This is a genomic window from Streptomyces sp. NPDC001380, assembly GCF_042895785.1.
GTDB lineage: Bacteria > Actinomycetota > Actinomycetes > Streptomycetales > Streptomycetaceae > Peterkaempfera.
Genome location: NZ_JBIAWP010000022.1, coordinates 1 through 56,085, shown reverse-complemented (window position 1 = coordinate 56,085; position 56,085 = coordinate 1). Strand labels below are relative to the sequence as shown.

General features: G+C 76.4%; 49 protein-coding genes. 27 read left to right on the top strand and 22 right to left on the bottom strand.

Annotated features, from left to right (window positions below; translation table 11 throughout):
- Window positions 1-276: 276 nt before the first annotated feature.
- The 6 genes from ACFY07_RS23445 to ACFY07_RS23420 all read left to right on the top strand — a co-directional run bounded on the left by ACFY07_RS23445 (window position 277) and on the right by ACFY07_RS23420 (window position 6,919).
- Window positions 277-1,515 (top strand): 3-deoxy-7-phosphoheptulonate synthase, encoded by a 1,239-nt coding sequence (locus ACFY07_RS23445; protein ID WP_390871327.1) that lies wholly within the window; start codon window positions 277-279, stop codon window positions 1,513-1,515.
- A 95-nt stretch (window positions 1,516-1,610) separates the two neighbouring features.
- A complete protein-coding gene (locus ACFY07_RS23440) occupies window positions 1,611-2,393 on the top strand; it encodes a 2,3-dihydro-2,3-dihydroxybenzoate dehydrogenase (RefSeq protein ID WP_390871325.1) in 783 nt (260 codons plus the stop codon).
- A 143-nt stretch (window positions 2,394-2,536) separates the two neighbouring features.
- Window positions 2,537-3,214, top strand: coding sequence for an isochorismatase family protein (locus ACFY07_RS23435; protein ID WP_390871323.1), 678 nt, complete (start codon window positions 2,537-2,539; stop codon window positions 3,212-3,214).
- Window positions 3,211-5,337 carry an anthranilate synthase family protein gene (locus ACFY07_RS23430; RefSeq protein ID WP_390871321.1) on the top strand — a complete coding sequence of 709 codons (2,127 nt, stop codon included), beginning with the start codon at window positions 3,211-3,213 and terminating at the stop codon, window positions 5,335-5,337. The genes ACFY07_RS23435 and ACFY07_RS23430 overlap by 4 nt, the downstream gene beginning before the upstream one ends.
- 26 nt (window positions 5,338-5,363) lie before the next feature.
- Entirely contained in the window at window positions 5,364-6,065 is a 702-nt protein-coding gene (locus ACFY07_RS23425) for an HAD family hydrolase (protein WP_390871320.1), read from the top strand.
- A gap of 80 nt (window positions 6,066-6,145) precedes the next feature.
- Complete coding sequence (locus tag ACFY07_RS23420) at window positions 6,146-6,919, top strand: SDR family NAD(P)-dependent oxidoreductase (protein ID WP_390871318.1); 774 nt, start codon at window positions 6,146-6,148, stop codon at window positions 6,917-6,919.
- Between the two features lie 188 nt (window positions 6,920-7,107).
- On the opposite strand, the gene ACFY07_RS23415 is transcribed toward ACFY07_RS23420, so the two are convergent.
- Window positions 7,108-8,112, bottom strand: coding sequence for a ScbA/BarX family gamma-butyrolactone biosynthesis protein (locus ACFY07_RS23415; protein WP_390871316.1), 1,005 nt, complete (start codon window positions 8,110-8,112; stop codon window positions 7,108-7,110).
- Between the two features lie 166 nt (window positions 8,113-8,278).
- Here ACFY07_RS23415 and ACFY07_RS23410 point away from each other — a divergent pair, with 166 nt between their 5' ends.
- Window positions 8,279-8,914, top strand: coding sequence for a ScbR family autoregulator-binding transcription factor (locus tag ACFY07_RS23410; RefSeq protein ID WP_390871314.1), 636 nt, complete (start codon window positions 8,279-8,281; stop codon window positions 8,912-8,914).
- Here ACFY07_RS23410 and ACFY07_RS23405 read toward each other — a convergent pair.
- Window positions 8,911-9,648: a ScbR family autoregulator-binding transcription factor gene (locus ACFY07_RS23405; RefSeq protein WP_390871312.1), complete on the bottom strand. Its 738-nt coding sequence runs from the start codon at window positions 9,646-9,648 to the stop codon at window positions 8,911-8,913. The two genes, ACFY07_RS23410 and ACFY07_RS23405, sit on opposite strands and share 4 nt — an antisense overlap.
- A gap of 309 nt (window positions 9,649-9,957) precedes the next feature.
- Here ACFY07_RS23405 and ACFY07_RS23400 point away from each other — a divergent pair, with 309 nt between their 5' ends.
- On the top strand, window positions 9,958-11,169 hold the full coding sequence (locus tag ACFY07_RS23400; RefSeq protein WP_390871310.1) for an IS701 family transposase: 1,212 nt from the start codon (window positions 9,958-9,960) through the stop codon (window positions 11,167-11,169).
- On the opposite strand, the gene ACFY07_RS23395 is transcribed toward ACFY07_RS23400, so the two are convergent.
- Window positions 11,149-12,060: a shikimate dehydrogenase family protein gene (locus ACFY07_RS23395; protein WP_390871308.1), complete on the bottom strand. Its 912-nt coding sequence runs from the start codon at window positions 12,058-12,060 to the stop codon at window positions 11,149-11,151. The genes ACFY07_RS23400 and ACFY07_RS23395 overlap by 21 nt on opposite strands.
- Window positions 12,061-12,551: 491 nt before the next feature.
- Between ACFY07_RS23395 and ACFY07_RS23390 the strand changes: the two genes are divergently transcribed.
- The 3 genes from ACFY07_RS23390 (at window position 12,552) to ACFY07_RS23380 (ending at window position 16,313) form a co-directional block, all read left to right on the top strand.
- Window positions 12,552-13,781 carry an FAD-dependent monooxygenase gene (locus tag ACFY07_RS23390; protein WP_390871306.1) on the top strand — a complete coding sequence of 410 codons (1,230 nt, stop codon included), beginning with the start codon at window positions 12,552-12,554 and terminating at the stop codon, window positions 13,779-13,781.
- Window positions 13,782-13,938: 157 nt separating this feature from the next.
- A complete protein-coding gene (locus ACFY07_RS23385) occupies window positions 13,939-15,429 on the top strand; it encodes an ABC transporter substrate-binding protein (RefSeq protein ID WP_390871304.1) in 1,491 nt (496 codons plus the stop codon).
- A gap of 266 nt (window positions 15,430-15,695) precedes the next feature.
- A complete protein-coding gene (locus ACFY07_RS23380) occupies window positions 15,696-16,313 on the top strand; it encodes a DUF5994 family protein (protein ID WP_390871302.1) in 618 nt (205 codons plus the stop codon).
- A 317-nt stretch (window positions 16,314-16,630) separates the two neighbouring features.
- Here the strand turns inward: ACFY07_RS23380 and ACFY07_RS23375 are convergent, their stop codons facing one another.
- A complete protein-coding gene (locus ACFY07_RS23375; protein ID WP_390871301.1) occupies window positions 16,631-17,017 on the bottom strand; it encodes a DUF5997 family protein in 387 nt (128 codons plus the stop codon).
- Between the two features lie 57 nt (window positions 17,018-17,074).
- On the opposite strand from ACFY07_RS23375, the gene ACFY07_RS23370 reads away from it, so the two are divergent.
- Window positions 17,075-17,899 (top strand): LysR family substrate-binding domain-containing protein, encoded by an 825-nt coding sequence (locus ACFY07_RS23370; RefSeq protein WP_390871299.1) that lies wholly within the window; start codon window positions 17,075-17,077, stop codon window positions 17,897-17,899.
- A 166-nt stretch (window positions 17,900-18,065) separates the two neighbouring features.
- On the opposite strand, the gene ACFY07_RS23365 is transcribed toward ACFY07_RS23370, so the two are convergent.
- Window positions 18,066-19,679, bottom strand: a complete 1,614-nt coding sequence (locus ACFY07_RS23365) for a peptide chain release factor 3 (protein ID WP_390871297.1) — start codon at window positions 19,677-19,679, stop codon at window positions 18,066-18,068.
- Between the two features lie 266 nt (window positions 19,680-19,945).
- Window positions 19,946-20,875, bottom strand: a complete 930-nt coding sequence (locus tag ACFY07_RS23360) for a LysR family transcriptional regulator (protein WP_390871296.1) — start codon at window positions 20,873-20,875, stop codon at window positions 19,946-19,948.
- 104 nt (window positions 20,876-20,979) lie between these two features.
- Between ACFY07_RS23360 and ACFY07_RS23355 the strand changes: the two genes are divergently transcribed.
- Window positions 20,980-21,342 (top strand): nuclear transport factor 2 family protein, encoded by a 363-nt coding sequence (locus tag ACFY07_RS23355; protein ID WP_230654272.1) that lies wholly within the window; start codon window positions 20,980-20,982, stop codon window positions 21,340-21,342.
- A gap of 133 nt (window positions 21,343-21,475) precedes the next feature.
- Here the strand turns inward: ACFY07_RS23355 and ACFY07_RS23350 are convergent, their stop codons facing one another.
- Window positions 21,476-23,695 (bottom strand): NADP-dependent isocitrate dehydrogenase, encoded by a 2,220-nt coding sequence (locus ACFY07_RS23350; RefSeq protein ID WP_390871293.1) that lies wholly within the window; start codon window positions 23,693-23,695, stop codon window positions 21,476-21,478.
- Window positions 23,696-23,888: 193 nt separating this feature from the next.
- Window positions 23,889-24,539: a TetR/AcrR family transcriptional regulator gene (locus tag ACFY07_RS23345; protein WP_390871292.1), complete on the bottom strand. Its 651-nt coding sequence runs from the start codon at window positions 24,537-24,539 to the stop codon at window positions 23,889-23,891.
- A gap of 165 nt (window positions 24,540-24,704) precedes the next feature.
- Here ACFY07_RS23345 and ACFY07_RS23340 point away from each other — a divergent pair, with 165 nt between their 5' ends.
- Complete coding sequence (locus ACFY07_RS23340; protein WP_390871290.1) at window positions 24,705-25,409, top strand: NADPH-dependent F420 reductase; 705 nt, start codon at window positions 24,705-24,707, stop codon at window positions 25,407-25,409.
- 163 nt (window positions 25,410-25,572) lie between these two features.
- Window positions 25,573-25,710 carry a hypothetical protein gene (locus tag ACFY07_RS23335; RefSeq protein WP_390871288.1) on the top strand — a complete coding sequence of 46 codons (138 nt, stop codon included), beginning with the start codon at window positions 25,573-25,575 and terminating at the stop codon, window positions 25,708-25,710.
- An 86-nt stretch (window positions 25,711-25,796) separates the two neighbouring features.
- Here the strand turns inward: ACFY07_RS23335 and ACFY07_RS23330 are convergent, their stop codons facing one another.
- Both ACFY07_RS23330 and ACFY07_RS23325 read right to left on the bottom strand, forming a co-directional pair.
- Complete coding sequence (locus tag ACFY07_RS23330; protein ID WP_390871287.1) at window positions 25,797-26,747, bottom strand: HAD family hydrolase; 951 nt, start codon at window positions 26,745-26,747, stop codon at window positions 25,797-25,799.
- A gap of 843 nt (window positions 26,748-27,590) precedes the next feature.
- The gene (locus ACFY07_RS23325; protein ID WP_390871286.1) at window positions 27,591-28,019 is read right to left on the bottom strand and encodes a hypothetical protein; all 429 of its coding nucleotides are present in this window, start codon (window positions 28,017-28,019) and stop codon (window positions 27,591-27,593) included.
- A 176-nt stretch (window positions 28,020-28,195) separates the two neighbouring features.
- Here ACFY07_RS23325 and ACFY07_RS23320 point away from each other — a divergent pair, with 176 nt between their 5' ends.
- Both ACFY07_RS23320 and ACFY07_RS23315 read left to right on the top strand, forming a co-directional pair.
- Window positions 28,196-29,194, top strand: a complete 999-nt coding sequence (locus tag ACFY07_RS23320; RefSeq protein WP_390871284.1) for an ADP-ribosylglycohydrolase family protein — start codon at window positions 28,196-28,198, stop codon at window positions 29,192-29,194.
- 285 nt (window positions 29,195-29,479) lie between these two features.
- Window positions 29,480-30,691, top strand: a complete 1,212-nt coding sequence (locus ACFY07_RS23315; protein WP_390871283.1) for a methyltransferase — start codon at window positions 29,480-29,482, stop codon at window positions 30,689-30,691.
- 103 nt (window positions 30,692-30,794) lie between these two features.
- On the opposite strand, the gene ACFY07_RS23310 is transcribed toward ACFY07_RS23315, so the two are convergent.
- Window positions 30,795-31,031, bottom strand: coding sequence for a hypothetical protein (locus ACFY07_RS23310; protein ID WP_390871281.1), 237 nt, complete (start codon window positions 31,029-31,031; stop codon window positions 30,795-30,797).
- Between the two features lie 457 nt (window positions 31,032-31,488).
- On the opposite strand from ACFY07_RS23310, the gene ACFY07_RS23305 reads away from it, so the two are divergent.
- The 3 genes from ACFY07_RS23305 to ACFY07_RS23295 all read left to right on the top strand — a co-directional run bounded on the left by ACFY07_RS23305 (window position 31,489) and on the right by ACFY07_RS23295 (window position 34,069).
- Window positions 31,489-32,802, top strand: a complete 1,314-nt coding sequence (locus ACFY07_RS23305; RefSeq protein ID WP_390871279.1) for a serine/threonine-protein kinase — start codon at window positions 31,489-31,491, stop codon at window positions 32,800-32,802.
- 124 nt (window positions 32,803-32,926) lie between these two features.
- Window positions 32,927-33,427: a methylated-DNA--[protein]-cysteine S-methyltransferase gene (locus ACFY07_RS23300; RefSeq protein ID WP_390871277.1), complete on the top strand. Its 501-nt coding sequence runs from the start codon at window positions 32,927-32,929 to the stop codon at window positions 33,425-33,427.
- A 252-nt stretch (window positions 33,428-33,679) separates the two neighbouring features.
- Window positions 33,680-34,069 carry an avidin/streptavidin family protein gene (locus ACFY07_RS23295; RefSeq protein WP_390871275.1) on the top strand — a complete coding sequence of 130 codons (390 nt, stop codon included), beginning with the start codon at window positions 33,680-33,682 and terminating at the stop codon, window positions 34,067-34,069.
- A 235-nt stretch (window positions 34,070-34,304) separates the two neighbouring features.
- Here ACFY07_RS23295 and ACFY07_RS23290 read toward each other — a convergent pair whose 3' ends face one another.
- The 5 genes from ACFY07_RS23290 to ACFY07_RS23270 form a co-directional block, all read right to left on the bottom strand.
- On the bottom strand, window positions 34,305-34,724 hold the full coding sequence (locus ACFY07_RS23290) for a CBS domain-containing protein (RefSeq protein WP_230747452.1): 420 nt from the start codon (window positions 34,722-34,724) through the stop codon (window positions 34,305-34,307).
- 166 nt (window positions 34,725-34,890) lie between these two features.
- Window positions 34,891-35,922 (bottom strand): hypothetical protein, encoded by a 1,032-nt coding sequence (locus tag ACFY07_RS23285; protein ID WP_390871273.1) that lies wholly within the window; start codon window positions 35,920-35,922, stop codon window positions 34,891-34,893.
- A gap of 118 nt (window positions 35,923-36,040) precedes the next feature.
- A complete protein-coding gene (locus ACFY07_RS23280) occupies window positions 36,041-36,478 on the bottom strand; it encodes a YchJ family protein (RefSeq protein WP_390871271.1) in 438 nt (145 codons plus the stop codon).
- 164 nt (window positions 36,479-36,642) lie between these two features.
- The gene (locus tag ACFY07_RS23275; RefSeq protein ID WP_390871269.1) at window positions 36,643-38,184 is read right to left on the bottom strand and encodes a M28 family metallopeptidase; all 1,542 of its coding nucleotides are present in this window, start codon (window positions 38,182-38,184) and stop codon (window positions 36,643-36,645) included.
- A gap of 291 nt (window positions 38,185-38,475) precedes the next feature.
- Window positions 38,476-39,159 carry an alpha-ketoglutarate-dependent dioxygenase AlkB family protein gene (locus ACFY07_RS23270; protein ID WP_390871268.1) on the bottom strand — a complete coding sequence of 228 codons (684 nt, stop codon included), beginning with the start codon at window positions 39,157-39,159 and terminating at the stop codon, window positions 38,476-38,478.
- A 346-nt stretch (window positions 39,160-39,505) separates the two neighbouring features.
- On the opposite strand from ACFY07_RS23270, the gene ACFY07_RS23265 reads away from it, so the two are divergent.
- Complete coding sequence (locus tag ACFY07_RS23265; RefSeq protein WP_390871266.1) at window positions 39,506-41,860, top strand: FUSC family protein; 2,355 nt, start codon at window positions 39,506-39,508, stop codon at window positions 41,858-41,860.
- Window positions 41,861-41,966: 106 nt separating this feature from the next.
- Window positions 41,967-43,214 (top strand): DUF4032 domain-containing protein, encoded by a 1,248-nt coding sequence (locus tag ACFY07_RS23260; protein ID WP_390871264.1) that lies wholly within the window; start codon window positions 41,967-41,969, stop codon window positions 43,212-43,214.
- A gap of 75 nt (window positions 43,215-43,289) precedes the next feature.
- Here the strand turns inward: ACFY07_RS23260 and ACFY07_RS23255 are convergent, their stop codons facing one another.
- Both ACFY07_RS23255 and ACFY07_RS23250 read right to left on the bottom strand, forming a co-directional pair.
- Window positions 43,290-45,635 (bottom strand): glycoside hydrolase family 65 protein, encoded by a 2,346-nt coding sequence (locus ACFY07_RS23255; RefSeq protein ID WP_390871262.1) that lies wholly within the window; start codon window positions 45,633-45,635, stop codon window positions 43,290-43,292.
- Window positions 45,632-46,375, bottom strand: a complete 744-nt coding sequence (locus ACFY07_RS23250; protein ID WP_390871260.1) for an HAD family hydrolase — start codon at window positions 46,373-46,375, stop codon at window positions 45,632-45,634. The genes ACFY07_RS23255 and ACFY07_RS23250 overlap by 4 nt, the downstream gene beginning before the upstream one ends.
- Window positions 46,376-46,757: 382 nt before the next feature.
- Between ACFY07_RS23250 and ACFY07_RS23245 the strand changes: the two genes are divergently transcribed.
- From ACFY07_RS23245 to ACFY07_RS23235, 3 genes are read left to right on the top strand one after another with little or no spacing between them, the layout of a single operon-like run.
- Entirely contained in the window at window positions 46,758-47,156 is a 399-nt protein-coding gene (locus ACFY07_RS23245; RefSeq protein WP_390871258.1) for a hypothetical protein, read from the top strand.
- A 7-nt stretch (window positions 47,157-47,163) separates the two neighbouring features.
- The gene (locus tag ACFY07_RS23240; protein WP_390871256.1) at window positions 47,164-49,746 is read left to right on the top strand and encodes a caspase family protein; all 2,583 of its coding nucleotides are present in this window, start codon (window positions 47,164-47,166) and stop codon (window positions 49,744-49,746) included.
- Window positions 49,743-51,152 (top strand): extracellular solute-binding protein, encoded by a 1,410-nt coding sequence (locus ACFY07_RS23235; protein WP_390871254.1) that lies wholly within the window; start codon window positions 49,743-49,745, stop codon window positions 51,150-51,152. The genes ACFY07_RS23240 and ACFY07_RS23235 overlap by 4 nt, the downstream gene beginning before the upstream one ends.
- A gap of 95 nt (window positions 51,153-51,247) precedes the next feature.
- Here ACFY07_RS23235 and ACFY07_RS23230 read toward each other — a convergent pair whose 3' ends face one another.
- On the bottom strand, window positions 51,248-51,472 hold the full coding sequence (locus ACFY07_RS23230) for a hypothetical protein (RefSeq protein ID WP_390871253.1): 225 nt from the start codon (window positions 51,470-51,472) through the stop codon (window positions 51,248-51,250).
- 106 nt (window positions 51,473-51,578) lie between these two features.
- On the bottom strand, window positions 51,579-52,547 hold the full coding sequence (locus ACFY07_RS23225) for a pseudouridine synthase (protein WP_390871251.1): 969 nt from the start codon (window positions 52,545-52,547) through the stop codon (window positions 51,579-51,581).
- A gap of 183 nt (window positions 52,548-52,730) precedes the next feature.
- Between ACFY07_RS23225 and ACFY07_RS23220 the strand changes: the two genes are divergently transcribed.
- Entirely contained in the window at window positions 52,731-53,234 is a 504-nt protein-coding gene (locus ACFY07_RS23220; protein ID WP_230747480.1) for an FBP domain-containing protein, read from the top strand.
- Between the two features lie 580 nt (window positions 53,235-53,814).
- Here ACFY07_RS23220 and ACFY07_RS23215 read toward each other — a convergent pair.
- Window positions 53,815-54,312: a hypothetical protein gene (locus ACFY07_RS23215; RefSeq protein WP_390871249.1), complete on the bottom strand. Its 498-nt coding sequence runs from the start codon at window positions 54,310-54,312 to the stop codon at window positions 53,815-53,817.
- Between the two features lie 700 nt (window positions 54,313-55,012).
- On the opposite strand from ACFY07_RS23215, the gene ACFY07_RS23210 reads away from it, so the two are divergent.
- On the top strand, window positions 55,013-55,261 hold the full coding sequence (locus ACFY07_RS23210) for a hypothetical protein (RefSeq protein ID WP_390871247.1): 249 nt from the start codon (window positions 55,013-55,015) through the stop codon (window positions 55,259-55,261).
- 402 nt (window positions 55,262-55,663) lie between these two features.
- On the opposite strand, the gene ACFY07_RS23205 is transcribed toward ACFY07_RS23210, so the two are convergent.
- Entirely contained in the window at window positions 55,664-55,864 is a 201-nt protein-coding gene (locus tag ACFY07_RS23205; protein WP_390871245.1) for a hypothetical protein, read from the bottom strand.
- Window positions 55,865-56,085: the final 221 nt, after the last annotated feature.

Below are 56,085 nucleotides of genomic sequence, written 5' to 3'. Positions count from 1 at the left end.
CCCGGACTTTCGGCGAAGGGCCGCCGGCGGGTGGGGAGTCGCGGAGGATTCGCGCCGCCCGTTCCGGACGGCTCCGGAATGCCCCGGACAACCCCGGATTCCGGCGGGCGGCGGAGTTCCGGGGACCTGACGAAGTTGACCGCCGCGCGTTGTCCGCCCGGTCCCGCGACAGCACACTCGGCGAAGGCCGTCCGCCGGTGCGGCGCGGACGGCGGCCCGGCGTCCGGACACGCCCTCTCCGAGACGGTGAACCCCTCACGACCACGGAGGTCCCTGGTGACCAGCGACGCGATCGCGACCCGACCGGCCGCAGCCGGGCCCGCCCTCCCGGAGGGCCGGGACGGGCTCCGGAGGGCGCTTCCCGCACGGCAGCAGCCGCAGTGGGAGGACCTCGACCTCCTGGCCGAGGTCACCTTCGACCTCGCCGACCGGCCGGGTCTCGTCACCGCCGGGGAGACGGCCGAACTGCGCGGCCTGCTGGCCGGGGTGGCGGCCGGCCGGTTCCACGTGGTCCAGGCGGGGGACTGCGCCGAGGACCCCGCCGAGTGCGGGTCCGGACACGTCGCCCGCAAGGCGGCGCTGCTCGAGGCGCTGGCCGGGGTGATGTCCATGAACACCCTGCTGCCCACGCTCAGGGTCGGCCGGATGGCGGGCCAGTTCGCCAAGCCGCGCTCCCGCCCCACCGAGGTGGTGGACGGGGTGGAGCTGCCGGTCTACCGGGGCCACATGGTCAACGGCCCGGAGCCGGACGCGCGGCTGCGGCGCCCGGATCCGCGGCGGCTGCTGTCGGGCTACGAGGCGGCCGGCCGGGCCGTGGAGGCGCTGCGGAGCCGGACCGCCCTGCAGCCCCCGGCCCTCGCCACCCCGGTGTGGACCAGCCATGAGGCGCTGCTGCTGGACTATGAGGTGCCGCTGGTCCGCTCGGACGACAGCGGCCGGCGCTACCTCGCCTCGACCCACTGGCCCTGGATCGGCTACCGCACCAACCAGGTGGACGGCGCCCACGTGGCGCTGCTGGCGTCGGTGGCCAACCCGGTGGCCTCCAAGGTCGGGCCGGGCACGGCGACCGGCGACCTGCTGGCCCTGTGCGAACGGCTCGACCCCGACCGCGAGCCGGGCCGGCTCACGCTGATCGCCAGGATGGGCGCGGACGCGGTCGCCGGGCGGCTGCCGGCCATGGCCGCAGCCGTGCGCGACGCCGGGCACCCGGTCGTCTGGCTGTCGGACCCGATGCACGGCAACACGGTCGGCGGGCCGGGCGGCCTCAAGACCAGGCTCGTGGAGACCGTGGTCCGCGAGGTGAGGGAATTCCAGAACGCGATCGGCGACGCCGGCGCGGTCGCCGGCGGCCTGCACCTCGAGACCACGCCCGACGACGTCTCCGAATGCGTCCACGACGGACGGTCCGTGGAAAGCCTCGGGGACCGGTACACGAGTCTCTGCGACCCGCGGCTGAATCCGGCGCAGGCCCTGGAGGTCGCCGCCGCCTGGCGGGGCCGGCCGCTCCCGCGGTGACGGGCGCCGCTTTCCGATGGTTCCTCAGTACTGATTCTTCCTCAGCGGAATTCCCGGTCGGCCGAGGCCGACCGCCGTCGAATGTCGGGGGCCCGATGCAGATCGATGGAATACGCGGCAAGGCCGCGCTGGTCACCGGGGCGGCCGGCGGCATAGGCGGGGCCGTGGTGCGCACCCTCGCCGCAGGCGGCGCCGCGGTCGCGATGGTCGACCGGGACGCCGGCCGGCTCGAGGAGCTCGCCGGGGAGGTGCGCGACTCCGGCGGGCGGGCGGAGGCGTTCCCCGCCGACGTGACCGACAGCGCCGCCGTCGAGGCCGTCGTCGACCGGGTCGAGCGGCGCCTCGGCCCGCTGGACTGCCTCGTCAACGCGGCCGGGGTGCTGCGCCCGGGCCGGGCGCGGGACCTCACCGACGAGGACTGGGCGGCCACCTTCGCGGTGAACACCGCGGGCGTCTTCTTCGTCTCGCGCGCCGTGGTCAACCGGATGGCCGGGCGCCGGCGGGGCGCCGTCGTGACGGTGGCGTCCAACGCGGCCGGCACCCCCCGGGTGGACATGGCCGCGTACGCGGCGTCCAAGGCCGCCGCGACCATGTTCACCAAGTGCCTGGGCCTGGAGGTGTCGCGCCTCGGCATCCGCTGCAACGTGGTGGCCCCTGGCTCCACCGACACCCCGATGCTGACCGCCCTGTGGGACGACGGCGCGGAGCAGGCGTCGGTCGACGGCGTGTCCTCCGCCTTCCGCGTCGGCATCCCGCTGGGGCGCATCGCGCAGCCCCGGCACATCGCCGACGCGGTGGTGTTCCTGCTCTCCGACCAGGCCGCCCACATCACGATGCACGACCTCACCGTCGACGGCGGTGCGGCGCTCGGCCACTAGGCCGTCTCCGGCCGTTCGCGCCGGGCGGGAACGACCGGACGCGGCCGGACACGACCGGACGCGGCCGGACACGGCCGGACACGGCCGGACACGACCGGACGCGGCCCAGGGCCGCTCCGGCCTCCAGAGAGGACACGCCCCGTATGGGAATCCCGGCCATCGCGGCCTACCCGATGCCGACCGAGGACGAGTTGCCGGAGAACACCGCCCGGTGGACGGTGGACCCGCGGCGGGCGGTCCTGCTGGTCCACGACATGCAGAAGTACTTCATCCGGCCCTTCCCCGCCGACCGGTCCCCGGTGACGGAGCTGCTCCGCAACCTCACCGCCCTGCGGGAGCGCTGCGCGGCGCTCGGCGTCCCGGTCGCCTACACCACCCAGCCCGGCGGGATGACGGAGGAGCAGCGCGGCCTGCTGAGGGACTTCTGGGGCTCCGGGATGACGACCGCCCCGGAGCACCGCGAGGTGGTCGACCCGATCCGGCCCGGGGTGGGCGACCTGGTGCTGACCAAGTGGCGCTACAGCGCCTTCCACCGCACCCGGCTCCTCACGTCCATGCAGGCGCGGGGGCGCGACCAGCTCATCGTGTGCGGCGTGTACGCCCACGTCGGCGTCCTCATGACCAGCATGGACGCCTTCACCTCCGACATCCGGCCGTTCCTCGTCGCCGACGCCGTCGCCGACTTCTCCCCCGAGCACCACCGGTTCGCCCTGCGCTACGCCGCCGACCGCTGCGCGATGACGGTGACGACCGCCACCGTCCTCCGGCAGCTCGCGCCGGTGGGGGCCGGCGGCCGCACCCGACAGGTGGGCGGACCATGACGCGCCCAGCGGGGGCCGGTCCGCACGGCGGGGCACTCCTCGGGCAGGTCCTGGCCGGGCGGCACGCGGACTTCGCGTTGCTGCACCGGCCGCGGACGGGGCCGGCCGGGCGGATCGAGGTGCTGGTCGGCGACACCGCCGAGGTCGCCGCCCTGGCCGACATCCCGCTGCGGAGCGACGACCCCGGTCCGGACGGGGCGCCGGCCGGGGGCGCCGGGCACGAGGTGCTGGCCGTGGTCCCCTACCGGCAGCTCGCCGAGCGCGGGTTCGAGGCGGTGGACGACGGAGCCCCGGTGATCACGCTGCGCGTCCGTGCGCAGGCGTCGGTCCCCGTCGGCGAGGCGCTCGCGCAGCTGCCGGACATCCGGACCGACCTGGTCGGCGGCGCCTTCGACATCGACGACGCGGCCTACGCGGACATCGTCCGCCGGGTGGTCGCCGAGGAGATCGGCGCCGGCGAGGGCGCCAACTTCGTGGTGAGGCGGACCTTCGCCGCGGACATCTCCGACCACTCGCCGCTCTCGGCGCTGGCCGTCTTCCGCCGCCTGGTGGAGCGGGAGCGGGGGGCGTACTGGACCTTCGCCGTCCACGCGGGCGGCAGGACGTTCGTCGGGGCGACCCCGGAGCGGCACCTGAGCCTGTCCCGCGGGGTCGCGGTCATGAACCCGATCAGCGGAACCTACCGGTACCCGGCGCAGGGCCCCACGCTGACCGGGGTGCTGGCCTTCCTGGCGGACCCCAAGGAGGCCGACGAGCTCGCGATGGTCGTCGACGAGGAGCTGAAGATGGTGGCCCGCGTCAGCGACTCCGGGGTCCGGGCGAGCGGTCCGCACCTGGTCGAGATGGCCGGCCTGGCGCACACGGAGTACGTCGTCGAGGGCCGGACGACCGCCGACGTCCGCGACGTCCTCCGGGAGACCCTGTTCGCGCCGACGGTGACCGGCAGCCCGCTGGAGAGCGCGGCCAGGGTCGTCCGCAGGTTCGAGCCGCACGGCCGCGGCTACTACAGCGGTGTGGCGGCGCTCATCGGCCGCGACGCCGGGGGCGGCCGCACGCTGGACTCCGCGATCCTCATCCGGACCGCCGTCATCGACGCCGCGGGCCGGACGACCGTCGGGGTGGGCGCCACCCTGGTCCGCGACTCCGACCCGGAGGCGGAGGCGGCCGAGACCCGGGCCAAGGCGGCCGGGCTGCTGTCCGCCCTCGGCCACCGGTCCCCGACGCGGCGGACCGCCCCGCGCCCGCGGCCGGCTCCGGGGGCACCGTCCTTCGCCCGGCACCCCGACGTCCTCGCCGCACTGCGGCAGCGCAACAGCGCCCTCTCCTCCTTCTGGCTGGAGGACGGGCCCGCTGCCCGTCCGGTGCCCGGGCTCGCCGGCCGGACGGTGCTGGTGGTGGACGCCGAGGACACCTTCACCGCGATGTGGGACCACCAGCTGCGCTCGCTCGGGACGACCGTGACCGTGCGCCGGTTCGACGAGGCGTACGACACCGGCGGGTACGACCTCGTCGTGCTCGGGCCCGGGCCCGGGGACCCGCGGCGGCAGCACCACCCGAAGATCGCCCGTCTGCGCGCCGTCACGCGCCGGCTGCTGGACGAGGGGCGGCCGTTCCTCTCGGTGTGCCTGAGCCACCAGGTGCTGAGCGGCCTGCTCGGCCTCGACCTGGTCCGCAGGGACCGCCCCGACCAGGGCGTGCAGAAGAAGATCGACCTTTTCGGCCGGTCCGAGCTGGTCGGCTTCTACAACACCTTCGCGGCGCGCGCGGACGCGGACCTGATCGTCGCCCCGGGCGTGGCGGGCGCCGTCGAGGTCTGCCGGGACCGGGGGACCGGGCAGGTCCACGCCCTGCGCGGGCCGGGCTTCCGCTCGGTCCAGTTCCACCCGGAGTCGCTGCTCAGCCAGAACGGCGTGCGCGTCACGGCCGACCTGCTCGCCTCCCTCCTGGAGGAGCGGACCCTCCCTGCGGACCGGGGCGCCGCCCCCCTGGCGACGGGGCCCCGGGTCCCGCGGTCCGCCGGCGGGACGGGCGGCCGCCGGCCGGACCGCCGCCCCGACGCCCCGATCCGGCGCCCCGATCCGGCTCCAGGGGCTCCGCACCGGCCCGCCGGCTCACTAGGATGACCGCGCCGATCGAAGGGGGAGAGGGCATGACGGGCGGACGGCTCCGGCATCTGCGTGCGGCTGCGGTGAACATCGACGGTGTGATGCTGAACGACACCTTCAGTCCGGTGATCCACCACTTCATCGTCAGCCGGGGCGGCGTCTACACGGCGGAGCTGGAACGGCGGATCTTCTCGCAGCGGCAGGCCGAGGCCGCGCAGGTGATCGCCGAGGCGGCGGGTGTCGACTGGCCGCCGGAGAAGGTCCGGGAGGTCTACTTCCGCGAGAGGGCCGAGTACCTGGAGCGCCACCCGGTGCGGATCCTCGACGGAGCGGTCGCCCTGGTCGGGCTGCTCCGCTCGTCGGGACTGCGCACGGTCTGCTACGGCGGCCTCGACCGCTCCCACTTCGACCGCGCCCTGGGCGGGCACGCCGACCTCTTCGACGACCCCGGGTACGTGTGCACCGACGCCCACCGCCCCGGGATCCGCGAGATCGTCACGGAGACGTTCGGGCTCCGGCCCGACCAGGTGCTCGTCATCGACGACGTGGCGCGGGTCGCCGAGACCGCCCGCGGACTCGGGGTGCCCTTCATCGGGAACCCCAGCGACTTCGAGCACGGCTTCCAGCGCGGGGCGATGCGCGAGGCGGGCGTGCGGCACCTGGTGCGGTCGCCGGCCGAGATCGGGGAGGACCTGCTGCGGACCCTGGACGCCGAGGCCGAGGCCGGGACCTGCTGGCGCGGCTGACGGCCGGACCCCCTGCGCCGTGCGCACACGGACCGGCGGATTCCCGTTCGCGGACCGCCGGTTTGCGCTATGAATCCAGCATGACACCACATGGGAGTGGGCTCCTTGCCGGCAAGGTGGCCCTCATAACGGGTGCGAGCAGCGGGATCGGCGCCGCAGCCGCACGGGTCTTCGCACGCGAAGGCGCTTCCGTGCTGCTCGTCGCCCGGCGGGAGAGGCAGCTGGCCGACCTGGTCGACGAGCTGCAGGCCGACGGCCACAAGGCCCGGTACGCGGTTGCCGACGTGGCGCGCAGCGGCGAGGTCGCGGAGGCGGTGCGGGCCGCGGTCGAGCACTTCGGGCGGCTGGACGCGGCCTTCAACAACGCCGGGTACGGCGCGGAGCGGACGCCCCTCCACCTGATGGACGACCAGGTCTACGACCAGATCATGGACACCAACGTCCGCGGCGTCTGGAACTGCCTGCGCCACGAGATCACCGCGATGCTGGAGACGGGCGGCGGCTCCATCGTCAACACCACCAGCGTGGGCGGCCTGGTGGCGACGCCGGTCGCGGCGCCCTACGTCACGTCCAAGCACGCGGTCGTCGGCCTGACGCGGGCGGCGGCGGCGGAGTACGCCGCCCAGGGGATCCGGGTCAACGCGGTGGCCCCGGGGACGACGCGCAGCGAGATGGTGACCGAGTGGTTCCGGGCCAACCCCGCCGTGGAGCCGATGCTCCACCAGCTCACCCCGCAGGCGCGGACGGCCGAGCCCGAGGAGATCGCCGAGGCGGCCGCCTGGCTCTGCAGCGACCGCGCCTCGTTCGCCACCGGTGTGGTCCTGCCGGTGGACGGCGGGTTCACGGTCCTGTGACCGGACGTCGGACGGGGTCCCGCTCCGTGCGGGACCCCGTCCGCCGTGCCCGTCCGCCGTGCCCGTCCGCCGTGCCCGTCCGCCGTGCCCGTCCGCCGTGCCCGTCCGCCGTGCCCGTCCGCCGTGCCCGTCCGCCGCGCCCTGCGGGCCCGGCCCCCCTGCCCGGCCCCCCGCCCGCGCGGCGCGGCCTACGCGGTGGGGACCGCGAGGGTGATGGTGGTGGTGAACGCGGTCCGTCCGTCCTGCTCGGCCCGCACGGACACGGTCCTGACCGCCGGATCGGCCGAGTCGTGCTCCTCCGCCTCGATCAGGCAGGGGGCGTCGAACTCCACGTACCGCTCGAAGGAGCTCTCGGCCGCGACCGCCGTGCTGCCGGGGGCGAGGAGGCGTGTGACCTGCCGGGCGGCCTCCAGCAGCACCATCCCGGGGATGTGGTCGCCCGGGTGCTCGAAGAGCACGGGGTGGCGCCGGTCGGCCCGGAGCAGCCAGCGGCGCGGGCCGTCGCCGGGGGAGAGCACGACGTCCGGGGCGTACCGGCGGTCGACCAGCGCGGGCTCGACCGGCTCGGCCAGCGGCATCCCGGTGCCCGGCCCCGGCGCCAGCCGCCCGCCGCGGATCCGGCGGTAGACCTCCGGCCGGAGCATGGTGGCCTTCGCCAGGCCCGAGCCCATCGGCCGGCCGTCGCGCAGGATGTCGATGCCGACCTCCACCCCGGCCACCTGCCCGCCCGTACGGCGGAGCTTCGAGCAGGTGACGGACAGCGACAGCTCGGCCGGAGCCCCGAGGACCTCCAGCTGCGCCGGTTCGCACCGGTACTGGAGGCTGTTCAGGATGAAGTGGCTGTTCAGCGGGACGCCGTACTCGGCGTGCGAGACCAGGGTGCCGACCTGGCGGATGGTCTCCGCGACCAGCGTCGAGTCGTAGTACAGCCCGCACGGGGACGTGAAGTAGCTGTGCGCACGCGGCCACTGGGCGGCGGCGATGAAGCGGGAGTCGTCCAGGCGCAGCCAGTCGGTCAGCAGGACCTCGGCCACGGAGGCGCGGTGGACGTACTCCTTGGGCACCGTGGTGGTGAACCGCCTGTGCTGCCGCTGTGACGGGATGAAGACGTTCGCGGAGGAGCCGTGGAGCTGCGGGAACGCGGAGAGCGGAGCGTCCGGTTCCACGTCGATCGAGAGCAAGGGTGTGGACATGTCCCCCCCAAAGGAGATTCGAACCCCTGTCGGCTGGCCGCTACAATACAGGTCGGCCGGTATGTTTTATACAGGCCGGCCCTGGCGACTTGATACGTTGTCGTACCAACCGTCCCGGCCATCGCCCGGGCAGCGACGGCGCGACCACAGCAACGGGAGAAACCGCATGGCACAGCAGGCGCGGGCACGGGAGACGAGGCGGCTCATCCTGCAGGGCGCGGCGATGGTCTTCGACGAGATGGGCTACGACGCGGCGTCGATCAAGGAGATCCTGTCCCGGGTCTCGGTGACCAAGGGCGCCCTGTACTTCCACTTCCCGTCCAAGGAGGACCTGGCGCGCGGGGTCCTGGAGGAGCAGACGCTGCACCTGCACGTGCCGTCCCAGGCGTCCAAGCTGCAGGAGGTGGTGGACCTCGCCATGGCCGTCGCCCACGCGCTGCCGAACGACGCGACGCTGCGCGCCGGGAGCCGCCTGGCGATGGAGCGCGGCTCCGTCGACTTCGCGTCGCACAGCCCCTTCCTGGCCTGGGCCAAGGTGTGCGAGGAGCTGCTGGAGCAGGCCAAGCGCGACGGCGAGGTGCTGCCGCACGTCGACTGCCGCGAGACGGCGGAGCTGATCGTCGGGTCCTTCACCGGGATCCAGGCCTTCTCCCAGGTCAGCTCGGGGCTGATGGACCTGGAGAAGCGGGTGTCGGCGATGTGGAAGCACCTCCTGCCGTCCGTCGCCGTCCCGGCCGCGCTGGCCCGGCTGGACACCGGCCCCGACCGGGGTGCGCGACTGCGGCAGTCCGGCACCGACTAGGCCGGTCCGCCTAGCGCGCGCTCCGCGGGCCGGCGGGGCGGGTCCGCCGGCTCCCCCGGCCCGCCCTCGCGGGGTCCTGCGCCGGCGGCCGGCGGCCGCGGCGGGGCGGGGGGCGCCGTCCGCCCGGAGGGGCGGAAGCGGCCGAGCTGCCCCGCGGGTACGAGGGCGGGCAGCAGGGCGTCCCACATCCCGGCGACGACCGGTGCGGCCAGCCACTCCCGGTCCTGGCGGGAGAGCATCTCGATCCCCGCCGTGGTCGCGGTGAGCATGCGGGCGGCCTGCTCCAGGTCCAGGCCGGGCAGCAGCTCCCCCCGGCGGGCGGACCGGGCGAGCAGGAGCGCCACGGCCCGTCCCCAGCTCGGGTACGGGCTGGGGTGCGGGCCCTCGCCCGGCCGGCGGGCGTCGCAGAGCTGCAGGCCCGCCCGGAACACGACGTCGTGGCGGAACCGGTCGGCCAGGCAGTGGGTCATGTCGATCAGCCCCTGCAGCACCGGCCCCCCGGACGTCCTGGCCGCCCGGACGATGCCCCGCCAGTCCGCGCCCGACCGCGCCGCGACGGCCTCGGCCAGCTTCTCCTTCGAGCTGAAGTGGAAGTACAGGGCCCCTTTCGAGACCTTGGCCGTCTCCACGATGTCGCCCAGGCTGGTCGCCGCGAAGCCCGTCGTGTCGAAGCACACGGCCGCGGCCCGGACGACCAGCTCGCGCGTGCGCTCGGCTCGTTCCTGGCGTGGCATGGCTTCCCCCTCGTCGCGGCGGCCCCGGGTGGGCGGCGGTCGGGGACCGTCCGGTTCCGACCGCATCCCGCTTCGGACACCGCCGGACCGTGGAGCCCGCATGTGGCCGGTGAACGACACTCTAACAAACCAACCAAGCGGTATGTTATCTCGTCGTCGGGCGGGCACCCAAGGGGTCTGCAGCGACTTGACGCAGTATAGAAAACCAACCGTCCGGTACGGTATGGTCGATCGCGTCGACGTTCCGCACCCGGCCTCCGACGCTGCCGCCTGCGGGGGTGCCGGCGACCGAGGAGAGGGAGGGGATCCATGGAAGGCGTGGAGAGGGATGCCCCGGCGCAGACACGGGGCGACGTCGCGGACGACCTCGTCGCCGAGTTCTGCCGGCGAGTGCTGGCCTCGCTCAAACGGCGCGACCAGCGGGCCAGGGGGGAGTGGTACGTCTCCGGGTTACTGTCCGTGCCGGGACGCAAGTCCATGCGCGCCCTGGCCGCCGTGGCCGACCACGGCGCCGCCGAGCAGAGCCTGCACCACTTCATCAGCGACTCCTCCTGGGCGTGGGGGCCCGTGCGGCAGGCGCTCGCCCGCCATCTGGACCGGGTGCTGCTCCCCCAGGCATGGGTGGTCGACTCCATGGCCATCCCCAAGGCCGGGGCGCACTCCGTCGGGGTCGAGGAGTCCTTCCGCTCCGACCTCGGCCGGGTCGTCAACAGCCAGCAGGCCTACGGCGTCTCCCTGGCCAACGAGCAGGTGAGCGCGCCCGTCAACTGGGGCCTCAACCTGCCGTCCGAGTGGCTGGAGGACGAGGAGCGGCGGCGGCGGGCCCGGATCCCGGACGGCGTCGCGGCCATGAGCGTGGAGGCGGGCTTCGTCCACACGGTGGCCGAACTCGCCGACGCGGCCTGGGGACTGCGCCGTCGGCCCGTGGTGCTGGACGCCCGCACCCTGGACCCGCCCGCCCTCGTCGAGCAGTTCACGCGCGGGGGCGTCCCGTTCGTCATGCGCGTCGACGGGGCGACCCGCGTGGTCGGCTCCGACCCCGGTCGGTCCGGTCCGGGGGAGCGGCTGTTCCAGGCGCAGCAGTTGGCCGAGCGGGGGAAGAAGCTGTCCAAGCCGGTCTCCTGGGTCGACCCGGAGTACTCGGTCACACGATCGGTCCTGGTGGGCGGCACCAGAGTGGCCGTGCCGGCCGTGCGCAGGCCGGGAGCGCCGCCGCTGCCCCGCCGGGCGCTGACGCTCGTCGGCGGCTGGCCGATGCAGAAGGGCCGGCCGCCCGAGCTGTGGCTGTCCAACCTGCCGGACGTGCCCCCGGCCGCGCTGCTCCGGCTGGGGCGGTTGACCCGGCGGGTGAGCAGGGACTTCACGGAGGTCAGCGCACGGGTGGGCATCCGGGACTTCGAAGGGCGCTCCTACGCGGGCTGGCACCGCCACGTGACGCTCTGCTCCGTGGCCCACGCGATCCTGGTGCTCTCCTCGGCGCGCCACCGGCGCCTCGGCGCCTCAGAGGAGCTTTCCGCCTGACACGGCGGGCTCGGCCTCCCTCGCCGCCCGCCGGACCAGTTCGACGCGGGCCGCCCTGCGCATCGCCGTGACCGGCACATCGGTCAGGCCGGTCAGCAGCTCGACCTGCCGCACCGTCCGGTGCAGCAGCACGGACAGGCCGTCGACCACGGTGCTGCCGGCGAAGCCCGCCGCCTTGGCGAGCCGGGTCGGCCAGGCCGAGCACACCGCGTCGAGGACGGCGGCGCCGGAGTGGGCGACGGCCGGGGCGAGGGGGTCGGCGGCGTTCGCGGGCAGGGTGGAGACCACCACCGAGACGCCCCGGAGCAGCCGGTCCAGCGCGTCGAAGTGGTGCAGGTCGACCGAGACGCCCAGCCGGCCGGCCGCCGCCTCGACCTCTCCGGCGCGACTGCGCTCCCGGACCACGACGACCGGCTCCCTGACGCCGAGCTCCCGCAGGGCGGCCAGCGCGGAGCAGGCCGCGGCCCCGCCGCCCAGCACCACGGCGGATCCCGGCGCCTCGAGGCCGGCCTGGTGGAGAGCGGTGGTGATGCCGTGCACGCCGGCGTGGTCGCCGAAGCTCCGGCCGTGCCGGAAGACCACCGTGTCCGCCCCGCCCACGTCCAGGGCCAGGTCCGACACCTCGTCGACCAGCGGCAGGACGGCCCGCTTCAGCGGCACGGCCAGGCAGAGCCCGGCCCGGCCGTCGCCGAGCGAGTCGAACAGCGCGGGCAGCGCGGGTTCACCGCACTCGACCGCCTCGCAGTTCCGGTCCAGTCCCATGGCCGCGTAGGCGGCACGGTGCAGCGTGAGGGACAGGGGGCGGCCGATCGGCGATCCGAGGACCGCCGTCCGGCCGCCCCCGCCGCCCCCGGGCGCCGCGCGGCCCATGGGTGTCTGATCTGCATGCATGGATCGGGCACGCTCCTTCTGGTGCGGAAGGCGGATTCCGGGTATCGGAACAGCCTAGAAGCCGGACCGCCCGGACAGGGCGCCGAGTTGACATAGATCCGCGGTGGATCGGGCTGCAGGCCCTTTCTCCGTCCGCACGCGAACGGCCTCCTGTTCTCCAGGCCCGCAAGGTGACGAAATCGCCGTCGGCCGTTTGCCGCCGAACCGGTCGTCGGGGAAGGGTCGAATTCCGCGGGGCCGCCCGCCGGTCCGCCGGTGCGCCGGCCCCTTCTGGCCCCTGGCGACCGGGAGTTGCGACCGTGGCCGACACCGCCGTCATCCGCCGCCCGCCCACCGGACACGCCCACGCGCCGGCCGGGGCGGCCCCGGGACCGCCCCCCGCAGCGCCGGTGCCGGGCGGGGCGACCGGACGGCGGGCCGCAGCCCGGGCCGTCGGCGGCAGGACCGCGACCGGACGCTCCGCCGGGGAGCCGGGAGCCGGGACGGCGAGGGTGCTCGTCGCAGGCGGCGGCATAGCCGGGCTGGCGACCGCGCTGGGCGTCGCCCGGCGGGGCCGCCGGGTGCTGGTGCTGGAGAGCCGCGGCGACTTCACCGAACTCGGCGCGGGCATCCAGCTGGCGCCCAACGCGTTCCGTGCGCTCGACCGGCTCGGGGTGGGGGACTCCGTCCGGGACCGGGCCGTCCACGTCGACGAGCTCTCCTTCATGGACGGGACCACGGGGGAGCGGGTCGCCGGCATGCCGCTCGACGCCGCGTACCGCCGGCGCTTCGGCAACCCCTACGCGGTGGTCCGGCGGGCCGACCTGTACGCGCCGCTGCTGGAGGCGTGCCGGGCCTCGCCCGCCGTCGAACTGCGCACCGGCGCCCGGGTGGACCGCTACACGCAGGACGGCTCGGGGGTGACCGCGCACCTGGCCTCCGGCGGGCAGGTGCACGGCGCGGCGCTGATCGGCGCCGACGGGATCCACTCCGCCGTGCGCCGGCAGCTGGTCGGGGACGGCCGCCCCCGGGTGTCCGGGCACACCATCTACCGCTCGGTCGTCCCCATGGAGCGGGTGCCCGGGGAGCTGCGCTGGAACACGGTGACCCTGTGGGCCGGTCCCGGCTGGCACGTCGTCCACTACCCCGTCGGCAACGGCGGGTTCCTGAACCTGGCCGCCACGCGCGACGACGGCGCGACGGAGGCGGTCACGGGCGTCCCGGTGCCGAAGGAACGGGTGCTCGGGGAGTTCCCGCAGCTGAGCGAGGTCCCGCGCACGCTGCTCGGCCTCGGCGAGGACTGGCGCTCCTGGGTGCTCTGCGACCGCGACCCGGTGGAGCGGTGGACCGACCGGCGGGTGGTCCTCGTCGGGGACGCCGCCCACCCCATGCTGCAGTACGCGGCCCAGGGCGCCTGCCAGGCCCTGGAGGACGCGGTGGTCCTCGGCGAGCTCGTCGACGCCGGGGAGGCGGGGTTCGAGCAGTGCTTCGAGGCGTTCGCCGACGAGCGGCGCGAGCGCACCGGCGCCGCCCAGCTGGTCGCCCGCGAGATGGGCCGCCGGCTCTACCACCCGGCCGGCGAGGCGGCCCGGCGGCGCAACGCCGTGCTGGCCGCGCTGTCCGCACGGGACCTGCGTGAACGGGTCGCGTGGCTGCACGGCGCCGGGGTCGGCGCCCACGGGGCGGCGGGCGAGGGGCCGGACCGGGCCGGCCGGACACGCGCCGGGCGGGTCCGCCGGTGAACCACGGCGGCCCGCCGCTTCTTCCGATCAACGCTACCGATCAACGGGACGACCGGCCAGGCTGCTCACCGGGAGCAGCCGCGAGCGCTCGCGGGCGGCCTCGAATGCGGCGCGGGCAAAGCCCTTTCCACGCAATGACCCGAGGGGATGCACACCCATGAACATCATCAGCTGGAACGGCACCGAACCGGAGAACCCGCTGGTGCCGGGCGACGCGACCGAACGCGACAGCGTGAAGATCGTGAACGCCCTCTTCACCGGCCTGGTCGAGTACGAACCGAACACGGCCGAACCCCGCACCGCGGTGGCGAAGTCGATCGACTCGGCGGACTCCCGCGTCTACCGGATCACCCTGAACCCGGGGTGGACGTTCCACGACGGGACCCCCGTGACCGCCGCGAGTTTCGTCGACGCCTGGAACTACACCGCCCACGGCCCGAACGGGCTGCAGGGCGCCGAGTACCTGTCCCACATCCAGGGGTACGAGGCGACCCGGAGCGGATCCGCCGACGAGCTGTCGGGCCTGAAGGTGATCGACGACAGCACCTTCGAGGTGACGCTGTCGGCACCGTTCTCGGCCTTCGTCACCCAGCTCGGCTACGCCGCGTTCTTCCCCCTGCCGCGCAGCTTCTTCGCCGACCGCAAGGCGTTCGAGGCGCACCCGGTCGGCAACGGGCCGTTCGCCTTCGCGTCGCACACCCCCGGCGAGAACATCGTGCTGAGGCGCTACGACGCCTACGCCGGGGCCCGCCGGCCGCACGTGGACGGCGTGGAGTTCCGGTTCTACCGGATGCTCGAGGACGCCTACGCGGACGTGGTGGCGAACCGGCTCGACTACCTCGACTTCGTCCCGGCGGACGCGCTCGACGGCGGCAGGTACAAGGAGGAGCTGGCCGGGCGCTACGTGTCCAAGCCGTACATGGGCGTGCAGTCCGTCTCGTTCCCCCTGTACGACCCGCGCTTCCGCGACCCGCGCCTGCGGCAGGCGATCTCGATGGCCATCGACCGGCAGTACGTGATCGACAAGGCGTTCGACGGCGACAAGATGCTGCCGGACGGGCTGGTGCCGCCGATCGTGCCCGGGTACGGCGGCGACGCCGGCGGCGACCTGTGCACCTACCAGCCGGAGAAGGCGAAGGCGCTGTTCGACGCCTGCGACTTCGAGGGTCCGATCGAGCTGACCTCCAACGACGACTCCGCCAACCAGGTGTGGATCGACGCGGCCTGCACCACGATCACCGCGGCCCTGGGCGTCGAGGCCCGGTACGCGCCGGTCCCGACCTTCGGCGAGTTCCGCAGGCTGGTCAACGAGCAGAAGGTCACCGCCGTCTTCCGCTCCGGCTGGGTCGCGGACTACCCGTCGATCGAGAACTTCCTCAACCCGATCTTCCGCACGGGTGCGGCCGTCAACGGCTCCGGCTACTCCAACCCGGAGGTGGACGCCCTGCTGGCCGAGGCGGACGCGGCGCCCACGGAGAAGGAGGGATGGGCGCTCTACCAGCAGGCGGAGAAGCTGATCCTGCAGGACATGCCCGCGATCCCGCTGTGGTACCAGAAGGTGGAGTCGGGCTGGTCCACCCGGACCAGGAACGTCACCGTCACCCCGCTGCTGCAGCTGGACCTGTTCGACGTGGTGCTCGAGGACTGACCCGTCGCGCGGTCCCCGCCGCCGCGCCCGCGACCGGCCGCGGCGGCGGGGCTTCCGCACCCCCGCACCCCCGTGGCCGCGCACCCCCGTGGTCCGGGCCGGCCCGGCCGGAGGGCGCCGTCCGCCGTGCCGGGTGGCGCGCCGGTCGGGCGTAGCCTGGACATCACCGAAGGCATTTCGCACGCCGGCATCTGACACCGGCGTCGTCTCCGGCGAACGGCTATCCCGGATCCGGCCCTGCCGGATCCGGAGACGGGTCCCCGACCATGACTGCGACCCTCGACCGTACGGCGACGCCCGAGGCCCCGGAACCCGCCGTGCGGCTGTCCCTCGCTCCGGACGGCGTGCGCGCCGGCCGTCTGGACGGTGCCTGGTGGCCCCGTTCGCGCGACCTCCTTCTCGAACTCCCCTCCCTGGCCGCGGAACTGGACAGGCGGTGGGGCCGGGTCACCCGGATCACCGTGAACCCCGCGCAGTGGCCGGCCGTCCCCCGGCGGATCCCGGTCGCCGGGCACACCGTCCGGGCCGGCTGGTTCACCGTCGAGCAGGACGAGCACGTGATCTCGGTGAGCTCGTACACCCTGCACAGGCTGGACCTGCTGGTCGTCCCGCCGCCGACGGACGCCGTCGGCGCCGCCCGGCTGATGACCCGGGCCGCCGACCCCGCCGACACCCTCACCGCGAGCGCCCTGATCGCCGCGGAAGCGGGCGCCGGCGCCGCAGAGCGCGAGGTGCGCACCGGCTTCCTGCCGTCGGCCGTCACGCCCGCCGACAGCCCGGGCGAGGCCGGCAGGCGCGCGGACGTCGCCCGCGTCCGGGCCGCCGGATGGCCCGTACCCGTGGAGCAGGCAGGCCGGCCGGGGCCGGACGCGTCGCTCGTGTGACCCCTCGGTCCGGGCCTGCGGGGCGCCGACGGGGTGAGGATCCTCCCGGAGCCGGGCCCTGACCGCCGGGGGCCGGGGACGCATGGCAGGGCCGGGGGCCGGGGGCGCATGGCGGGAGGGTGCGCACGGACACGTCCCGCAGGTGGCCGGCCGCCTGCCGGCCGGACGGATCCCCTCCGGGGGGCGGGCGTCCGGGCGGCCCGCCGCCCCTGCGCGACCGCCGTCCCCGGTGCCGCCGGACCCGGCGGCCCTCGGCCCGGTCCCCCGGGGCCGGTCCGCGCCGGAGGCCCGGCCGGAGGGCGCGGCGGCCCGGCGGCCTACTCCTTGGCCTCGTTCTTCTCCTTGATGCGCTGCGCCTCCTTGCGGACCTCCGCCTGGACGGTGCGCTCCTGCCGGAGCCAGTCGGGGCCGGCCTCCTTCAACGCCTCGATCTGCTCCGTGGTGAGGGCCTCGGTCACCCCGCCGCGGGCGAGGCCCGAGATGGAGACGCCGAGCTTCGCCGCGACGACCTGCCGGGGGTGCGGGCCGTTGCGGCGCAGGTCCACCAGCCACGCGGGGGGATCGGCCTGCAGCGCGTTCAGCTCGTCGCGCGAGACGACGCCCTCCCGGAACTCGGCAGGGGTGGCTTCGAGGTAGACACCCAGCTTCTTCGCCGCGGTCGCGGGCTTCATCGTCTGGGTGGCCTTGGGCTTGTGCGCTGTCATGGTGCCCAGGGTACCGAGCGGCAGGGTGCCCTGGTCACGGCCGGTAGCCTGGGGGGCGTGGCAGACGTGGAAGCAACCCCTTCGTTCCGGCTCGCGTACGTTCCGGGGGCGACGCCCTCCAAGTGGGTGCGCACCTGGAACGACAGACTGCCCGACGTCCCGCTCGCCCTGGTCCCGGTCGCCGCAGGCGAGGCGCAGGAGGCGCTGCTGGGCGGCGGCGCCGACGCCGGGGTCGTGCGGCTCCCGGTCGACCGGACGCGCCTCAGTGCGATCCCCCTCTACACCGAGACCACGGTGGTCGTGGTCCCGAAGGACCACCTGGTGGCCGCGGCCGACGAGGTGGTCCTCGCGGACCTGGCCGACGACATCGTGCTGCACCCCCTGGACGACACCCTCGCCTGGGAGGGCCTGCCCGGACTGCCCGCGCTCGAGCGCCCCGCCACGACGGCGGACGCCGTCGAGCTGGTGGCGGCGGGGATCGGGCTCCTCGTCGTCCCCCAGTCGATCGCCCGCCTGCACCACCGCAGGGACCTCACCTACCGCACCGTCGCGGACGCCCCCCAGTCGCAGGTCGCGCTGTCGTGGCCGGAGGGCGGGACGACCGACCTGGTGGAGGAGTTCATCGGGATCGTCCGCGGGCGGACGGTCAACAGCTCGCGGGGGCGCGCACCGCAGCCCGCACAGCCGAAGCAGAAGCGCGGCGCCGCCACGGCCGGGACGCGCCAGGGGAGCGCGGCAGGGGGCGGGACCGGCGGGCGCCCGCGCGGCGGCTCCGGCGGCTCGAAGGCCGGCGGTTCCAAGGGCGGCGCACCCAAGGGCGGCGGTTCCAAGGGCGGCGCCCCCAAGGCCGGCCGGCGGGGCAGGCCCGGACGCCGGTCCTGACCCCGCGCCGGCGGCTCCGCCGGAGCGGGCGCACCCCGGCCCCTCCCGGACCCCCGCGCGGGTGCGCCCTGCACGGGGGTCCGGGAGGGGCCGGTCCGGGCCCCCCGTGCGGGAGGCGCCGCGCCCCGGCCGGGGGACGTCCGCGCGGGCGTCCCCGGCCGACGGGTCAGTCCGCCGTGGCGATCAGCGGCTGGAGCAGGACGTCCGGGTTGCCGCGCTGGAAGGCGCTCAGGTGCCACTTGTCGGCGAACAGGGCGAGCAGCACGTCGTCCGAGCGCCGGGTGAGCACCTCGCCGTCGGTCAGGCGGGCCTTGGCCAGTGCCGCCGCGCCGTCGGCGTCGGTGACCCGGGCCAGGCGGTAGGAGAGGTGGTCGAGGGTGATCGGGGAGGAGAACTCGTGCTCCATCCGGTGCAGGACGACGTCGAACTGCATCGGGCCGACCGCCGCCATCACCGGCGCCTGGTCGCCGCGCCGGTCGGAGACCAGCACCTGGACCACGCCCTCCTCGTCCAGCTGCGAGACGCCCTTGCGGAACTGCTTGGACCGGCTGATGTCCTTCGGCCGGGCCACCGCGAAGTACTCGGGGGCGAAGGCGGGCAGCGGCGGGAACTCCGCCTTCCTCCCGGTGTAGAGGGTGTCGCCGACCCGCAGGGCGCTCGCGTTGATCAGGCCGACCACGTCGCCGGGGTAGGCGGTGTCGACCACGGTGCGCTCGGCGCCGAAGACGGTGTGCGCGTACTTGGTGGCGAAGGACCGGCCGCTGGCCGCGCGGGTGACGTTCATGCCGCGTTCGAAGACGCCGGAGCAGACCCGGACGAAGGCGATCCGGTCGCGGTGCGCCGGGTCCATGTTCGCCTGGATCTTGAAGACGAGGCCGGAGAAGTCCTCGCCGACGTCGCGGCTGTCGCCCTTGGCCAGCGGGCGGGGCCCGGGGGAGGGGGCCAGGTCGACCACGGCGTCCAGCAGGAGCTTCACTCCGATGTTGGTCAGCGCGGCGCCGAAGAAGACCGGGCTGATCTTGCCGGACTCGAAGGCCTCCTGGTCGTAGCCGGGACCGGAGGAGAGCACCAGCTCCAGCTCCTCCAGCGCGGTCGTCCACGCCTCGCCCTCCTCCTCGGCGGCCTGCTCGGAGGTGAGCTCCTCCTCGAGGGCGGCGTGGGTGCCGGCGGGCACCTTGGTGTAGCGGAGCATCCGGTCGGGGTCCTCGGCCTGGACCAGGCCGCGCAGGTTGCCGGCGACGCCGACCGGCCAGACCACCGGCACGGGGGTGATGCCCAGGTGGGTCTCGATGTCCTCGAGCAGGGTGAGGGCGTCGCGGCCGCGGCGGTCCCACTTGTTGATGAAGGTGATCACCGGGACCCCGCGGTGGCGGCAGACCGCGAAGAGCTTGCGGGTCTGCTCCTCCAGGCCCTTGGCCGCGTCGACCAGCATGATCGCGCAGTCGACGGCCGACAGCACCCGGTAGGTGTCCTCGGAGAAGTCGGCGTGGCCGGGGGTGTCGACCAGGTTCATCACATGGCCGCGGTGGCCGAACTGCAGGGCGGCCGACGTCACCGAGATGCCGCGCTCGCGCTCCAGCTCCATCCAGTCGCTGGTCACGCCGCGCCGCCCGCCCTTGGCGTGCACCGCGCCCGCCGAGGTGATCGCCCGCGCGTGGAGCGCGAGCGCCTCGGTGAGCGTGGACTTGCCCGCGTCGGGGTGGCTGATCACGGCGAAGGTCCGGCGGCGGCCGGCCTCGTCGAGGACCTTGAGGACGGGGACGGACTGTTCGCTGCTCACGTGTCTCCTCGGGTGCGGCTGGGCATCAGGCCGGTGATGCCTCTCCGTACCTGTCAAGCCGGGCGTCCGGTCCGCCGGGCCCGAGAGGCGATTCTATTCCGCCCGCCGCCGCAACCCCGAACGGTGCAGCGTGCGGGCACCGGGCCCGCACCGCCGCTCCGCACGGCACCCCGCGCTGCCCGGTGACCGGGAAGGGGGTGCGCCGGCCCGGGGGTCCCTTCCGGCCCTTGACGTGCAGACGTGTGCGGAGTGCCGTCCGGAGCCCGTCACCCGGCGCCCCCCGCGGGGTGCCCGCCGCCGGGGCGGTCCGGGCCGTCCGGGGGCGCGAAGGACCGGCGGCAGTGCACCAGCAGCTCCCGGAGCGCCGCGCTCACCGGGGTGCTCCAGACCAGGGCGAGCACGGCCGGCGTCCCGACGCCGTCGAGGGGCAGCACCTCCAGCCGGCCGCGGTGGGCGGCGGCCGTGGACTCGGACAGGACGGCGACGCCGAGCCCCCGCAGGGCCAGGTCGGCGACGGCTCCCGGCGCGGCCGCCTGCAGGGCGATGTCCGGCCGCACGCCCGCGGCGGCGCACGCCCGGTCGAACACGGCCCGGATCCCGGTGCCCTCGGGCAGGCAGACCACCGGGTGGCCGCCGAGGTCGCCGAGGCCGACGTGCGGGCGCCCGGCCAGGGGGTGGCCGGGCGGCACGGCCGCGACCAGCCGCTCGCTGACGACCGTCATCGACGCGAGGTCCCGCGGCGGCGCGCCGGGCGTCCCGACGAGGGCCAGGTCGGCCGTGCCGCCGCGCACGCGCTCCACGAGCCGGTCGGAACCGTCCTCGGCGAGCGTGATGCCCACGCCGGGATGGGCCCGGTGGAACGCGGAGAGGGCGTCGAATAGCGGGGTCACGGTGCACGCGGTGACCATGCCGACCACGAGCCGGCCCCGGACCAGCCCGTTCACCTCGTCCACCGACCGCCGCACGGCCTCCGCCGCCGCGAGCGCGGCCCGGGCGTGGACGAGGGCCGCCTCGCCGGCCGCGGTCAGCCGCACCGTGCGGGCCGACCGGTCGACGAGGACCGCGCCGAGGTCGCGTTCGAGCTGCTTGATCTGCGCGCTGATCCCCGGCTGGCTGACGTGCACGCGGGCGGCCGCGCGGGTGAAGCCGCCCTCCTCGGCCACGGCGACGAGGTACTCCAGCTGCCTGAGCTCCATAACCCGGAATGATCGCAGCGATAGCAAGGATTCGTTGGAGTTGTGGGAAGGCGGCGTCGAGACTGGACGGGACCGAGAGAAGGCCCCACCCGAAGGGAGACCCCGTGCCGCACGAGAAGGCCCGGCAGCCGGAGGACCTCACCCGCCTGTTCGTCGAACGCGCCAACGCCGGCGACGCCGAGGGCATCGCGGCGCTCTACGAGAAGGACGCCGTCATGGCCTACCCGCCGGGCAGTGTCACGGCGGGGCGCGAGGCCATCCGCGGGCTGTGGGAGGCGGTGCTGGCCCACGCGCCGCACTTCGCACCCGAGCCGCCCCTGCCGACCCTGGTCAGCGGGGGGATCGCGCTCACCTCCACCGTCGCCAAGGACGGCACCGGGGCCCGCGTGCAGGTCGTCCGCCGGCAGCCCGACGGCACCTGGCTGCGCCTGCTCGACCAGCCGGAGTTCGCCCCGCCCGCGGACTGACGCCCCGTCCGGCGGGGAGGCCCGGGCCGCCCCGGCCGGGCACGGGTCCGCCCCGGCCGGGCGGGTGCCGGGCCGGGGCGGGAGGGGTGCGGTCGGGCGGGCGGGCCCGGGGGGCCCGCCCGCCGACGCGGCGTCAGGCGAGGGTCGCGAGCGCCTGGTTGAAGGTCGCCGACGGCCGCATGACGGCGGCGGCCTTGGCCGGGTCGGGCTGGTAGTAGCCGCCGATGTCGGCCGGGGAGCCCTGCACCGCGACCAGCTCGTCGACGATGGCCTTCTCCTGCTCGGTCAGGGTCTTGGCCAGGTCGGCGAAGGCCGCCGCGAGCTGCGCGTCGTCGGTCTGCCGCGCCAGCTCCTGCGCCCAGTAGAGGGCCAGGTAGAAGTGGCTGCCGCGGTTGTCGATGCCGCCGAGGCGGCGGCTGGGCGACTTGTCCTCGTTGAGGAAGGTCGCGGTCGCCCGGTCCAGGGTGTCGGCGAGCACCTGGGCGCGCGCGTTGCCCGTGGTCTGGGCGAGGTGCTCGAAGCTCACCGCGAGGGCCAGGAACTCGCCCAGGCTGTCCCAGCGCAGGTAGTTCTCCTTGACCAGCTGCTGGACGTGCTTGGGGGCGGAGCCGCCGGCGCCGGTCTCGAACAGGCCGCCGCCGTTCATCAGCGGGACGACCGAGAGCATCTTGGCGCTGGTGCCGAGCTCCAGGATCGGGAAGAGGTCGGTCAGGTAGTCGCGCAGCACGTTGCCGGTGACGGAGATGGTGTCCTCGCCGCGGCGGATGCGCTCCAGGGAGAAGCGGATCGCGTCGACCGGGGCCATGACCTCGATCTGCAGGCCCTCGGTGTCGTGCTCGGCCAGGTACGTCCGGACCTTCGCGATGAGCTGCGCGTCGTGCGCGCGGGTCTCGTCCAGCCAGAACACCGCGGGGACGCCGGTGGCGCGGGCGCGGGTGACGGCGAGCTTGACCCAGTCGCGGACCGGCAGGTCCTTGGTCTGGCACATGCGGAAGATGTCGCCGGCGCCGACCGTCTGCTCCAGCACCGCGTTGCCGGCGGCGTCGACGACGCGGACCGTGCCCGTGGCCGGGATCTCGAAGGTCTTGTCGTGGCTGCCGTACTCCTCGGCCTTCTGCGCCATGAGGCCGACGTTGGGCACCGAGCCCATGGTGGCCGGGTCGAAGGCGCCGTGGGCGCGGCAGTCGTTGATGACGGCCTGGTAGATGCCGGCGTAGCTGCTGTCCGGCAGGACCGCGAGGGTGTCGGCCTCCTGGCCGTCCGGGCCCCACATGTGGCCGGAGGTGCGGATCATGGCCGGCATGGAGGCGTCGACGATGACGTCGCTCGGCACGTGGAGGTTGGTGATGCCCCGGTCGGAGTCGACCATGGCCAGCGCCGGGCCCTCGGCGAGCTCGGCCTCGAAGGACGCCTTGATCTCCGCGCCGCCGGCCAGGGACTCCAGGCCCTTGAGGATGCCGCCGAGGCCGTCGTTCGGGCTCAGGCCGGCCGCGGCCAGCGCCTGGCCGTGCGCGGCGAAGGTCTTCGGGAAGAAGGCGCGCACGACGTGGCCGAAGACGATCGGGTCGGAGACCTTCATCATCGTGGCCTTGAGGTGCACGGAGAAGAGCACGCCCTCGGCCTTGGCGCGGGCGACCTGCGCCGCGAGGAACTCGCGCAGCGGGCCCACGCGCATGACGGACGCGTCCACGACCTCGCCCGCCAGCACCGGCACCGACTCGCGCAGGACGGTGGTGGTGCCGTCGTCCCCGTGGAGCTCGATGCGGAGCGAGCCGTCCTCGGCGACGACCGCGGACTTCTCGGTGGAGCGGAAGTCGTCTGCGGTCATGTGCGCGACGTTGGTCTTCGAGTCGGCCGACCAGGCGCCCATGCGGTGCGGGTGGGTCTTCGCGTAGTTCTTCACCGAGGCGGGGGCGCGGCGGTCGGAGTTGCCCTCGCGCAGGACCGGGTTGACGGCGCTGCCCTTGACCTTGTCGTAGCGGGCGCGGATCTCCCGCTCCTCGTCGGACTTCGGGTCGTCCGGGTAGTCCGGCAGCGCGTAGCCCTGCTGCTGGAGCTCGGCGACCGCGGCCTTCAGCTGCGGGATCGACGCCGAGATGTTCGGCAGCTTGATGATGTTGGCGCCGGGGGTCTTCGCCAGCTCGCCGAGCTCCGCGAGGGCGTCGTCGATGCGCTGCCCCTCCTCCAGGTACTCGGGGAAGTGGGCGATGATCCGCCCCGCCAGGGAGATGTCGCGGGTCTCCACGCGGACCCCGGCCGTCGAGGCGTACGCCTGGACCACGGGCAGGAACGAGTACGTGGCCAGCGCCGGGGCCTCGTCTGTGTGGGTGTAGATGATGGTCGAGTCAGTCACCGGGTGCTCCGCTCCACGTCTGCAACATTGCTCGACATCAAGATATCCCGTGGGCGGCCCCCTCTCGACAGGGCCCTGCCCCCGTCGCGCCGCCCGGCCGCCCGGCCGCCGCCCCCTCCCCGCGGGCCCTTCCGTACCGGCCGCGCCCGCAGGTCCGGCGGACGGATCCGGCGGGCGGGCCCGGCGGGCGGGTTCAGCCGACGGGCCCGGCGGGCGGGTCCGGCGGGCGGGGCGGCCCGAGCACCGCGGCGACGGTGCGCCCGGCCCAGTCCTCCCCGGCGTCCCGCCCGGCGAGGTGGTCGGCGCAGACCGCGCCCAGCAGGGCGGAGGCCAGCGCGTCCGGGTCGGCGGCGGCGCCGACGCCCTCCCGGCGGGCCCGGTCGAGGGTGGCGCGGAGGGCGGCCAGGCGCGGCCGCACCGCGTGCTCGCGCAGCAGCCCCAGCAGTTCCGGGGTGTGCTGCTCCTCGGCCAGGCAGGTGCCGACCAGGGCCGTGCCGCCGGCCCGGCGGAGCGCGGCGGCGAAGTCGGCGAGCTGCGCGCACAGGTCCGCGTGCAGGTCCGCCGCGGTGAGCGGTGCGGGTGCTGCGTCGGGTGCGGCGGCGGGCGGCGCGGTGCGCGGGCGCAGCGTCCCGAGCGCGGCGGCCGCCAGGGCGGACTTGGACCTCCAGCGCAGGTGGATGGTGGCCTTGCTGACCCCTGCGGTCCGGGCGACCTCGTCCAGGGTCATCCGGGTGAAGCCCCGGCGGGCCAGCAGGGCGAGCGCCGCGTCGAGGATCGCGGCGTCCTTGCGCGGGCAGCGGGGCCGGCCCGCGCCGGGGCGGCAGTCCGGGGCGCTCTTCTCCATGGGGTCAGGGTAGCCGCTTGCAATACCGAACGGGTCGGTTTAGTTTTGGTGCGGAGCCGGGCGGACCCGCCCCGGGACGTCCGGCACGCCGCCGCACGTCCCGGAAGGACGCGGAAAGCCCGGAACACCCGGAGAACACCGGAACATCCCACGGAAGGGGATCCCATGCGCTACGCAGTCCTCGGCACCGGCGTCGTCGGCCGCACCGTCGCCGCCAAGCTCACCTCCCTGGGCCACGAGGTCGTCGTCGGCACCCGCGACCCCCAGGCCACCCTCGCCCGCACCGAGCCCGACGCCATGGGCACCCCGCCCTTCGCCCAGTGGCACCAGGGCAACCCCGGGGTCCGCCTGGCCTCCTTCGCCGACGCCGCCGCCACGGCCGACGCCGTCGTCAACGCCACCTCCGGCGCCGGGGCCCTGGACGCCCTCGCCCTCGCCGGGGCGGAGAACCTGGCCGGCAAGGTCCTGCTGGACATCGCCAACCCGCTCGACTTCTCCCAGGGCATGCCCCCGTCCCTGGACCCCGTCAACACCGACAGCCTCGGCGAGCAGATCCAGCGGGCCTTCCCCGAGGCCAGGGTCGTCAAGACCCTCAACACCATGAACAGCTCGGTCATGGTCGACCCGGCCCGCGTGGCCGGCGAGCACCACGTCTTCGTCTCCGGCGACGACGCCGACGCCAAGAAGGCCGCCGCCGAACTGCTGGCCTCCTTCGGCTGGCCCGCCGGCAGCGTCATCGACCTCGGCGACATCACCACCGCCCGCGGCACCGAGATGCTGCTGCCGATCTGGCTGCGTCTGTGGGGGGCCCTCGGCCACACCGACTTCAACTTCCACATCCAGGGCGCCCGCGCCCGCGCCGGCGCCTGAGACCGGACCGGGCGGGCCGGGGGGCACCCCGGCCCGCCCGTCCGCCGTCCGCCCCTCCCGGCGCGGCCCCGCCCGTACACCGCCGCCCCCGGTGGGGGAGCCCGGTACCGGCCCGTCCGGCCGCCCGGGCCTCCCGCCGACCGTCCCCGGAGCACCGCACCGCATGCGCGCCCCCCGCACCCACGACGCCGCCCGCATCGGCGGCCACGGCCTCGAAATCGTCCTCGCCCTCTGCACCCGCCTCCACACCGAGACCACTCCCCACGGCAAACGCCTCCACGCCCACCTCCCCCTCACCTGACCTCCACCCCCGGACAGCCCGCAGCAATCGCACCACACGGGCGGGACGCCGGTCCTCCCGCCGGGCCTCCCCGGGGCGGGCGCGGGTCAGCGCGCGGCTGCCCGTGCGGGCAGGACGCCCGTGTCGAGGATCCGGTCGAGGACCGCGGCGACGCCGTCCTCGTCGTGGTGCGGCGCCACCTCGTCGGCGACCGCCTTGAGCTCGGGGTGGCCGTTGCCCATCGCCACCGCGTAGCCGGCCCAGGCGAGCATCGGCAGGTCGTTCGGCATGTCCCCGAAGGCGATGACGGCCTCGCGCGGCACACCGAGGGTGCCGGCCACCCGGGCGAGCCCGGTCGCCTTGTCGAAGCCGGTGGGCAGCAGCTCCACCATCCGCGGGCCCGCGTGGGTGACGGTGAGGCCGGGGGTGCAGCACCGCGCGGCGGCGGCCACCAGGTCGCCGTCCGACAGCGAGGGGTGGCGGATCAGCACCTTGTCGACGGGCAGGTCCCAGAGCCGTTCGGCCGGCGCGCTGCGGAAGGGCGCGAGCGCCCGCTCGTCTCCGTCGGCGAACCCCGGGGTGACCACGAACTCCCCGTGCAGCCCCGAGGTGACGACCGCGAGGTCGAGGGGGCCGGTCAGGGCGGTGATCCGCTCCAGGACCGCCAGGGCGGCGCCGTGGTCCAGGCCCGCGCTCGACAGGAGCGCGCCGCGTCCCGCGTCGTAGACCTGCGCGCCCTGGCCGCAGACGGCCAGCCCCCGGTAGCCGAGGGCGTCGAAGAAGGGGCGGCACCCGGAGGCCGGGCGGCCGGTGACGACGACGTGGTGCACGCCCCGCCCGGTGAGCCGGCGCAGGGTCCCCAGGGTGCGGGGCGAGACGGTGGCGTCGCTGCGCAGGAGCGTCCCGTCGAGGTCGGTGGCCACCAGGGCGACCGGGGGGAGGGGCTCCTGCTCCCGGCTGCGGCCGCCGGTCGCGGCGGGGGCGCCTGCCGGGGTGCCTGTCGGGGAGTCCGCCGCGGGGCGGGCGGCGGTGTCCGCCGACGAGGCGGTGCGGTGCATGGAGAAACCTTTCTTCAGGGGGGAGTGGCGGCCGGTCGTGGTCCGGCGGCCGTCAGTACGGGCGGCGGGGCGGCGGGGTTCAGCCGCGGACCCCGGCACGGCAGGACCCGGCCGGAGCACGGCCGCGGGAGGTGCGCCGGCTTCCTCCGGCCGCCGGGCCCCCGGCGGCCGGACACCGGACGTGCCCGGCGGACCCGGCTGGCCCTGCGTCGGAGGGCCCCCGCGCGCAGCCCGGGCCGCGGGCCGTCGCGTCGGACATGCGGTCCCTCCTCTGCGCCTGGTGTGCCGGCCGTCCACCCTGCCAGACGGGCCTGCGCCGCCCGCAGGGCGGCCCGGCACCCCGAACGGTCGTTCCGTCCGGGCCCAGGCCCGGGCTCCGGCTGCCGGGGCCCCCGTTGCCGGAGGAGGTGGCATGTGGCGCCGCCTCGGACGTCGGGGGCTCCGGACGCCGTCGGACCGGGGTGCGCCCGAGGTCCCCGGTGCCGCCCCGCCAGGGGCGCGCGGCGCGCCGCCCGCCGCCCCCGGCCGCCCGTGCGCGGACCGGAAGCCCGGCCCGTCGGGCACCCTCGTCGTGCTCTACCTGCAGGCGATCGCCACCACCCTCCCCGTCAACCCGCAGGGCTGCTGGGACTGGTTCAGCTACAACGGACCGGACTTCGCCGTCAGGAGCGCCCCGCAGATGCGGGCGATCACCGCCATGGTCCACGCGCTCGGCGGCCGACGTCCGGCCGGCGGGCACGCACCGCCGGAGCCCGCCGGTGCCCGCCGGTGCGCCCCCGCCGCCCCCGCCGTCCCGTCCGCGCCCGGGACCGGCCGTCCCCCGGCCGCTCCCGGCGTGCGGGGTCAGCCGCTCGGCCGGGCCGCGGCGAGGGCGCCGCGCAGGACGCGGACGGTCGGCCCGTCCAGGGGGCCGCCGCCCGCACCGTCCTCGCCCGAGCCGCCGGCCGCGTCGAGCAGGCTGCCGAGGATCGCAAGCTGCCCGGCGGTGACCTGCCGGTACCCGGTCGCCGCCCCGGCGGCCCAGGCGCGCAGGTCCTCCAGGGCCTCGCGGGCCAGGCCCGGATCCGCGTCGTGCACCAGCCGCAGGCCGGCCTCCAGGCGGTCCCAGGAGCCCCGGGCGCGCAGCAGCGCGGCGGCGTGCCGCCGCAGCCGCCCCGGCCGGCCGGGGGCGAGCCACACGTCGAGGCGGGCCCGGGGGACGCGGTGCGCGTCGGGCAGGAGCGCCTGCACCGCCGCCCGCAGGACGGCGGGGGAGGCGTCCCGGTCGACCACGTCGGCCAGCTCGCCGGGCGGCAGCGGGTCCAGGGCGGCCAGCCCGCGCAGCGCCGCGGCGCGGACCTTCGCCGCCCGCCGCGGCGGGGACCGGCCGAGGACGTGGCGGGCCGCCGGAACTCCCGGCGGCAGAGGCGTTGACAGGGGGCCGGCCGGAGCGGGCAGGCTGTCCGGCGATGACCTCCGACCTCGGGCCTGCCGGCCCCGCCCCCTCCCCGGACCTCCCCACCGACCCGTCCGCCGTCTCCCGGGACGCCCTGAACGGCCTCGCCACCGGTGACGCCTTCGGCGCCCAGTTCTTCGTCCCCGACCACCTCCCGGCCCTGCGCGCGCGCCGGCTGCCGCCCCCGGTCTGGCCGTGGACCGACGACTCCGAGATGGCGTGCTCGGTCCACCGGGTCCTGGTGGAGCACGGGGAGGTGGACCAGGACGCACTGGCCCGGTCCTTCGCCGGGCGCCACGACTTCGACCGCGGCTACGGCCCCGCCATGAACCGGCTGCTGCGGCTGGTCCGCCAGGGCGACGACTGGCGGCGCCTGGCCGCCGGCCTGTTCGACGGGCAGGGCTCGTGGGGCAACGGGGCCGCGATGCGCGTCGCGCCGCTCGGCGCGTGGCACGCCGCCGACCCCGACCGGGCCGCCCGGCAGGCCGCGCTCTCCGCCGAGGTCACGCACACCCACCCCGAGGCCGTGGCCGGCGCGGTCGCCGTCGCCCTGGCCGCCTGCTGGGCGGCGCGCGCCCGCACCGCACCCCTCACCGGGGCCGACCTGCTGGACGCCGTCCTCGACGGCACCCCGCACAGCGCCGTCCGCGACGGTGTCGCCGAGGCCCGCGGGCTGCTGGGCGAGCCGCACGCGGAACTCGCCGCGCACCGGCTCGGCAACGGGCGGCAGGTCAGCGCCGTCGACACGGTGCCCTTCGCCCTGTGGTGCGCCGCGACGCACCCGGCCGACTTCGAGGCCGCGCTGTGGACGACCGCCTCGGCGGGCGGCGACGTGGACACGACCTGCGCCATCGTCGGCGGCGTCGTCGCCGCCCGCGTCGGCACCGGGGGCATCCCGGCCGCCTGGCGGGACGCGGTGGAGCCGCTGCCCGCCTGGGTGCACGGGGGCGGGGCACGGGAGGACCGGACGCCGCCACGCCCCCGGGGCTCCGCCGCCGACGCCCGGGGGTGACCGCGGGCCCGCCCGGGCCGCGGACGTCCCGGGCCGCCGAGGCCACGGCGCGTCCTGCCCGTTCCGGAGGCGGCGGGCGCCGCACCGGGACGTCCCGCCGCCCTGCCGGACGCGTGGACGGGGGGAACGGCCGCCCGCCGGGGGCACGGACGGCTCGGGGGCGGGGCGGCGTGGGGGCATGGACGGCGGCGCGGGGGCGGGGCGGCGCAGGCGCCCGGCCGGACCGGCCGGCCCGCGGCTCCGTGGTGGCCGCCCCGTCCCGCCCTCGGCTAGCCTGGGGCCGCGATGAACCGTTTGAGCACGTCACGGGGCGAGGTCGACCTCGTCCGCTTCCCCGTCGACCCCCGCGACCGGCTCCGCGCCTGGGACGCCGCCGACGAGTACCTCCTGCGGTACCTCGACGGCGACGCCGCCGGGGCCTTCCCCGTCCGGGACGGCGACGGGACCGCCCGGCCGGCCGCCGCGGACGGCGCACCCGCGGACCTGTCCGGCACCGTGGCCGTCGTGGGCGACCGGTGGGGGGCGCTGACCACGGTCCTCGCCGGGCACCGGCCGGTGCAGATCAGCGACTCGTTCCTCGCCCAGCAGGCCACCCGCGCCAACCTCGCGCGCAACGGCGCCGACCCGGACGCGGTGCGGCTGCTCTCCACCCGGGACACGCCCCCGGAGCGGATCGACGTCCTCCTGGTCCGCGTCCCCAAGAGCCTCGCGCTCCTGGAGGACCAGCTCCACCGCCTCGCCCCCGCCGTCCACGCCGGCACCCTCGTCGCGGGCACCGGCATGACCACGGAGATCCACACCTCCACGCTCCGCCTCTTCGAGCGGACCATCGGACCCACCCGGACCTCCCTGGCGGTCCGCAAGGCCCGGCTCATCCTGGCCGTGCCGGACCCGGCCCTGCCCCGGACCCCCAGCCCCTGGCCGCTCCGCTACACCCTGCCCGACGGTGTCGGGCCGGTCTCCGGCCGGACCGTGACCAACCACGCCGGGGTCTTCTGCGCCGACCGCCTCGACATCGGCACCCGCTTCCTCCTCCAGCACCTCCCGCGGCGCGCCGGCGCCGAGCGCGTCGTCGACCTGGGCTGCGGCAACGGCGTCGTCGGGACGGCGGCGGCCCTGGCCAACCCCGACGCCGAGGTGCTCTTCGTGGACGAGTCCCACCAGGCCGTCGCCTCGGCGGAGGCCACCTTCCGGGCCGGTGCCGGACCGGACGCGCGGGCCGAGTTCCGGGTGGGCGACGGTCTCGCCGGGATCCCGGCCGGCTCGGTGGACCTGGTGCTGAACAACCCGCCGTTCCACGCCCACCGGGCGACGACGGACGGGACGGCCCGCCGCATGTTCGCCGGGGCGCGCGACGCCCTGCGGCCGGGCGGCGAGCTGTGGGTCGTGGGCAACCGGCACCTGGGCTACCACGTCCGGCTGCAGCGGCTCTTCGGCAACTGCGAGGTCGTCGCGGGCAACCCCAAGTTCGTCGTCCTGCGGGCCGTCAGGGCCTGACCGGCGCCGGGGACCGGCCGCTGCACCCGGCCGCGTGCGCCGGGGCGGCCCGGGCGCCGGGGACCGGCCCGCCCGGGCCGGAGGGCGCGGCAGTCCGCTCCGGTCAGAGCCGTTCGGCGATCAGCAGCTCGTGCGCCCGGCGGGCGCCGCGGGCCGTCCGCTCCCGGTCGGTCTCCTGCGCCGGGATCTCCTCCAGGCCCTCGGCGAGGGCACGGACCGCCTGGGCGAGGGTCTGCACCTGCGACTCCAGCGTCCGCAGCCGCTCCTCCGTGCTCTCCCGGCCCTGGACGGACACCGGGGTGGCCCGGCCCGCCGTCTCCGCGGGGGTGTACTCGGTCATGGTCCGCTCCGTCCGTTCCGTGCACTCCGTACTGCTGCGTACCCGCCTGCCGCCTGCCACGTGCCGCGTGCCGCGCGTCCGCGGCCCTGCCCGCACCCGGACCGGCGTGCGTCCCCGGCCGTTCCGCGCGGCCGCCCCGCCTGCGGCGCCCGGCGGGCCCGCCGCGCGGCGCCTCCTCCTCCAGGCTCCGCCCCGGGGGCGCGGCGGCGCGTGGGGCCGAAGGTCCCCGCCCCGAGGCGCCTCGGCCCTGCTGCCCCCGGCCGGCCCGCGCGGGTCGCCGGTGCGGCCCGCGCGGGCACGGGCCGTGCCCGACCGGCCCGGCACCGTAGGCCGGTCCGCCGCGGGCCGCCCCCGCCGGGGCGGCGGCCGTGCATGAGCCCCGCGGAGGGTCTGTACGCTGAAGATCGCCGCGGCAGGGAGCCGCGCCCCGAGCGGAGTGGGACAGGGAGGCACCCGGGTGCTGGTGGCGGATCGGTACCTGCTGGACACGGCGATCGGCCGCGGCGGGATGGGGGAGGTCTGGCGCGGCCAGGACACGGTGCTGGGCCGTCCGGTGGCGGTGAAGCTGCTGCTGGCCGGGGACGCCGACGAGGAGGCCGCCGCCCGGTTCCGCCTGGAGGCGCAGACGGCCGCGCGGCTGCACGACCCGCACGTGGTGACCGTCTTCGACTTCGGCTCCTGGAACGACCGCTTCTACCTGGTGATGGAGCTGGTCGACGGCACGAGCCTCGCCCAGGAGCTCGACGCCCACGGCCCCCGGCCCGTCGAGGCCGTCGCCGCGATTGCGGCCCAGGCCGCCGCGGGGCTCGCCGCCGCCCACCGCCAGGGCGTGATCCACCGCGACATCAAGCCCGGCAACCTCATGCGGAGCTCCGACGGCACCGTCAAGATCGCCGACTTCGGCATCGCCCGCTTCGCCGACGACGCCTCCGCCGCGCTCACCGGCGCCGGCCAGATCATCGGCACCAGCCTCTACCTGGCGCCCGAACGCGCCCTGGGCCGGCCCGCCGGGCCCGCCTCCGACGTGTACGCCCTCGGCTGCGTCCTCTACCAGCTCCTGGTCGGCGCGCTGCCCTTCGAGGCGGACAACGCCGCCGCGGTGCTCCACCTCCACGTCGCCACCGACCCCGCACCGCCGTCCTGGCGCTGCCCTCAGCTCCCGCCCGCGTTCGAGGCGTACCTGCTGCGGATGATGGCCAAGCAGCCCGAGGAGCGGCCGGCGGCACAGGAGGTCGCCGACTGGTTCTCCGGCCCGGCCTGGCGGGGCGCCGCCCCGCAGCCCGGACCGGCCGCCCCCGCCCCGCCGCCCGCGACCGCCGTGTACGCCCTGCCGGGGACCCCGCCCGCCGCGGGCCCGCGCCGCGCCGCCGCGGCCGGCACCGGTGCCCGGCGCGCGGCGGCGGGCACCGGGACCCGCCGTGCCCCCGCGGCCGTCGGCCGCCGTGCCGCGGCCCCGCAGCCCGGGTCGCTGCACCTGCGGCTGCGCGCGGGCATGCGCCGCCACAAGGCGCTGACCATCGGCGCCGCCGGGATCGCGGCCCTGGTGCTGTCGGCGATGCTCGGCTCGGCCCTGTTCGCCCCGGACGGCAACGCCGTGACGCCGTCCGGCCCCTCCGCCTCCTCGCCGGCCGCCGCCCCGGCGCCGGACCCCTCCGGCTCCTCCGCGGCCCCGGTGCAGTCCCCGGCGGCCGCCGGGGACGGCGGGGACACCGGCGGCGGCGGTGCCGAGCCCCACGACCGGCCCGCCCACGGGAAGCACCACAAGGGCTGAGAGCAGGGCGGGGACCGCCGGGACACCGTGTCCGATTCCCGCCAGCGGACCCCGGCCGCCCCCCGCAGACTGGGAGGCGTACGACAGCCCGGCGGCCCGCCGGGGACGACGGAAGGACGGGCCCGTGACGACGGTCTACACGACCCTGGACAGCCCCGTGGGCGAGATCCTCCTCGTGGGCGAGGAGTCCGCGACCGCGCCGGGCCGCATCGCCCTGGCGTCCCTCACCCTGCCCGGACAGCGCCGCGGCGCCGTGGTCCGCGACGGCTGGCGGCGCGACCCCGGGGCCCTCGCCGAGGCCGCGGACCGGCTGCGGGCCTACTTCGGCGGCGACCCCGTCCGGTTCGACCTGGAGTACGCCGTGCGGGGCACCGACTTCCAGCGCCGGGTCTGGGACGCGCTGGACGCCCTCCCGTACGGCACCACGACCACCTACGGCCGCCTCGCCGAGCAGATCGGGGCCCCGCGCGCCGCCGTCCGGGCGGTGGGCGCCGCGGTCGGCGCCAACCCGCTCCTGGTGCTCCGGCCCTGCCACCGCGTCCTCGGCGCGGACGGCTCGCTGACCGGGTACGCGGCCGGCCTCGACCGCAAGCGCCTCCTCCTCGACCTCGAACGCCGCGCCTGACACCACGGGGGCGGCCGGGGAGGCGGACCGGACCGCTCCGGGTCGGTCCGGGCCGCGCGCCGCCGCCCGCACTGCCCGCCGCCGGGCGCTGTCCCCGCGCCCCCGGCAGCCCCGCCGCCGTCCGCGCGCGGGGCCGCCCCGAGGGGCCGATCGGCCCTTGGCCGCCGCCCGGTGCCCGGGTGACGGTGGGAGACGGGGGGGTGCGCCCTCCGGGCCGCCCCCGCAGGCCCACCCCTCAGGACAGGACAGGCCATGGACATCTCCGGAGACTGGTACAGCCGCCTGGGCTCGCGCATGCACCTGGAGACCGACCCGTCCGGCGGTGTCAGCGGGACGTACGTCTCCGGGACCGGCCACGCGGTGGGCCCCTACCCGCTCGTCGGACGCTGGGACCCGCTCTCCTCCGCGTCGCAGGGCACCGTCCTCGGGTGGACGGTGACCTGGCGCAACGACCGAGGCGACGCCAACTCGGTGACCAGCTGGAGCGGCCAGTACTACGACGACCGCGGCGCCGACGGGGAGCGGATCTGCGCCTCCTGGCTCCTGACGACCTCCGCCGAGTCCGTCGACGCCTGGCGGTCCACCACGGTCGGCCAGGACGTCTTCACCCGCGACGCGGACAGGGCCCACGCGTCCGGCTAGAAGCCGGGATCCTCGTCGGTCCTCCGGACCGTCCTCCCGGTGCCGGTGCCGGTGCCGGTGCCGGTGCCGCCCCGGCCTCGCGCCGGCACGCGACGGCTCGGCCGGGGTGCGGCCGAGAACGCGCGCAGTGCTCCCGACCTGGAACGGCAGGACGTGCTGACGGCCCCGCGCCCGGCCGGGGGCGGTCCTGACGGCCGGGACCCGCCCCCCGGTCCGCCGTCGGCCCGCGCGCCCGCTAGGGCGTCGTCTCCGCCAGCGTCCCGACGGTGGCCGCGAGGTCGGCCATGAGCTGGGTGGTCTGCCACACCAGGTCGTCGTAGGCCAGCATCCCCACCAGGGCCCCCTCCGACATCACCGGCAGGTGCCGGACGTGCCCCGTCCGCATGGCGCGGTAGGCCACCGAGAGGTCCTCGTCGGCGTCCAGCACGAGCGGACCGCGCGACATGACCCCGTCCACCCGGCTCGACGGGGACAGGCCCCGGGCCAGCGCCCGCACCACCAGGTCGCGGTCGGTGACGATGCCGACGACCTTGCCGTCGTCGACCACGGGCAGCGCGCCCACCGACGCGTCCGCCATGTGCTGGGCGGCGTCCCCGACGGTCGTCAGCGGGGGGATGCTCGCCGGCGGCGTGCTCATCGCGTACTTGATCTGCATGGCGGCCTCTCCTCCGGGCGGAGCGGGCGGGGCTTCCCGCTCCCTCCAGGCTCGCCCCGCGGGCCGCCGCCGCGCCAAGGGCCCAAGGTCCCCCGCAGCCGGTCGGCAGGCCCCGGCCCGGCCCGCCGGCCCGTACGGGCCGGGCCGGGGTGCGGGCCGGGGCGCGTCAGGAGGTGAACGGCACGCGGGTCCAGGTCAGGACCCGGCCGTCGCCGCCGTCGGGGTCGACGGTGACCTTCAGCCAGTCGTCGACGCCCGTGGAGCCGTCGACCGTGATGCGCTGCAGGTTGGGGGCGGCGGTGGCGACCTTGTAGAAGGAGAGCCAGCGGGAGCCGGCGTCCAGGGGCCTGTCGCTGGTGTAGACGTGGCTGTCGCCGTTGAAGAGGTACACCGGCCCGTCGAAGGCGGCGGACTCCTCGGCGATCGCCTTCACGATCGGCTGGAAGGCGAAGGAGTCGGCGAAGGACGGGTCGGCCACCGTCGGGTCGAACATGTCCGCCTGGGTCAGCAGGACCACGGCCCGGTCGTGCCGCTTGCGGGCCTCGCGGAAGGTGTCGCGGACGTTCTCCAGCACCGCGGCGGTGCGGCCGAGGACCTCGGCCGACTGCTCCGGCGTGGGCCCGGTGCTGCCGGTCCACGGGGCGAGGCCGTTGTTGCTGCCCACGACGTGCACGGCGGCGAAGGAGACGCCCCCGCAGCGGTAGCGGACGTTCTCGGGGTAGCCCCGGGCCGCCTGCGAGTCCACCTGCGCCGCGTCCTGCCCGAGGGTCCACCCGGGGCGGGGGAAGAACACCCGGCGGATCGCGTCGAGGCGCTCCAGCGGGTTGTACGAGCCGTTGTTGGGCCGGTGGCAGTCGGTCCACTCGTTGTCGCCGACGGTGTGGACCAGCGGGTCGCGGAAGGTGTCGAAGTCGGCCTTGATCTGCTGGAAGTACGCGTCGCTGCAGACCGTCGAGCCGTTCTTGATGTCGCCGAGGTGGTCGACGAACCGCACGTCGGGGTCGGCGTTGATCTGCCCGATCACCTCGGGGAACGCGGCGATCTGCGCGTCGCCGTAGGGGATGTCGCCGATCACGGCGAAGGTGAACCGGTGGCCCCCGCTCCCGGCCTGGGCCGGGGCTGCGGTGGCGCCCAGCACGAGGGCGCTCGCGGCGAGGGCGCACAGGGCGGGGGCGGCGGCGCGGCGCCACGGCTTCATGGTGTCCTCCTGGGGTGTGGGAGACACCTTCCAGCGGCCGCGTGACACCGCGGCGACCCGCGGCCGTGGAGGAGGTGAACAGTTCCCGGTGCGCCTGGGAGAGCGGGGTGACGCCGGGTCAGTCGCGGACGTCCCCGTCGAGGTAGACCCAGGCCCCGTCGTGCCGCACGAAGCGGCTGCGTTCGTGGAGCTCCCCGGCCGCGCCGCGCTCGGTCCAGTGGGCGCGGAACTCCACGGTGCCCCCGACGTGGAACGGGCCGCCGCCGTCCGTGTCCAGGACCTCCAGCCGCACCCAGCGCACCGCCGGGTCGAGGCCGACCGCGGGCGGCCGCGTCGAGGGGTGCCAGCTGCGCAGCAGGTACGCCTCGTCGCGGACGGCGAACGCGGCGAAGCGGGACCGCATCAGCTGCTCGGCGGTCGCCGCGGCCGCCTCCCCGCGGTGCAGCCGGCCGCAGCAGTCGGCGTACGGGGCGGCCAGGCCGCAGGGGCAGGCCGCGGGTGCGGCGGGGGAGCGGCGGGCGGAGTCCGGTCGCGGGCGTGGGGTGCGTGGTGCCATGCGGCCATTCTCCCCGCCGCGCGGGGCGCGGCCCGTGCGCCCGGCGCGCACGGGCTTCCGGTGCGCCCCCGGCGCGGCCCCGCCCCCCGGTGCCGCCGCGCGGGCCACGCGCCCCGCGCGGCGGCACCGGGCGCGGCTGCGCCGGGTCCGCGGCCGCGCTCCCGCTACGCGGTGGCCTCGCCGTGGCCGTCGTGCAGGCCGCCGCCGCCGCCCGCCGGGCCGCGGGTGTCCTCGGCCGCCACCGGCCGGTGCAGGGGGGAGGTGTCCCAGGCGTAGTGGCCGACGGCGTCGGCGATGACGTCGATGTTGGTGTCGAAGGCCCGCATGTCGATGTTGGCCAGGGTGTCGCAGGCCGCGTGGTAGCAGGAGTCGTACGCCGTGCCCGCCGTCCCGCCGAAGAGGGCGGCCTCGGCCTCCGTCTTGACGCCCTCGGCCCCGGTGAAGGTGCCGCCGGCGGGGATGCCCGCCGCGATGAACGGCCCGTAGTCGGAGCGGCCGGTGAAGTCGGTGCCCGCGTGGGGCAGCGAGCGGGAGTCCAGGTACGAGGTGATGGCCCGCTCCAGCTGGGCCGACCCCTCCGGGCCGGGGCCCGCGCCCACCTTGTCGGAGTCGTCGCCGTCGTAGACGAACTCGGCGTGGTTGGGCGAGGCGATCATGTCGAAGTTCAGGTAGAGCGCGATCCTCGACCGCTCGGCCGGGCTGAGCCCGGCGACGTACGCCTCGGAGCCCAGCAGGCCGAACTCCTCCGCCGACCACCAGGCGAAGCGGACCTTGTTCGCGACCGGCCGCCTGCCCAGCTCCAGCGCCACGTCGAGGATGCCGGCCGAGCCGGAGCCGTTGTCGTTGATGCCGGGGCCCGCCGCGACCGAGTCGAGGTGGGCGCCGAACATCACCACGTTGTCCGGGTCGCCGCCCGGCGTCTCGGCGACGACGTTGTAGGTGTGCCGGGTCTCCGACAGGGTGCGGATCTCCAGGTTCACCCGGACCTCGCCCGCCGCGGCCTCGGCGGCCAGCGCCTCGCCGTCGGCCCGGGTGACGCCGCCGGTGGGCACCCGGGCGGCCGAGGGGTCGCCGAGGGTGCCGTTGAGGGCGCCGTCGGTGTTGTTCCAGACGACCGCCCCGACCGCGCCGGCCCCGGCGGCGGCCGCCTGCTTCTGGGCGAAGGTGCAGCCGCCCCGCTTGATCAGCGCGACCTTCCCGGTGAACGCCCCCGCCGCGTAGTCCGCGGCGTCGCAGCCCGGGGTGGCCTCGTCGGAGGGCACCACGGCGACCGGCGCGGTGAGGCCGCCGACGGGCGTGCTCGCGGAGTACGTCATCGCGGTCACCGGGATGTCGCGCCGCTGCGGGGAGACCGTGGCCAGCTTCTGCGCCAGCGTCTGGGTGAAGGGGTAGTCGAACTCGTTGCGCGTCACCTCGTACCCCGCCCTGCGCAGCAGGTCGGCGACGTACTCGGCGGACTGCCGGTGCCCCTCGGACCCGGCGACCCGGGTGCCGCCGTTGGCGTCGGCGAAGCGCTGGAACGCCTCCAGGTGGCGGCGGGCGTCCTCGGCGCTGCTCTTGCGCACCAGCTTCTTGGCGAGCTGGGCGCCCTCCTTCGCGGGGTCGCCGTGGGCGGAGGCGGTTCCGGAGCCGATCATCAGCAGCGGTGCGGTGAGCACCGCGGCGGAGGCGGCGGCGATGGCGGTACGGCGGTTCCGTGCGCTCAAAGCGGGTCCTTCCAGTGGTCCATCGGTGGATGGAGGTACTGAGCGGAGACGGGCTGAACGACGTGCGGTGGTGCGCCGTGCGGTGGTGCGCCGTGCGGTGGTGCGCCGTGCGGTGGTGCGCCGGCACCCGGGGCCGCGGGGCGGCCCGGGGTGCCGACGGGTGAGGAGAAACGTATCCGCTGTTCCGTACCGTGGACACCGGTTCGACGGAATCCGGAGCATCCGCCCCCGCAGGGCGGGGCACCCGCCTCGGTCGGCGGACCGCCGCCGGCCGTCGGACGCCGCCGTCCGTCAGCCGTCGTCGTCCGTGAGCCCGGTCTCCCGCAGGGTGATGTTGAGCCGCCCCCGGCGCATCCCGGTCACGGCCGGGTCGCCGGTGCCGGGCAGGATCCTCGGCACGCCGTGGTACGCGAGCCGGGACGGGCCGCCGAGGACGAGCAGGTCGCCCGAGGCCAGCTCGACGTCCGTCCACGGACGGCCCCGGCCCTCCGTGGTGCCGAGCCGGAAGACGCACGTGTCGCCGATGCTCAGCGAGACCACCGGGGCGCCGGAGCGCTCGTCCCGGTCCTGGTGCATGCCCATCGAGGCGTGCTCGTCGTAGAAGTTCACCAGGGCCGTGTCGGGTGCGTACCGCTCCGCCGCCCCGGGGTCCCCGTACGCGTCGGCGAGAGCGCCGCGCCCCAGGTCCGCCAGCCAGCCGGGCAGCTCCGCCACCCGGCCGCCGCCCGCGTCCACCGCCGTGCGGGTGTACCGGTAGGGGCTCCAGTGCCAGCCCAGGCAGACGGTCCGCACCGACATCACACCGCCGCGCGGCAGCCGGACCCGCCGCAGCGGGACCGGTCCGGCGGCCCATCCGCGGCAGGCCTCCACGAGCCGGCGCTGCAGGTCCGGGCCGAGCCAGCCCGCCACGTGGACCGCGCCCGGGGCGAGGGTCCGCCGACGCCCGGCGGCCGGTCCGAAGAGGGGAAGGGTCACCGCGGGGCCTCCTCCGGTCCGGGCGGGCGGTGCTTGCCCCGTCCACCCTGCCACCGCCGCCCCCGCGCCGCCGACCCGCCCCGCCCCCCCGCCCCCCTGACCCGCCCCGCCCCCCCGCCCCCCTGACCCGCCCCGCCCCCGCGCCGCCGCCCCCGACCCGTGCCGTTCGGCCGTCCCGCCCCGGCCCGCCCACGGCATGGCACCCCGCCGCCCGGGGCACGCGCCGGAGCGGCCACGCGGGGTGCCGGACCGGCCCCTGGCCGAGAATGGACCCGTCACACCGTCCGGCGGCGCGCACCGCCCGCCGGGCGCACCACAGCGGACTCCGGGGAGCGCGGTCGCGGACATGGGACGGGTACGGCAGGCGTGCACAGGACTGCGGGACCGCTTCACGGCCTCCGACCCCGGCCTGATCCGGCTGCTGGCGGCCCTCCAGACGATCGGCACGATCGTCCTGTCCCTCGCCGTGCTCGCTGCCCTCCACGCCCCCGTCATGCTGCTGGTCGTCACCGCGGTCACCGGGCTGGCGACCTCCTTCGCCGTCACCGGGCCGCGGCTGCGCGACCAGGCCGCGACCCTCGCCCTGGGACTGCCGGCCGCCCTGCTGTCGGTCACCCTGGCCGCGCTGCTCCTCTCCCACCGGGTCGCGGCCGACCTGGTCTTCGTCGCGCTGATCTTCGCCGCCGTCTACGTGCGCCGGTACGGCCCGCGCGGTTCGGGGCCCGGCATCATCGCCTTCCAGCTCTACTTCGTCGCCCAGTTCGTCCAGGTCGGGCCGGCGCAGCTGCCGGCGCTGTACGGCGCGGTCACCGCGGCCTTCGCCGCCGCCGCGGTGATGCGGTTCGGGCTCCTGCGCGTCACCCCGGAGCGCACCCTCGACCGGCTGCGGCGCGCCTTCCGGGTCCGGCTCGGCCGCGTCCTCGGCGCCCAGGCCGAGCTCGTCGCCGAGGCCCGCACCGGCACGCCGCCCGCCGAGCGCGACGTCGGCGAGCTGCACCGCAGCATCGCCCGGCTGCACGCGTGCGCGCTGATGATCCAGGGCCGCCTGGAGACCGGCACCGCCGACGCGTGCGCCGCCTCCCTGGTCCAGCGCCGCATCGCGGAGGCCGAGATCGGCGCGGAGCGGCTGGGCGTCCTGCTGCTGCGGGCCCTGGAACCGGGCGGCGGGGGCGCCGACCACACCCTGGTCCTCCACCTGCCCGACCACCTCGCGTCCCCGGCCGCCGCCCGGCCCCTCCCGCACCCCCCGGACGCCGACGCCGCGGCGCTGGGCACCCTGGAGCGCGAGCTGCGCGCCCTGCGCCTCCTCGCCGGCCGCACGGCGGAGGAGCGGCAGGGCACGGGCCACGCCGCCGTCCGCAACCGCCTGCTCGGCTACCGGGACGACGTCCGCCTGCCGCAGGACGCCTCCCCGCCCGTGCAGGACGCCTTCCGCGCCGTCGGCGAGCTCTCCCGCGCGGTGCTCGGCCTCAACCTCGCGCTCGCCGAGGACGCCGAGGACCCCGCCGACGACAGCCCCGAGACCGTCCGCTCCCGGGAGGAGCTGGAGGCCGAGGACGTCAGCCTGTCCGCGGCCGAGGAGGCGGAGGCGGCGGAGGAGGAGCCGCGCGGGCTCGACCGCCCCTCCACCCGGGCCGCCTTCCAGGTCTCCGCGGGGTCCGCCCTCGCCATGCTCGGCGGCGAACTGCTGTCGCCGCAGCGCTGGTACTGGGCCGTCCTCACCTGCTGGGTGGTCTTCGTCAACACCTCCTCCACCGGCGAGATCCTGGTCAAGGGCTCCCGGCGGCTGTTCGGCACCGCCGTCGGCGTCGTCGCCGGCCTCGCCCTCGCCGTCCCGCTGGGCGGCGAGCCGTGGCCGGCCTTCGCCCTGGTGGTCGTCTGCATCTTCGGCACGTCCTTCACCGCGCCGCTGTCGCAGACCCTGATGTCGTTCTTCGTCACGCTGATGCTGGCCCTGCTCTACACCCTGCTGCACACCTTCAGCGCGGCCGTGCTGGTCCTGCGGATCGAGGAGACGGCGCTGGGCGCGGCCTGCGGCCTGGCCGCCGCCCTGCTGGTCCTGCCCGTCCGCACCCGCCGCCGCACCGACGAGCAGCTGCGGGAGGTCCTGGAACGCCTGGACGACGTGCTGACCGCGTCCGCGGCGCGGCTCGGCGGGACCGCCCGCCCCCCGGGGGCCCCGGGGGGCGGCCTCCCGGACGGCGACCTGCTCGACCTCGCCCGCGCCCTGGACACCGCCCTCGACGGCCTGCGGGCCTCCGTCATGCCGCTCACCCACCCCGTCAGCCCGCTGCGGACCCGCCGCCGCAACGCCCGGTACGTGATGGGCCTGCTGGAGACCTGCGCGTACCACGCCCGCAGCCTCGCGGCCACGGCCGAGCAGGTGCCCGGACAGCTGCGGATCGGCGCCGACCCGCGGCTCGCCGGGGCCGCCGGGCGCATCAGCCGCAACCTGCGCGCCCTGGCCCGCCGCATGGAGGGGACGGGCGGGAGGCCGCCCGCCCTGGAGAGCGGGCCCAACGTCGCCGCCGCCCTGGGCCCGCAGGCGGGCGGCACGGTGGCGCTGCGGGTCCTGCGGCACCTCCAGCGGCTGGACGAGGGCGTCCTCGGCCTGGCCCGGCCGCTCGGCTGCACCACCGCCCCGGAGGACGCCGCCGCCGGGGCCCGCCCGGGCCGCCCCCCGCAGGACGTCCCGGCCTGAACCGCGGCCCGTGCGGCCGCGCCCCGGGAGCGCGCACCCGCCGGCGGCGTCCCGGCAGGCGGGCGGCGGATGCCCGCGGGCGGGCCGATGCCGCACACTCGTCCGCATGGCCTTCCAGATCACCGCCGCCTCGCCCGACCACCCCGGCCTCCTGCTGGAGCTGCCCTGGCGGCTCCCGTTGGAGGAGTGGCCGGCCGGGCACCTCGTCTCCCTCCCGCGCGGCATCTCCCGCCACGTGGTGCGGTTCGCCCGCGCCGGCGGCGAGGTGGTCGCGGTGAAGGAGGTGGGGGAGTACAACGCGGTGCGCGAGTACGGGCTGCTGCGCGACCTGGCCCGGCTCGGCGTCCCCGCCGTGGAGCCGGTCGCGGTGGTGACCGGCCGCACGGACGGCGCGGGCGAGGCGCTGGAGCCGGTGCTCATCACCCACCACCTCAAGGGCTCCATGCCGTACCGGGCGATGTTCGAGACGACGATGCGCCCCAGTACGGTGAACCGGCTGCTCGACGCCCTCGCGGTCCTGCTGGTCCGGCTGCACCTGGCGGGCTTCGCCTGGGGCGACTGCTCCCTGTCCAACACCCTCTTCCGCCGCGACGCGGGCGCCTACGCCGCCTACCTCGTCGACGCCGAGACCGGCCAGCTCCAGCCGCAGCTCTCCGACGGGCAGCGGGCGTACGACATCGAGGTCGCCCGGGTCAACGTCGCGGGCGAGCTGATGGACCTGGAGGCGGGCGGCTCCCTGCACCCCTCGGTCGACCCGGTGGCCTTCGGCGACGCGCTCGCCGCCCGGTACGGCGACCTGTGGCACGAGCTGACCCGCGCCTCCGTGTACTCGCGCAACTTCCGCCACCGCATCGACGACCGCATCCGCCGCCTCAACGAGCTCGGCTTCGACGTCGCCGAGCTGCAGATCGCGCACTCCGCGGACGGCGCCCGCGTCACGATCCTCCCCAAGGCCGTCGACGCCGGGCACCACCAGCGGCAGCTGCTGCGCCTGACCGGCCTCGACGCCGAGGAGAACCAGGCCCGCAGCCTCCTCAACGACCTGGAGACCTACACGGCCCACCAGGACGACTGGGCGCCGGGCGACCCGCTGGGCGCGAGCCGCGAGGTGATCGCCCACCGGTGGGTGCGGGAGGTGTTCCGGCCGACCGTGCGGCTGGTGCCGGAGGAGCTGCGGGCCCGCATGGACACCGCGCAGCTCTACCACGAGATCCTGGAGCACCGCTGGTACCTCTCCGAGCAGGAGGAGGGCGACGTGGGCCTGGAGCGCGCGGTGGACGACTACGTCCGCACCGTCCTGGTCCACGTGCCCGACCCCGCCGCGCAGGCGGCGGCGGCCGCCGCGGACGGGTGACCCCGCCGCCGCCCGCCCGGCGTGCGCCGCCGGGCCCGCCGTCCGCCCGGCCCGCCGCCGCCCGGTGCCGCGGCCTCAGGCCCGGCGGCCCGGCCGCCGCCCCGGGGGCTGCTTCGGCTCCGGCCGGGCCGCCGGGGCGGGCACCGGCAGCGTCTGCGGCGCCTTGTCCGAGACGGTGACCGGCCGCCCGTAGTGGTTCACCTCCAGCGGCGCCCCCTCGACCATCGTGTAGGTGGTGACCGAGTCGGTGATCTCCACCCGCAGCCGCCGCCCCCGCACCATCACCGTGAAGGCCAGCCGCGCCAGCTTCTCCGGGAGGCTCGGCGCGAACGACAGCACGCCCTCCCGGTGCCGCATGCCGCCGAAGCCCGCCACCAGCGCGATCCAGGTGCCCGCGAGCGAGGCGATGTGCAGGCCGTCGCGGGTGTTGTTCTCCAGGTCCTTGAGGTCCATCAGCGCCGCCTCGCCCAGGTAGTCCCAGGCGAGCCGCAGGTGGCCGACCTCGGCTGCCATCACGGCCTGGCAGCAGGCCGAGAGCGAGGAGTCCCGCACGGTCAGCGCCTCGTAGTAGGCGAAGTTCCGCGCCTTCTGCTCGTCGTCGAAGGCGTCGCCGCGCAGGTACATGGCCAGCACCAGGTCGGCCTGCTTGACCACCTGCTTGCGGTAGATGTCGAAGTACGGGAAGTGCAGCATCAGCGGGTACTGGTCCGGCTTCGTGGCGGCGAAGTCCCACACCTGGTGGCCGGTGTAGCCCGCGGACTGCTCGTGCACGCCGAGCGCCCCGTCGTACGGCACCGTCATGGACTCGGCGGCGTCCCGCCACGCGGCGGTCTCCTCGTCGTCCACGCCCATCGCCGCCGCCCGCTCGGTGTGGCGCTCCACGGCGTCGGCGGCGGCCCGCAGGTTCGCCTGCGCCATCAGGTTGGTGTACGTGTTGTCGTCCGCGACCGCGCTGTACTCGTCCGGGCCGGTCACCCCGTCGATGTGGAACCGGCCGTGGTGGTCGTGGTGGCCCAGGGACCGCCACAGCCGCGCGGTCTCCACGAGCAGCTCCACGCCGGTCTCCCGCTCGAAGTCCTCATCGCCGGTGGAGGAGACGTAGCGCACCACCGCGTCGGCCACGTCGGCGTTGACGTGGAAGGCGGCGGTCCCGGCCGGCCAGTACGCGGAGCACTCCTGCCCGTCGACGGTCCGCCACGGGAAGGTGGCGCCCTTCAGGCCCAGCTGGCGGGCGCGCTGCCGGGCGGCGGGCAGCGTGGACTGGCGCCAGCGCAGCGCCTCGGCCACGGCGTCGGGCGAGGTGTAGGTGAGCAGCGGCAGCACGAACGTCTCGGTGTCCCAGAAGGAGTGCCCGTCGTAGCCGGAGCCGGTCAGGCCCTTGGCGGGGATGGCCCGCTCCTCGGCGCGGGCACCGGCCTGCAGCACGTGGAACAGGGCGAACCGGACGGCCTGCTGGATCTCCGCGTCGCCCTCCACCTCCACGTCGGACCGGGCCCAGAAGTCGTCGAGGTAGCCGCGCTGCTGGTCCACCAGCCCCTGCCAGCCGGTGCTGCGGGCGGCGGCGAGCGCCGCGTCCACCTGGTCGCGGACGGCGGGCCGCGAGCGGACCTTCGACCAGCCGTAGGAGACGAACTTCTCCACCCGCAGCGCCTGGCCCGGCTTCAGCACCGAGGTCACGGTGAGCCGGGCCACGTCCGGGCCGCTCTCGCCGGAGGTGCGGGTGGTGTCCGGCCCGTTGACGACGTGGTCGGCGGCGCAGGCCACCCGCAGGCCGCTGTTCTCCGTGCGGTGCAGCAGCCGCAGCCGCAGCTCCTTCGCGAAGTCCTCCTCGGGCCGCAGCGGCGACCTCAGGGCCGCCGAGACCCGCGGGTCGCCGCCGGTGTCCGGCAGCTCCTCGTTGGCGACCAGCTCGGACTGCAGGACCACCCGTACCTCGGAGTCCAGCGGCTCCACCTCGTAGCCGATCGCGGCGATCGACCGCTGGGTGAAGGAGACCAGCCGCGTCGAGCGGACCTGCACGGTCCGCCCGGCGGGCGAGGTCCACACGACGGTGCGGTGCAGCAGGCCGGAGCGCAGGTCCAGCACCCGCTCGTGGGAGCGCAGCCGCCCGTACCGCAGGTCGAACGGCTCGTCGTCGACCAGCAGCCGGATGACCTTGCCGTTGGTGACGTTGATGACGGTCTGGCCGGACTCCGGGTAGCCGAAGCCCGCCTCCGCGTACGGCAGCGGCCGCAGCTCGAAGACGCCGTTGAGGTAGGAGCCGGGCAGGCCGTGCGGCTCGCCCTCGTCGAGGTTGCCGCGCCAGCCGACGTGGCCGTTGGAGAGGGCGAAGACCGACTCGCTCTGCGGCAGCACGTCCAGGTTGAGCTCGGTCTCCCGCAGGCTCCACGGCTCGACGGCGTAGGAGGGATGGGTGATCACCGCCGGTCCTCCAGCAGCTCGCCGAGGTCCTGGACGACGGTGTCCGCGCCGTGCCTCCGCAGCGCGTCCGCCTGGCCGGCCCGGTCCACGCCCACCACGTACCCGAACCGCCCCGCGCGGCCCGCGTCCATGCCGGCCAGCGCGTCCTCGAAGACGGCCGCCCCGTCCGGCTCCACGCCCAGCTCGCGGGCGCCCTCCAGGAACGTGTCGGGGTGCGGCTTGCCCGGCAGCCCCTTCTCCTTGGCCACCACGCCGTCGACCCGCACCTCGAAGAGGTGCTCGATGCCGGCCGCGACCAGCACGTCGCGGCAGTTGGCGCTGGAGGAGACCACGGCGGTGCGCAGGCCCGCGGCCCGCACCGCCTCCGCGAACCGCACCGAGCCGGGGTAGGCCTCCACGCCGTCCTTGCGGATCCGCTCCAGCACCAGGTCGTTCTTGCGCCGGCCGAGCCCCTGCACCGTGTCCTTCTCCGGCGGGTCGTCCTCCGAGCCCTCCGGCAGCCCGATGCCGCGGGAGGCGAGGAAGGAGCGCACCCCGTCGGCGCGCGGCCTCCCGTCGACGTACTCGTCGTAGTCGGCGACCGCGTCGAACGGCCGGAAGCCGTCGCCGTCGCGCCGCCGCAGGAAGTCGTCGAACATCTCCTTCCACGCCGCCGCGTGCACGACGGCGGTCTTGGTCAGCACCCCGTCGAGGTCGAACAGGCAGGCCCGGATGCCGTCCGGGAGACCCAGCTTCGTCATGCCTCACCCCTCCCCGGGCAGGGCGCACCGCATGCCGGGCGGACCGGGCGGCGGTCCGCCGTCCGGGCGGGGGGCGCGGGGGCGGCTCACCCTCCCATGGTTCGGCGGCACCCGGCCCCCGGCAACCGGGGGAAGGGAGCCCGCCGGGCGTCCGCGCCCCGCCGGTCCGCGCACCGGCCGTGCCCGTCCCCCGGCCGGCCCTCCCCGCGATCCGCCCGCCCGGGGCGGTGCCCGTCCGTACCGGGGACGGGGGACGGGATGCCGGGGGCGGCCCGGGCGGCGGGGGAGCGCGGGCGGCGGCGGGGCGTGCAGTGCCTGCAAGGCCTGGAGGTTGACGGTATGTCAGCGTACGATGGCCCCGCTGCCTGAGGGGGGAGGGGCGATGGAGCCCGGTGAGGTGCTGATCTCCGTCGAGGGGGCGGGAGCGAACGCCGACGCCGTCGGGGCGCTGGACGCGTGGCTCGCCGGCGAGCGCGAACAGGGCCTCGGCGACCGGCCCCGCCGGACCGTGCCGCGGGACGACGGCGAGCCCGTCCAGGGCCTGCTCGCCGACATCGTCGTCAACCTCGGCACCGGCGCCGCGACCGGCCTCGTCGGCGTCCTCCTCCGCTCCCTCCACAGCCACCTGCGCAACCAGCCCGACCCCGACCGCACCCTCACCGTCCGCCTGCGCGACGGCGGAGCGGTCACCCTGACCGGCCGGGACATGGACCAGGGGCAGTTCGAGGCGATGGCCCTGCGGATCCTGCAGGGCCTGGACACGGACGGCCGACCCGGATAGCGGCGGCATGCCGGGCTGGCTCCCGTCCCCCGCCGACTCGCGCGCGCTCCTGATCGGCGCGGGCGCCTACCCGGCCAAGGGCTTCCCCGACCTGCCCCAGGCCGCGGAGGACCTCGCCGAGCTCCGCTCCGCCCTCGGCGACGGCGAGCACGCCCTGCTCCTGCCGCGCCGCGTCACCGTCCTGTCCGACCCCGAGCTGCCCGGCGACGTCTTCGCCGCCGTCCACCGGGCCGCCGCCGACACCTCGGAGCTGCTGCTCGTCTACTACGTCGGCCACGGCTACGTCGACGCCGACGGCGAGCTCTTCCTCGCCGTCGGCGGCTCCACGAAGGACACCGCCCGCCACAGCGCCGTGCGCTGCTCCGACCTGCTGGAGAAGCTCGCCGACGCCCGCGTCGAGCGGTTCGTCCTCATCCTCGACTGCTGCTTCTCCGGCAACCTCCTCGACGGCCCCCTGCCCGCCCGCCGCCCCTTCGCCGTGCTCACCTCCTCCCCGCACAACCGGGAGGTCTCCACCGGCCACGGCCGCCTGACCCCCTTCACCGAGCAGCTGGTCCACGTGCTGCGCCACGGCGTCTCCGAACCCCGCGGCCACGCCACCGTCCAGGCCGTCGGCCGGGAGCTGGAGGCCCTCTCCCGCGTCCACCAGCCGCCGGACACCGTCTACCCCTGGGCGCCCACCGAGGTCTCCCACCAGGCCGGCGACACCGTGCTCTCCCTCGCCCGCGGCCCCTCCGGCGACCTGGGACGCGCCCTCACCACCCTCCACGGCCTGCTGCGGCGGGCCACCGGCCACCTCGCCTCCGCCTGGCAGTGGTTCTTCGGCCGCGGCCGGCCCCGGTACCGCCGCGTGCTCGGCATCGCCCTGGCGCTCTGCCTGCTCGCCGCCGGCGGGGCCGCCGCCCGCTCCGCCCTGCGCCCCGGACCGTGCCCGCCGCCGCTGGAGATGCGCGTCCTCACCGCCCCGGAGGAGACCGGCCCCCTGTCCGGCGTCGCCGACGCCTACGAGCGCTCGCCCGCCAACCACCGCGACACCGGCGACGCCCGCGACTGCCGCACCGCCCACCTCACCGTCTACGGAGCCGGACTCGACGCGGTCGCCCGGGCCTTCGCCGACCCCGCGGCCTGGGACAGCCCCGACCGCGACACCCTCACCGAGGTCGGCCCCCAGCCCGACCTGTGGATCCCGCAGTCCTCGGCCGAACTGCAGTACGTCGCGCGGCGGGTCCCCGCGGGCTACGGCGGCCTGCTCGGCACCGGGCGGTCCGTCGCCGGCAGCCCCCTCCTCCTCGCCGTGCCCGACCGCGCCCGGCGCGCCCTCGGCCTCGGCCCGGACGGCACGCCCGCCTCCTGGCCGGGCCTGATCGACCGCTGGCTCGGCCTGCGGGCCGCGCGGAAGGAGACGCCCGTGCTGCTGCGGCCCAACCCCACCGTCTCCGGCACCGGCCTCGTCCACACCCTGGGCCTCTACCGCGCCCCGGCCGGCGACCCCGGCGCGCTCCCCGTCTCCGACGACGAGCGCCTCCTGCCCGACCGGCGGATCAACGACCTGGAGCGCACCGTCATCGGGCAGGGCCGCTCCGCACAGGACGGGTACTGGGCCCTGTGCGAGCTCCGCCGCGGCTACGACCCCGCCCGCGGCGGCTACGGCGACACCGCCGCCCTCGTCTCCGCCCGGGAGCTCGACGCCATGGACGCGGGCGCGCCCCTCGGCGACGGCTGCCCGGACGCCGTGCCGTCCGCCGCCCGCGAGCCCGGCCGCCGCCTCGACCGCCACCCGCTGCGCGGCGTCCCCGCCCTGGACTACCCCCTCGTCCCCGTCACCTGGCCCGGCGCCGCCGACGCGGAGCGCCGCCGCGACACCGCCGACCGCTTCCGCGCCTGGCTCACCGGTCCGGACGGGCGCGCCCGGACGGCGCAGGCCGGCTACGGAGCCCCCGCCGGACCGCCCGGCGAGCTCAGCGCGTACGGCGTCGACGTGCGCGTCGACCGGTACCGCCGGGCCCACCCCGACCTGCGGCTGCTGGTCCTCTTCGACGTGTCCGACTCGATGGGCGAGGCCGGGCGGCTGCAGGAGGCCGCCCGCGCCGTGGAGTCCGCCCTGCGCCGCCTCGCCCCCGGCGACGTCTACGGCCTGCGGACCTTCCCCACCGGGGACGGCCCCGACCGCGTCCGCGACGTCCGGGCCCTCGGGGCCGCCGTCCCGGACACGCCCTCCTGGGCCCTGCCCCGCCTGCGGCTCGCCGGGATCCGCACCGCCGACCTCTACCGCGCCCTCGGCGGCGCGCTCGACACCCTCCACGACGCGGGCGGTGACCGGCAGAACGCCGTCCTGCTCGTCACCGACGGCGACTGGCTCCCCGACCGGCCCGCGGCCGGGCGCGCCGCCGCGCTGCGCGGCCTGGAGGAGCGGCTCGCCCGGGAGGACGTCCCCGTGATCGTCGCCGCCATGCGCCCCTACGGCTGCGCCCGCGAGGCCCAGGCGATCGCGGCGGCCTCCACCGGCGGCGGCTGCGCCGCCTCCGGCTCCCTCGCCGCCGCGCTGCCGCGGATGGTCGCGGGGCTGACCAAGGGAAGGGTGGGACCGTGACCCGCAGCACCGCCCCCGGACGCACCCGGCCCCGCCCGCGGCCGCGCCCCGGTCCCTGGCGGCGGGCCGCCGCCGCCCTGCTCGCCCTCGCCGTCCTGCCCGCCGCCGCCTGCACCGGCACGCCGCCGGCCGGCCCGCCCGCCGGTCCCGCGGCGCCCGGGCCGGACGCCGCGGACCGGACCCTCACCGTCGCCACCGGCAGCGACCTCTCCGGCACCGGCGTGCGCCGACGGCTCATCCTGGACTGGGCGGCCCGCAACCGCGTCCGGGTGCGGATCGTCCGGCTCTCCGACGACGCCGACCGCCAGCGCAGCCAGCTCGTCGCCGCCCTGCAGTCCCGGACCGGCCGCTACGACGTGGTCAACCTCGACGTCACCTGGACCGCCGAGTTCGCCGACGGCGGACTCATCCAGCCGCTGCACGGCAGCGGCTTCGCCGACCTCCTCGACCACGACACCTGGCCCGCCGCCGCCGGCACCGCCCGCCGCGGCGGCCGCATCTGGGCCGTGCCGTGGAACACCGACGTCGGCCTGCTCTACTACCGCCGCGACCTGCTCCCCCCCGACCGCTACCCCCCGCCCCGGAGCTGGGACGACCTGGCCGCCGCCACCGCCCGCTTCGCCCGCTCGCCCGAGCGCGCCCTCCCCGCCGGGCAGCACGTCAGGGCGGGTCTGCTCACCCAGCTCAAGGAGTACGAGGGGCTCACCGTCAACACCCTGGAGGCCGTCTGGCGGGGCGGCGGCCGGGTCGTCGACGACCGCGGCCGGGTCGCCGTCGGCAGCGCCGCCGCCCAGGCGGGCCTCGACAGCCTCCTGTACGCCCGGCGCGACGGCGGCGGCGGCCTGCCGCTGCTGGGCGCCGACTCGCTGCGGGCCGACGAGTCCGCGAGCCTCCGCCGCTTCCTCGCCGGGGAGTCCCTCTACCTGCGGAACTGGCCCTACGCGTACGGGCAGCTGAAGGACGCCCGGGACAAGCCGGAGGACCGCTCGGCGGCCGGACGCGCCGACTACGGCGTCCTGCGGCTGCCGTGGGCCTCCGCCCTCGGCGGCCAGAACCTCGCCGTCGCCGCCGGCAGCGCCCACCGTGCCCTCGCCGAGCAGCTCGTCGCCGACCTGACCGGCCCGCAGGCGGAGCGCTGCCTCTTCGCCGGCGGCTTCGCCCCCGCCCGCCCCTCCGCCCTCACCGGCCGGTGCCGTCCGGGCGACCCCGAACCCGACCCCGCCTACACGGCGGCGCTGAGGGACTCCCTCGACCGGGCCAGGGCCCGCCCCGCCACGCCCTACTACGCGGCCTTCACCCGGGACGTGCAGGACACCGTCGCGGCGGTGCTGCGCGGAACCGCCCCCGCCGCACCGGCCGCCACGGTCCTCGCCGACCGGCTGCGCAGGTCGCTCTCCGGCCACTGAGCCGGTGCCGCCGGGCGGACCTCAGGGCCGGTGCCGCCGGGCGGGCCGGCGGGACGGGGCACGACCCGTCCCGCGCGGCGCCGCGGGCCGGTGCGTCAGCGGCCGGCCGGCGGGGTGACGGTGAGGCCGCCGGCGCTGCTGGTGGGCCCGGCGGGGGCCCCGTGGCCGAGGACGCCCTCCAGGACGTCGGCGGCGGTGCGGGCGTCCGGCCCCCCGGCGGGGCCGGTCCGCTCCGCCGCGTGGGCGGCGCTCGGGGCGGTCAGGGAGGCGACCACGCCGACGGCGAGGGACGCGACGGCGAGCATGCTGCGCTTCTTCATGCCCCGCTCAACGCCCCGGGCGGCCGATCGGTCACGGGCGTCCGGCCGCTCGCCCAAGGTGCCGCCGCGTCCAGGGGCGCCGCCGCGTCCGCGGGGGCGCGGCGGGTCACGCGGGGGCGCCCGCCCCGCCGCGGCCGGCCGCCCACGTCCCGTACGCCTGCCACGCCTCCAGCGTCCGCCGGCTCTCGAAGCGGCGCCGCACCCCCGTCAGCGGGTCGGTGAACTCCAGGACCCGGGCCAGCAGCTGCAGCGGCCGGGTGAAGTCGTCCGGCGCGGGCTCGGGCAGCACCACCGGGTACACCGGGTCGCCCAGGATCGGCACGCCCAGGCCGCTCATGTGCAGCCGCAGCTGGTGGGTGCGGCCGGTCGCGGGCAGCAGCCGGTACCGGGCGAGGCCGCCGCGGCGGTCCAGCAGCTCGACCCGGCTCTCGCTGTCGGGCTCGCCGGGGACCTCGTAGGCCGCGATCACGCCGCGCTCCTTCACGATCCTGCTGCGCACCGTCCGCGGCAGCGCCAGCCCCGCGTCGTACGGGGCCACCGCCTCGTACTCCTTGTGCACCAGGCGGTCGCGGAAGAGCGCCTGGTACGCGCCGCGCAGCTCCGGCCGCACCACGAACAGGGCGAGCCCCGCGGTGAGCCGGTCCAGCCGGTGCGCCGGGCTGAGCAGCGGCAGTCCCAGGTCGCGGCGGAGCCGGGCCAGCGCGGTCTCGGTCACGTGGCGGCCGCGCGGCGTGGTGGCGAGGAAGTGCGGCTTGTCGGCCACCACCAGGGCGTCGTCCCGGTGCAGCACCTCGACGGGGAAGGGCACCGGCACCTCGGCGGGCAGCTCCCGGTGGAACCAGACGTACGCCTCCGGCACGAACGGCGCGTCCGGGGCCAGCGGCCCGTCCACACCGACGAAGGCCCGCTCGCGCAGCATCGCGTCGATCCGCCCCGGCGCCACCGCGGGCAGCCGGTCCACCAGGTGGTCGCGGACCGTGGCCCACGGGCCCTCGGCGGGCAGCCGCAACCGCACGGGGTCGATCCCGTCGCGCTGCGGCAGCGGTGCCTGCGGCACCCGGGGCTTGCGTCTCATCTCGCCCGCAAGCCTACGGGCCCCGGACCGGAGGGCGCGTTGCCGCCCGGGCGCCCGGGCCGGGAGCCCGGGCGGACACCCGGGCGGACACCCGGGCCGGCCGATGTCCGACCGGTGCCGGCTGGCGCGGGCCGTCCGATATCCGGGCGACACCGGTGCCGCCCGGTGTTAGGTTCCGACCCCATGACCCCGCTCGACGAGAACGACCTCCGAGGATCCTTCGTCAACTGCTCCAAGGGCGAGGCGCGCAGGCTGTGGGTGCCCCGCGACCTCGCGTCCCTGCCCTGGGCCGACCTCGACTTCCTCGGCTGGCGCGACCCCGGCGCCCCCGACCGCGGCTACCTGGCCGCCGAACACCGCGGGGTCCTCACCGGCGTCGTGCTGCGCGCCCCGCAGGGCGCCCGCCGGAGCCTGCTGAGGACCACCGTCTGCTCGGTCTGCGTCACCGCCCACCCCGGATCCGGCGTCTCCCTCTTCGCCGCGCCCCGGGCCGGTGCCGCGGGCCGCCAGGGCAACACCGTCGGCACGTACCTCTGCGCCGACCTCGCCTGCCCCCTCTACGTGCGGGGGAAGCGGCGGACCGGCCTGGGCGCCCGGTACGAGGAGACGCTGACCGTGGAGGAGCAGGTCGCCCGCATGACGGACAACCTGCACGCCTTCCTCGACCAGGTCCTCGCCGCGGCGTAGCGCCGGCCGCGCCGGACCCGCCTCGCCGCCCGCGCGCCGGACCCGGCGCCGGGCGGGTCCGGCGGCATGCCGGGGCCATGGCCGCCGGCTTCGTCGTGCCGGCCGCGCTCCCGGCCGCCCTCTGCTTCGCGGTGGCGGCCGCGCTCCGGCAGGAGGCCGCCGCCACCGCGCCGGCGGCGGCCGGGCGCGCACCCTCCTGTACGCGGCGGCGGCCGGGCTCTGCTTCGCCCTGCCGGACGGCCTCATGAGGAGCACCGCGGTCCTGGCGCGCGACGAGGGCCCCGGGGTGCTGGGCCGCTGGGAGCCGTACGCGCTGCTCCCCGTCGGCGTCCTCGGGCCGCTGCTCGCCCGGAGCTCCTTCCAGGCCGGTTCGCCGGCCCTCGCTCTGCCCGTGGTCGACACCCTGGAGCCGGTCGGCAGCGTGCTGGTCGGCGCGGCCGTCCTCCGCGGGCGGCCGGCTCCCTCGGCGGGCGCGCCCGCCGTCCGGGGGGCCGGGCGTCGCGCCGGCCGTGGCGGGGATCGCCGTCCTGGACCGCTCGCCGCTCGCCGCTCGTCCGCGCGGTGCGCAGCCGGGTGCGGCTCAGCAGAGCTCGACGGCCACCACGTGGTTGGCGTTGAAGCCGTAGCCCGCGAAGGTGATGACGTCGCCCGGATCGGCCTCCCGGCAGGGGCTGACCGTGCCGTCGGTCTGCTCGATCTTCAGGGTGTGGTGCTCCGCGCAGCCGTTGGTGACGAGGGTGTACCGCCAGCTCTCGGCCCAGGTCACGCAGGACGGAGCCCGGGTCGCGGTCGGTGTCGGCTCCGCCGTCGGCGTCGGCGTCGGCTCCGTGGTGGTGGTGGTGGTGGTGGCGGTGGCGGTGGGCGTCGGCGCGGGCGTGGGCTCCGCCGTGACGGTCGGGTCCGGGGCCGGCTCCGCGGTGGCGCTCTGCACGGGGGTCGGCTCCGCGGTGGCGGTCTCCGCCGGGGCGGCCTGCGCCCGGGGGCTGGCCTGCGCCGGTGCGGCGGTGAGGGCTGCGGCCGCGGTGACTGCTGCGGCTGCCGCGAGGCCCGCGAAACGTCGTGCGGTCGAGCTGCGCATGGGAGTGCTCCTCCTGGGTCGGTCGTGCCCGGTCCGCCGGTGGTCCCCCGGCGTCACGACGACCCTAGGCCGCTCTGCAATTTCTTGCAGCAACTTGCAGAAAGTTGCGCAAGAACCGGCCGGGCCCCCGCCGCCCCCCATCGGGCACGGCGCCCGAACCCCTGCTCGGCCCCGCTCGCGGAACGGCCGGAAAACACCCTCGGAGCCAGGGCCGCCTCCGCTCTTGCGAGAGCGACCCGGCTCGAAGGTCGGCGGGGGAGCCGCTCCCCGGGCAGCCCGGTACGGGCACACCTTCCCCCGTGTCGGCTGCTTCGAGCCCGCCTCGCAGGTCTGCTCGGCGTGCGGCGCGAAGGAGAAAGTTCGGCCTCAGGCCCTGCATGCCCGCATGCGGACGTGCAGGACCTGAGGCCGCGTATCGAGTCGTGATCAACCTCGGCTGTTCAGCTGGAGGGATGATCTGGGGGGAATCCGTAGAAGGTGCCCGTGACCTGCGAGGATGTGAGTATTGAGTTCATATCCGGTACGCAGGCAAGGGCACCTTCCGGGTGAAGGCCGTCGGGTGGGACGAGCGGTTGTCGGTGAAGGTCGGCGGCAAGGGCGTGGTCGGACATGCAGGGACCGCGCTGCTGCGCCGGTGTGCCGGCCGGACGGGGCTGACCGGCACGCTGGGCAGGGTGCTGCCGCACGGGTCGAAGGCCGGGTGCGCTGCAGCAAGGCGATGGGCCTGCGGAAGCTGCCCAGCCAGGACTGGCAGGTCGACCGGGCGTGGATGCTCGCCTGCGCCATTGCCGCCGGCCTCGACGCCTGGACCCGACTGTTCGGTCTGCACGACATCGACGGCCTCGCCGCCGAACCGGACACGATGCGCGGCGGCCTCCACCGCCTCCCGGCGAAGCCGGCCCGGCATGCCTGCCGCTGCTGGCTCACCCTGTCCCGCGGCCTGCCTTGACGCGACGCCTTCGCCGTCTCCCGGACGCGCCTCGGCCGACTGCCCGCCCTGGACTGGTCACCGGCACCACTTCGACGAGGACCGGGAAGGAGGCCACCGCAGCGCCCGGGGGCCAGTGGAACCCGGGCGCAGCCGCAACGACACGCGAGGATCCCGCCCGCGATCACGAGGGACGGAAGGGGTGAACCGGCAGGATCGTCTACCTCTCGACCGCTCCGACGAATCGAGGTCGCCTCGTCGAGCGCGGCGGAGGTCACGGCGGGGCTGTGCGAGGACTTCACCTGCGAGGTGCCGTGCCGGTCGGGCGGACGGAAGCGCAGGGAACTTCCACCCTCCCGGCTCGGCAGGCACCTCTTTGCATCATCCCCATCCCGCCGCAGTCACCGACCGGTGGATTCGGGCTCAGGCGCGGAGCTGCATGTACTCGAAGACGGAGCCGTCCGGGTGGAGGGCGACGATCCTGGTGCCGTTGGGTACTTCGTTGGGTGCTTCAAGGATCTCGGCGCCCGCTTTGCCGAGTGCGTCGAGAACGGGGGTCAGGGAGCCGACGAGGACGGTCCCGTTCTGCGAGACGTACTTCTCCAGCGGGCCTGAGTAGAGCAAGAAGGGCCCCACCAGTGCCAATTCGAGCTCGCGGAACGGGAATCGGTGGACTTCCGCTTCCCCGGCCAATTCCTGGTAGAGGGGGATCGCGTCTTCGAGGTTTTCCACTGCAACGTTTGCGATCATTGAGCCGTTTCAGCGGGGGCTCGATCGGGTGACGTCCGAGCAGCGCTGGAGGGGTGCAGAACGGACGAGGCTCCCGGGCGGTTGAGCGAGGTGTC

Excerpts from the sequence above, each read along its gene's own strand:
- ACFY07_RS23440 (WP_390871325.1), top strand. The coding sequence starts at position 1,611 with ATGCAGATCGATGGAATACGCGGCAAGGCCGCGCTGGTCACCGGGGCG.
- ACFY07_RS23435 (WP_390871323.1), top strand. The coding sequence starts at position 2,537 with ATGGGAATCCCGGCCATCGCGGCCTACCCGATGCCGACCGAGGACGAG.
- ACFY07_RS23430 (WP_390871321.1), top strand. The coding sequence starts at position 3,211 with ATGACGCGCCCAGCGGGGGCCGGTCCGCACGGCGGGGCACTCCTCGGG.
- ACFY07_RS23425 (WP_390871320.1), top strand. The coding sequence starts at position 5,364 with ATGACGGGCGGACGGCTCCGGCATCTGCGTGCGGCTGCGGTGAACATC.
- ACFY07_RS23420 (WP_390871318.1), top strand. The coding sequence starts at position 6,146 with ATGACACCACATGGGAGTGGGCTCCTTGCCGGCAAGGTGGCCCTCATA.
- ACFY07_RS23415 (WP_390871316.1), bottom strand. The coding sequence starts at position 8,112 with ATGTCCACACCCTTGCTCTCGATCGACGTGGAACCGGACGCTCCGCTC.
- ACFY07_RS23410 (WP_390871314.1), top strand. The coding sequence starts at position 8,279 with ATGGCACAGCAGGCGCGGGCACGGGAGACGAGGCGGCTCATCCTGCAG.
- ACFY07_RS23405 (WP_390871312.1), bottom strand. The coding sequence starts at position 9,648 with ATGCCACGCCAGGAACGAGCCGAGCGCACGCGCGAGCTGGTCGTCCGG.
- ACFY07_RS23400 (WP_390871310.1), top strand. The coding sequence starts at position 9,958 with ATGGAAGGCGTGGAGAGGGATGCCCCGGCGCAGACACGGGGCGACGTC.
- ACFY07_RS23395 (WP_390871308.1), bottom strand. The coding sequence starts at position 12,060 with ATGCATGCAGATCAGACACCCATGGGCCGCGCGGCGCCCGGGGGCGGC.
- ACFY07_RS23385 (WP_390871304.1), top strand. The coding sequence starts at position 13,939 with ATGAACATCATCAGCTGGAACGGCACCGAACCGGAGAACCCGCTGGTG.
- ACFY07_RS23380 (WP_390871302.1), top strand. The coding sequence starts at position 15,696 with ATGACTGCGACCCTCGACCGTACGGCGACGCCCGAGGCCCCGGAACCC.
- ACFY07_RS23375 (WP_390871301.1), bottom strand. The coding sequence starts at position 17,017 with ATGACAGCGCACAAGCCCAAGGCCACCCAGACGATGAAGCCCGCGACC.
- ACFY07_RS23360 (WP_390871296.1), bottom strand. The coding sequence starts at position 20,875 with ATGGAGCTCAGGCAGCTGGAGTACCTCGTCGCCGTGGCCGAGGAGGGC.
- ACFY07_RS23345 (WP_390871292.1), bottom strand. The coding sequence starts at position 24,539 with ATGGAGAAGAGCGCCCCGGACTGCCGCCCCGGCGCGGGCCGGCCCCGC.
- ACFY07_RS23340 (WP_390871290.1), top strand. The coding sequence starts at position 24,705 with ATGCGCTACGCAGTCCTCGGCACCGGCGTCGTCGGCCGCACCGTCGCC.
- ACFY07_RS23335 (WP_390871288.1), top strand. The coding sequence starts at position 25,573 with ATGCGCGCCCCCCGCACCCACGACGCCGCCCGCATCGGCGGCCACGGC.
- ACFY07_RS23330 (WP_390871287.1), bottom strand. The coding sequence starts at position 26,747 with ATGCACCGCACCGCCTCGTCGGCGGACACCGCCGCCCGCCCCGCGGCG.
- ACFY07_RS23320 (WP_390871284.1), top strand. The coding sequence starts at position 28,196 with ATGACCTCCGACCTCGGGCCTGCCGGCCCCGCCCCCTCCCCGGACCTC.
- ACFY07_RS23315 (WP_390871283.1), top strand. The coding sequence starts at position 29,480 with ATGAACCGTTTGAGCACGTCACGGGGCGAGGTCGACCTCGTCCGCTTC.
- ACFY07_RS23310 (WP_390871281.1), bottom strand. The coding sequence starts at position 31,031 with ATGACCGAGTACACCCCCGCGGAGACGGCGGGCCGGGCCACCCCGGTG.
- ACFY07_RS23295 (WP_390871275.1), top strand. The coding sequence starts at position 33,680 with ATGGACATCTCCGGAGACTGGTACAGCCGCCTGGGCTCGCGCATGCAC.
- ACFY07_RS23290 (WP_230747452.1), bottom strand. The coding sequence starts at position 34,724 with ATGCAGATCAAGTACGCGATGAGCACGCCGCCGGCGAGCATCCCCCCG.
- ACFY07_RS23285 (WP_390871273.1), bottom strand. The coding sequence starts at position 35,922 with ATGAAGCCGTGGCGCCGCGCCGCCGCCCCCGCCCTGTGCGCCCTCGCC.
- ACFY07_RS23280 (WP_390871271.1), bottom strand. The coding sequence starts at position 36,478 with ATGGCACCACGCACCCCACGCCCGCGACCGGACTCCGCCCGCCGCTCC.
- ACFY07_RS23265 (WP_390871266.1), top strand. The coding sequence starts at position 39,506 with ATGGGACGGGTACGGCAGGCGTGCACAGGACTGCGGGACCGCTTCACG.
- ACFY07_RS23260 (WP_390871264.1), top strand. The coding sequence starts at position 41,967 with ATGGCCTTCCAGATCACCGCCGCCTCGCCCGACCACCCCGGCCTCCTG.
- ACFY07_RS23250 (WP_390871260.1), bottom strand. The coding sequence starts at position 46,375 with ATGACGAAGCTGGGTCTCCCGGACGGCATCCGGGCCTGCCTGTTCGAC.
- ACFY07_RS23245 (WP_390871258.1), top strand. The coding sequence starts at position 46,758 with ATGGAGCCCGGTGAGGTGCTGATCTCCGTCGAGGGGGCGGGAGCGAAC.
- ACFY07_RS23240 (WP_390871256.1), top strand. The coding sequence starts at position 47,164 with ATGCCGGGCTGGCTCCCGTCCCCCGCCGACTCGCGCGCGCTCCTGATC.
- ACFY07_RS23230 (WP_390871253.1), bottom strand. The coding sequence starts at position 51,472 with ATGAAGAAGCGCAGCATGCTCGCCGTCGCGTCCCTCGCCGTCGGCGTG.
- ACFY07_RS23225 (WP_390871251.1), bottom strand. The coding sequence starts at position 52,547 with ATGAGACGCAAGCCCCGGGTGCCGCAGGCACCGCTGCCGCAGCGCGAC.
- ACFY07_RS23220 (WP_230747480.1), top strand. The coding sequence starts at position 52,731 with ATGACCCCGCTCGACGAGAACGACCTCCGAGGATCCTTCGTCAACTGC.
- ACFY07_RS23215 (WP_390871249.1), bottom strand. The coding sequence starts at position 54,312 with ATGCGCAGCTCGACCGCACGACGTTTCGCGGGCCTCGCGGCAGCCGCA.